Consider the following 57,671-nt stretch of genomic DNA (forward strand, 5'->3'; position numbering starts at 1 on the left):
GGGGAAATTAGTGTTGTTGGGATAGGGAATAATGCAGCTCAAGCTGTATCATTATATGAAGAGTTGCAGCCTGATATTTTGTTGATGGATATCCGAATGGGGGAGTCTACCGGTATTGACGTTGCAACCAAGATCTTAGAAAAAAAAGAGCAAGCAGATATTTTGTTGTTAACAACATTTTCTGATGATGACTATATTGTTGAGGCGTTAAAGATTGGTGTCAAAGGGTATTTATTAAAACAAGATTTAGAAGCAATCGTACCATCGATCAAAGCAGTCAAAAATGGACAATCTGTTTTTGGACATTCTATTATGGAACGATTGCCTCGGTTATTACAAACTGAAAAATCAACTTATTTAGAAGAATATGATTTAAATGAAAAAGATCTATCCTTCCTCTCTTTAATAGCAGAAGGCATGAATAATAAAGAAATCGCTCAACATTTATTTTTAAGTGAAGGGACCATAAGAAATTATATTAGTCACTTATTGGAGAAACTGGAATTGAGAGACCGAACCCAACTTGCTGTTTTCTACTATAAAAATATTTATGGGAAATAATATCAAAGGAAGTTTTTGTATGGACAAGACAGGGACGATAAAAAGCAGTATGATTTCTAATCTAACTTTGCTAAAATAGTAAGAGTAATGAAAGGAAGCGTAGCTATTGAAAGAATTGTTTCATAAATATAAAGAAGTGATCTCGTATTTAGTTTTTGGTGTGGCAACGACGATTGTGAATCTTGTTATTTTCTTTCTTTGTAAAGATATTTTAGGAGTCGATTATAAAATTAGCAATGCAATTAGCTGGTTTTTGTCCGTGCTATTTGCCTTTTTCACAAATAAATACTTTGTTTTTGCTAGCAATCATGAGGATATTGGGTCTTTTATTAGAGAAATGCTGCTATTTTATTGGTACCGCGTTTTGTCTTTTGTGGTTGATATGGCACTGATGGTTTTAATGGTTGAAGTGATGCAAATCTCGTCGTTTTGGGCAAAAATGGTGACGCAAGTGGCGGTAGTTGTGTTGAATTACTTTTTCAGTAAGTTTTTCATTTTTAAGAAAAAAACATCTTAAAATCAGATTTAAGTTAAAAAACAGTTTTTTTGTTATAATAGAGATTAAAATTCTAGAAAAAATAAAGGATGGCATAGTTAGATGAAAAAAGTTTACGATGACGACAGCTTAACATTACATACGGATTTATATCAAATCAATATGATGCAGACATATTGGAAACTTGGTAGAGCAGATTTGCATTCTGTCTTTGAATGCTATTTTCGGGAAATGCCCTTTAACCATGGCTATGCTATTTTTGCTGGTTTAGAACGTTTGGTAGAGTATTTAGAAAACCTAACGTTTACGGATACAGATATTGCCTATCTTAGAGAAGTGGAAGAATATCCGGAAGATTTTTTAACATATTTAAAAGAGTTTGAATTTAAATGTACGGTTCGATCAGCTCTAGAAGGAGATTTAGTGTTTAATAATGAACCTTTGATTCAGGTCGAAGGACCTTTAGCTCAATGTCAGTTGATTGAGACTGCACTTTTGAATATGGTTAATTTCCAAACATTGATTGCAACAAAAGCAGCACGTATCAAGTCAGTGATTGGTGAAGATCCGTTAATGGAGTTTGGAACTCGTCGAGCGCAAGAATTGGACGCAGCTGTTTGGGGAACGCGGGCAGCTTATATCGGCGGAGCAGATGCTACAAGTAATGTTCGAGCAGGGAAAGTTTTTGGTATTCCTGTTAGCGGAACACATGCGCATTCTTTAGTACAGTCTTATGGCAATGATTATGATGCTTTTACTGCATATGCGCAGACGCATAAAGATTGTGTATTCTTAGTAGATACTTATGACACCTTAAAATCAGGTGTTCCAAGTGCCATTCGAGTTGCTAACGAAATGGGAGATAAGATCAATTTTCTTGGTGTTCGTCTTGATAGCGGAGATATGGCTTATATTTCAAAACGAGTACGTGAACAGTTAGATGAAGCAGGCTACACAGATGCTAAAATCTATGCGTCAAATGACTTAGACGAAAATACTATTTTAAGTTTAAAAATGCAAAAAGCAAAAATCGATGTTTGGGGCGTTGGCACCAAACTGATCACGGCCTATGATCAACCGGCTTTAGGGGCGGTCTTTAAATTAGTTTCAATTGAAGACAAAGATGGTCAGATGAAAGATACAATCAAGCTTTCCAGTAATGCGGAAAAAGTGACGACACCAGGGAAAAAACAAGTCTGGCGAATCACCCGTAAATCAGATAAAAAATCTGAAGGCGATTATGTAACGCTATGGGATGAAGATCCCCGTAAACAGGAGGAAATCTATATGTTTCATCCTGTGCACACCTTCATCAACAAAACCGTTAGAGACTTTGAAGCACGAGCGGTTTTACAAGATATTTTTGTTGAGGGGAAACGAGTGTACGAAATGCCTACATTAGACGAAATCAAAGGATATGCTAAAGAAAATCTTGATTCATTGTGGGAAGAGTATAAACGGGACCTTAATCCGCAGAAGTACCCAGTTGACTTATCTACTGAATGTTGGAATCATAAGATGCGTTTACTTGAGAAAGTACGTGTGGACGTCAAAGCATTTAGCGAAGGCAAATAAATAGTATCTAGCTATGCGGACTAGTCTCTCGGAAAAAAGATAAAAATGAATTGGAGTAAAATGCATTACCTGTCATTTATCCTATCTTTTTCAAGACTGAACGAGCCCGCTTCGCTTTTACAATAGGAGGAATGTGCGATGGAGTCACTGCAAAAAGCGATCATTGAAGAACTAGGAGTAAAACCTCAAATAGATCCGCAAGAAGAAATCCGTAAAAGTATTGAGTTTATGAAAAGCTATTTATATAAATATCCTTTTTTAAAAACGCTTGTTTTAGGGATTAGTGGAGGGCAAGATTCTACATTAGCTGGACGACTTGCTCAATTAACGATGGAAGAGATGCGTAATGAAACAAAAGATGAACACTATCAGTTTGTAGCAGTTCGATTACCTTACGGCGAGCAGGCTGATGAAGCGGATGCCAAAAAAGCCTTAGATTTTATTCAGCCAGATATTTCGTTACGTGTAAACATTAAACCTGCAATTGATGCATGTGTTCTGTCTCTTTCGGAAGCAGGAATTGCAATCAGTGATTTCAATAAAGGAAATATGAAAGCACGCCAACGAATGATCGTACAATATGCCATTGCAGGTGAACAATCAGGGGCCGTGATCGGTACGGATCATGCAGCTGAAAATATTACCGGTTTTTATACTAAATATGGAGATGGTGGTGCAGACATATTACCACTATTCCGTTTAAATAAGCGTCAGGGAAAAGCTTTACTGAAAGAACTAGGTTCACCAGCTGAATTATATACGAAAATCCCAACAGCTGATTTAGAAGATGACAAACCCTTAGTGGCAGATGAAGTAGCACTTGGGGTGACCTATGAAGATATTGATGATTATGTTGAAGGAAAAAAAGTATCGGATAAAGCCAAAGCAACAATTGAAGGCTGGTATAAAAAAACACAACACAAACGTCATATGCCAATTTCTATATTTGATGATTTTTGGAAATAAGGAATAAACGATTTAATTTGGTGCGAACCCCATGTGCCCATGAAATCACTGAGAGATCCGCACCAAAATAAGAGAGGAAAAAAGCTATATTCGGCTTTTTCCTCATTTTATTTTAATAATCATAAGGATTTACGTAGAAATTTAGTGATTATCAATGATTTATAATAGATAATCATCATTTTTCACAGTCTCACTCTATTTGAGTGAGTGGATTGAAATCCACGCTGCAATTTGAGCGTCTAGTGCTGCTTGGTCGTCTCACTCTATTTGAGTGAGTGGATTGAAATTCTCTTGGCTGCATCTGATAATTGCCCATAGCCGTCTCACTCTATTTGAGTGAGTGGATTGAAATACAGACTGAAATAGAAAAAGGTCATAACTACCCTAGTCTCACTCTATTTGAGTGAGTGGATTGAAATCCTCTTGTTCGCTGTACTAGCTAAACCCATTTTATGTCTCACTCTATTTGAGTGAGTGGATTGAAATCAAGATGATCTGCCATATCAGCAAAACCATTATTGGTCTCACTCTATTTGAGTGAGTGGATTGAAATTTGCACTGGTTGTTGAGCTTGTCCGCCCCAATCATGTCTCACTCTATTTGAGTGAGTGGATTGAAATCGTACCCGTGAATATGGGCAAATATGCTTTTTACGTCTCACTCTATTTGAGTGAGTGGATTGAAATAATTTCTGTTCTTGGGTTTAAGCTGTATAACTTTTGGTCTCACTCTATTTGAGTGAGTGGATTGAAATCTCCTCTGCTGGTACAGCCGTTTCTTTAATCTCAGTCTCACTCTATTTGAGATAAGTAGATTCAAATCACTTTTTAATCCGAGTGTTGTAGGCATTATTCTATATGAATTAGATTTTGAAATTTTGGCATCGTATAAAAAATATCAAATGAATGAAGGAAGACTAAACTTTTAGCCTTTCTTTTTTTGCTAAATTTGGAGTAAAGCATCTTCATTTTGTGCAAATGGTTAAAAAAAGTGTAAACTTAAACTAGTTATCTGAAATAATCGATAAATTACTCTACAATTAAGTTAATTAAAGCAAGAAAAAGGTGAACGAAAATATGAAAAAAATGTTTAGGAAAAAAAGAGATATTGATAACGAAGAATTTCTTTCATCTGAAGAAAAAATACGAACAATCAATACTAATGATATTCGGATCCCAGATAACGTCGTAGGATTGTCTGATCAGAAAGTACAACAATTATACGCAGAAGGAAAATATAATAAAGAAGTTGAAGATTTATCTAGAACAACAAAACAAATCATCTTAGATAATTCGTTGACGTTATTCAACTTTATCAATCTATTTTTAGCTATCGCAGTATTTGCTGTAGGCTACCCTAAAAATGCTTTGTTTTTCTGGATTATTATTATAAATACTGCAATTGGTGTGATCCAAGAAATACATGCGAAAAAAACAATCGATAAATTATCTATCGTGAATAAAACGGAAGTTACAGCATTGAGAGACAATCAATTGATAAAAATATATCAAGATGAAATTGTTTTAGGAGATGTTTTGGTTTTAACATTAGGAAACCAAGTGCCCTCTGATGGCATCGTGCTACATGCAGAGGGGATGGAGGTGGATGAATCCTTATTAACAGGAGAATCGGATAAAATCACAAAGCAAAATGGTGATAAAATTATGAGCGGTAGTTTTATTACTTCCGGATTAGGATTTGTTAAAATCAATGCAGTTGGTGAAGATAATTTTGTTTCTAAATTATCTAAAGAAGCCAAGACGGAGAAACCATCAACCTCTGAACTGATGAACTCACTAAATCTTTTGATCAAAGGGTTAACGTTTGCAATCGTTCCGATTGGTTTATTGTTGTTTTGGTCGCAATACCAATCAACGCAGTCATTTCCAAAAACAGTTTTAGGGGTTTCTGGTGCTTTGATCAGTATGATTCCTGAAGGCTTGATGTTGTTAACGAGTGTCGCCTTTGCTGTTGGCGCGGCTAACTTAGCCAGAAAACAAACGTTGATCCAGAGACTATCATGTATTGAAACTCTTGCTAGGGTTGATACTATTTGTTTGGATAAAACAGGAACCATAACAGATGGCACATTAACTTTCAAAGAGTTGATTCCTCAAGCTGGTTTTCCAGCAAGTGAAATCGAACGAGCAATGGGTGAAATGATGGCAGGTTTATCCGACCAAAATGCAACTGCAAAAGTACTTAGAACTAGATTTCCATCAGCAAAAGCTAAATGGAAAGTCAAAGAAGTTATTCCATTTTCATCTGATCGAAAATGGAGTGGGGTTACTTTTGAAGAAAAAGGTTCTTTTGTCATGGGAGCTCCAGAATTTATCTATTCAGAAGTTCCAACAGATTTAAGAGAAAAACTTGCCCCATATAATGAGCAAGGGGATCGGGTTTTGATCTTGGTTCATTTTCCAGAAGAGTTAACCAGACCTGAATTACCACAAAGGAAAGAGACTGTTGCCATTTTTATTATTGCAGATACGATTCGTGAAAATGCAGTGGATACATTCTCATACTTTGTTAAACAAGATGTCACATTAAAAGTGATTTCAGGTGATAATCCAATTACTGTATCACAAATAGCGAAACAAGCGGGAATTGCTGGTGCAGAAAATTTTGTTGATATGAGTACTATTTCTGATTCAGCAGACTTTAATGAATTGGTTGAAAATACAACCGTTTTTGGTCGTGTAACACCTTATCAAAAAAGAGAGCTGATTCAAGCTTTGAAACAAAATGGTCATACAACCTGTATGACTGGTGATGGTGTCAATGATATACTTTCATTAAGAGAAGCGGATGTCAGCGTTGCAATGGCTAGCGGAAGTGATGCTGCTCGGGCTGTATCGGATGTAGTCTTGTTGAATTCTGATTTTAGTTCAATGATTCAAGTCCTAAATGAAGGCCGCAGAGTGATCAATAACATTGAACGAGTGGCATCGATGTATATGGTAAAAACGATTTACTCGGCAATTCTTGCAGTGACGTTTATCTTTTTATTTTTACCCTATCCATTTGCTCCATTACAGTTAACACCAATTAATACGCTAACTGTAGGAATTCCGTCGTTTATTCTAGCTTTAGAGCCAAATTACCAACGAATCAAAGGACATTTTTTAACAAATATTTTGAGGATTTCAGTGCCAGGAGCATTAACTGTTGTTTTCAATATTTTGGTCTTGCAGCTTGCCGGTATTTGGTTTAGCTTATCGCACCAAGACGTTTCTACAATGTGTGTCTTGTTGACAGGATGTGTCGGATTTCAAGTATTATTAAAAGCAGCTCGACCACTTGACTTAAAAAAACAAATCATGATTGGTTTATTATTGTTGGCATTTATTGCCTGCTTCTTATTCTTTGGTGATTTCTTTATGCTAACTTCACTATTTACAAGAAATGTTCTGTTCTACTTACCATTAATTTTAGGTAGCCGATCTATTTTCAACTATATATCTCTATTTATGACAAGGGCTGTCCACGAGTTTGAAAAGAGAAGTGGAAATAGAAAAATTAAAAAGAAAAAGCGCGTGATTTAAGGACAAAAATTGAGACAATAGCGTTTAATCCCGAGAAATGGGAAGGAATTCACGAAATTGACAAGAAACGTAGATTTTTTAATTCCGATGTTGAATGATTCCTAATCGGTGCTCTTCAAATTTTTGTGACCAAGTAGGTACTGTGCAACAATGTTTATCTGCGACGAGCCTTTAGCGAGAAAGCATCAACTCGTTCCTCGTTGTGTTTTACAGCAATTTCAGCTTATTTCCGAAGGGATTGCTTCTGATCCCACCGTTTATCAGGATTCCACGTGAGTGGGACATGACTCGAAGAGTTATGTCCCACTCACTTCATGCTTTTTTATTCAAATTTAATAAGAATGACAATCATTTTCATTTAAGTCTTTTACCTTTGCTATTTGTACATCTGAGCGTAATCTTAGTATAGAAGAGGAACAGGCTTAAAAGGAGTGACCTAAAATGAAACATTTGACGAAACTGATGATTACAATAGCGACAGGCATTTTAGCATTATTATTTGAATTTGCTTTCCACCAAGCTTATTGGGCGTTTGCTATCATCGTTATTACAGGTTCAATAATGACATTATCAATGTTAGTAGAAATGATTAAAACGCTAAAATCTGGCAGATATGGAGTAGATATTTTAGCCATAACAGCGATCATAGCAACACTGGCTGTCGGTGAATACTGGGCAAGTTTGATGATTTTGGTCATGTTGACCGGGGGTGATTCTTTAGAAGATTATGCTGCCAAAAGAGCAAATAAGGAATTAAAGTCATTATTGGATAACTCACCTCAAAAAGCACATCAGTTAGTTGATGGTGTTTTGATAGAGATCATGGTTGAAAAGGTCAAGGTTGGTGATGAGCTCGTAGTGAAGTCAGGAGAAATAGTTCCAGTCGATGGTTCTATTATTAGTGGGTCATCCGCAGTTGATGAGTCTTCTTTAACTGGAGAGTCTCGTCCGATAAATAAACAAAAGGGTGATTCATTGATGTCTGGATCGATCAATGGAGAAAGTTCTCTAACGATGAAAGCAGAAAAAAGTGCTAAAGACAGTCAATATCAAACGATTGTTAAACTCGTTAAAGAATCCGAATCACAGCCTGCTCATTTTGTGCGTATGGCCGATCGTTATGCTGTTCCATTTACCATTACTGCTTATGTAATTGCGGGTATAGCTTGGTTTGTTTCAAAAGATCCAACAAGATTTGCTGAAGTCTTGGTCGTAGCATCTCCATGCCCATTGATTTTAGCTGCACCAATTGCGCTTGTTGCAGGTATGAGTCGTTCAAGCAGAAATGGAATCGTTGTAAAAACAGGAACCACTTTAGAAAAAATGGCTGAAACCCAAAGTGTCGCTTTTGATAAGACTGGAACGATCACAAAAGGTGAATTATCGGTCGCCCAAATTATTCCTGAATCTAATGTTTCTAAAGAGGAATTGTTGTTGCTTGCAGCAAGTGCTGAGCAGGAATCAAGTCACATATTAGCACGCTCACTTTTAGCTTCTATCACTACACCAAAAAATTTAAAAAAAGTATCTGATTTAGAAGAAGTAACGGGGTCAGGAGTAAAAGCAACAATTGAAGGAAAAGAGGTTCGTGTCGGCAAACCTACCTTCATTTCGCAACAAAAAATCGAAAAGATTGCTGATCAAACGGTTATATACATTTCTCAAGACGGAGTATTTTTAGGCTATATCACGTTTAAGGATACTATTCGACCTGAAGCGAAAGCCACGATGACGCAACTTCGCGAACTCGATGTGGAACATTTACTGATGTTGACTGGAGATCATCGACAAGTTGCAGATGCTATTGCTAAAGAGGTAGGAATTACAGAGATTTACGCAGAATGTTTGCCGCAAGATAAGATCAATGTATTGAAGAAAATACCAATCAAAAAGCGTCCAGTGATCATGGTAGGAGATGGCGTAAATGATGCGCCTTCCTTAGCGATCGCAGATGTTGGAATTGCTATGGGAGCCCATGGCGCTACCGCCGCGAGCGAAACGGCTGATGCAGTTATTTTAAAAGACAATCTGGAAAAAGTGAGTACCGCAGTAAAAATTTCTAAAGATACAATGAAAATCGCCAAACAATCTGTGCTTATTGGTATTCTAATCTGTACACTCTTGATGCTAATTGCCAGTACTGGTGTCATACCAGCCTTGATTGGTGCAGTATTACAAGAAGTAGTGGATACGGTCTCTATCTTGTCTTCCTTACGTGCCAAAAATGACTGAGTAAAGTGAGAAAGGATAGTTGCAACAAAATAGTTAAATTGTTAGAATCAACTTATCAAAAATAAAAAACAATTGTAATTTTATCGTTATGCTGTGTTGAAAATCAATTTATTAGAACATTGTAAAGCTTTTAAAAATTGGAGGAAAACAGAATGGAAGGAAGCAAAATAAACGACAAAACGATCACTGAAACGTTGCTTTTAGAAGAAGGGTATCGTAAATATTCGGGCGAGGACTTGGATATTTACTATAATAAAGATATCTGTGCTCATATTGGAAACTGTGTTCGAGGGAATCCAGATGTTTTTGAAGTTGGACGTCGTCCATGGATCATTGCCGATAATGGCAGTGTTGAAGAGGATATCCGCGTAATCAACTCTTGTCCTAGTGGTGCTTTAAAATATATTCGAAAGGATGGGAAATAGACATGGAAATTAAAGAAGAACAAGATCGCTTTGTATTATTTAATGATGAGGATCAAGAAATTGGTGAAATGACTTGGTCAAATGCCGGTGATCACATGATGATTATCGATCATACCTTTGTTGACCCTGAGTACAGAGGTCAAAAATTAGCAGAAAAACTCGTCGAAAAGGGTGTAGAAAAAGCTCGCCGGGAAGAGAAAAAAATCATTCCATTATGTCCTTTTGCAAAAAAAGAATTTGATACTAAACCAGAATATGAAGATGTTTTAAGAAAATAAATAAAATGATCTGTGTTTGCTCGGACAAGCCCAGATCATTTTATTTATTCAAACCAGTATTGAAAGTGAAATACAACTGGTATTTGTCTGAAAAATATGCTAAAGTATAATAGATGTATTTTGTGAATAAGGGAGAATTAGACTATGTATAATTTTATTTTAACACTCGTAATCATCCTTTCAGTAGTGATGGTTATTGCCGTTATGATGCAACCAAGTAAGCAAAACAGTGCAGCTAGCGCATTTACTGGTGGTGCAGATAAACTTTTCGGTAAACAAAAAGCACGTGGATTTGAAGCTGTTATGCAACGCGCAACGGCAATTATTGGTGCTGTTTGGATGTTACTATTATTTATTTTAGTATTATTATCATCGAAGTAAAAACGTTGAAGTCCTTCATTATACTGAGGGGCTTTTTTTATTACACAAATTGAATAATTATCTATGAAAAGTTCATGGAACATCTTTCTTTTCATAAGGTTTTCAGTAGAGAATGTGCTAAAATGGGGATGAGGTGAATTGGATAGTGAAAAAAATTAGTCTACCTAAACCATTATTTACACAAAATGGTTCTCGTGCAGTATTACTCTTGCACGCTTATTCAGGAAGTAGTAACGATGTCCGCATGTTGAGTCGTTATTTAGAAAAAGAAAATTATACGGTGTATTCACCTAATTTTTCTGGACACGCAACTATTGCACCAGAAGATATTTTAGCAAAGTCGACCAATGATTGGTGGCAGGATACACTTGATGCCGTTCAGTTTTTAAAAGAGAAAGGCTATCAAAAAATAGCAGTTTTTGGTTTATCGATGGGCGGTATTTTTACGATGGAAACATTAACGAGTCAGTTAGAAGGAGTCATCGGTGGTGGTTTTTTCTGCTCACCAATATTCCCAGTAAAAAACAAGGTGCCAGAAAATTTCGTTTTGTATGCTGATAAAGTATTAAAGACAGCAGGTATACCAAGTGAAGAACGAACACAGCGTATAGTGAAAATCAAAGAAGCATCTTATCATCAATTAAAAGACATCGAATCTTTTTCTGAACAAACCGCAACGAAACTTGATCAAATTGAAGTTCCCGTTTTTATGGCACAAGCTGGAAGTGATGAAATGATCGATCCTATGGGGGTCTATCGGGCAGCTCAAGCACTGATCCAAACACGATTTACATTAAACTGGTATCCAAATAGCGGACATGTTCTGACGATTGGACCAGATCATAAACAATTAGAACAAGATGTGTTAGCATTTTTAAATACATTATCTTGGAATGAGGAGAAAGAATGACTAAACAAACAATCAAGGAGAAAATCCTATTTTTCATGGAAAATCATACGAAAAAAAGTTTTTCTATGGAAGAAATCGCAGAAGGCTTACAACTGCAAAAAAGCTCAGATTTTAAACTACTTGTTCAGACCGTTGCAACGATGGAACGGGAAAATTCAGTAGAATTCACGAAAAAAGGAAAAATCCGTCTACCACAAAAAAGTGGAGATATTGAAGGGACTTTTCGTGCAAACGAACGAGGTTTTGGCTTTGTGACGATCGATCCAGAAGAATCAGATGTCTATATTCCAAAAGAAGCGGTGAATTTTGCGATGGATGGCGATATCGTTGTCATCGATATCGTTCAGCCAGCAGATGCGTTTTCAGACCGTGGTGCTGAAGGGAAGGTCGTAGCAATCAAAACTCGTGCAATCACTCAAGTAGTAGGTGAATTTATTGCCTATGACGAAAAAGAAGTGAGTGAAACCGATCTTTATGGTTATGCTGTTCCAAAAGATAAAAAAATGACAGGCTTGACCTTTAATATTGCAGCACAAGGAATCAAACCAGTTGACGGCAGTATTGTAATCGTAGAAGTGACGCATTATCCTGAAAAAGAATATCCGAAGAGTTTAGAAGGAATCGTCAAAAAAGTAGTTGGTCATAAAAATGATCCAGGTATGGATATTTTATCGATCGTTGTGGCACACGGAATTCCAACGAGCTTCCCAGACGAAGTGATTGCGGAAGCTGACAAAGTCCCCGATGCAATTTCAGAAGTCGATATCAAAGACCGCAGAGACTTACGCGATCAGTTAATTGTAACAATCGACGGAGAAGATGCTAAAGACCTAGATGATGCGGTAACCGTTCGTAAACTAGAAAACGGAAACTATTTTTTAGGTGTGCATATCGCAGATGTATCTTATTATGTCACTGAAGGTAGTGAATTAGATCAAGAAGCATACGAACGTGGTACAAGTGTTTACTTAACTGACCGTGTTGTACCGATGATTCCGCAACGCTTGTCTAATGGTATTTGCTCATTGAACCCTAATGTGCCAAGACTTACAATGAGTTGTGAGATGGAGATAACACCTGAAGGACACGTCGTGAAACATGATATTTTCCAAAGCGTGATCCAAACAACTGAACGCATGACCTATACTGCAGTCAATGAAATTTTAGAAGAACAAAAACCAGAAACGATGAAACGTTACAAAAAATTATTAACGATGTTTGAAGAAATGGGCGAACTTCACCAGATTCTTGAACAAATGCGTGAAAATCGCGGCGCGATTTCATTTGAAGATCGTGAAGCGAAAGTATTGGTTGACCCAGAAGGGCATCCTCATGATATTTTACTTCGTACAAGAGGTGTAGGGGAACGATTAATCGAATCATTTATGCTAGCGGCAAATGAAACGGTAGCAAAGCACTTCCATGACTTGAAATTACCATTTATTTACCGTATCCATGAGCAACCTAAAGAAGAAAAAATGCAGCGTTTCTTTGATTTTGCAGCTGTACTAGGCATTCTAGTCAAAGGAACAAAGGCTGATATTACGCCGAAAGACTTACAAAGAGTTTTAGAACAAGTTGCTGATAAGCCAGAAGAGGCTGTCATTAACACCATGTTGCTGCGTAGTATGCAACAGGCACGTTACTCAGAAGATAATTATGGACATTACGGATTGGCTGCAGAATATTATACGCACTTTACGTCACCGATCCGCCGTTATCCAGATTTGATCGTTCATCGATTGATTCGCAGTTATGAAGGTACTGTTTCAGAAAAATTAAAAGAAAAATGGGAACAGGACTTGCCAGATATTGCTGACCATAGCTCAAGAATGGAACGTCGTGCTGTTGAGACAGAACGAGAAGTGGATTCAATGAAGAAAGCTGAATTTATGGCTGATAAAATTGGTGAAGAATTTGATGGTATCATTAGTTCGGTTACTCGATTTGGTCTTTTTGTTGAATTGCCAAATACGATTGAAGGCTTGATTCATGTCAATAATTTGAAACAAGATTATTTCCATTTTATTGAAAATCACATGGCTCTCGTAGGTGAAAGAACTGGAATGACACTGAAAATCGGTCAAAAAGTTAAAGTAAAAGTAGACAAAGCTGATCCTGAAACAAGAGAAATTGATTTTGAATTTCTTGAAGCAGAAGAAGTAGAGAAAATTGAAGCGCCAAAACAAAAGAAACGTCAGGATAATCGCCGAAAACGAACTTCAGATCGTAAATATGGCGATAAGAAACCATTTACGCAAAAGAAAAATAAGAAAAAAGGCAAAAAACCCTTTTATAAAGAAGTAGCGAAAAAGAAAAAAGGGAAGAAACAAAAGAAAAAATAGAAAACGGAGGAATGGGGATGCCAAAAGGGGAAGGGAAACTGATTGCCCAAAATCGTAAAGCAAGGCATGACTATACTGTTGTTGATACAATGGAAGCAGGAATTGTGTTACAAGGAACTGAAATTAAATCCATTCGCAATGGACGAATCAATTTAAAAGATGGGTTTGCCAGAATCAGAAATGGAGAAGCTTACCTGCTCAATGTGCATATCAGCCCATATGAGCAGGGAAATATTTTTAATCATGATCCTTTACGAACAAGAAAGTTATTACTTCATAAAAAACAAATTGCAAAGCTGATTGCTGAGACGAAAAATACAGGGATCACGATTATTCCACTAAAAGTGTATATCCGTAATGGTTATGCTAAAGTATTAATTGGCTTAGCTAAAGGGAAAAAACAATATGATAAACGAGAAGATTTGAAACGCAAAGAAATTAATCGAGAAATCGACAGGACTTTAAAAAATAAATTGCGCTAATTTATCAACCGTATGTATTTTTTCATGGAAAGAAATTGATTCATGGGTTATTTTATTCTTTTTCGCATATTTGTTTTCTTTGCTTTATCTTATGTGAAAAATTTGGTAGAGTGTAAGGAAACTGATGAGTTTTCATCGTTTTTTCAGTAACCAACCTTTGTACCGCCAATTACAAATGAGACTTCATTCTACTATTATTTTGTCATATTAAAAGAAGTGTCCAATTTTCATGAAATTCTTTTGAAATTATTCATCGTTGGTGGTATGATACGTGTGGTTAAGAAATAGAAGCCTTTTTAAGCTTCTCGCAAGTTTGTTAGAAAAGAGGTGAAAAAATTTGGAAGAGAAGACACTACTCTTCAAGATTGGGCCAATTTGGTTTGACGGAACGATTTGCTTGATGGTTCTGTTAACATGTGTCATTGTCTTTGGGATAGTATATTACTGCACAAGGAATATACAAATGAAACCTAAAGGCAAGCAAAATGTCATTGAGTATCTCATTGATTTTGTTCGAAGTATCATTACCGACAATATGCCGAGTAAAGAAGTAACAAATTTTCACCTGCTAGCATTCACGATGTTCATGTTCGTTTTAGTTGCTAATATTATTGGTTTAGTAACGAAAGTAGCAATCGGGGATTATACGTATTGGAAGAGCCCAACAGCCGATCCAATGGTCACGTTGACATTAGCATTGATCATGATTGCTTTAACACATTTCTTCAGTGTTAGTCGTTTTGGCTTAAAAGGATATTTTAAAAATAGTTTTTTAAGTCCAGTATCTTTCCTAATGCCGATTAAGTTGATGGAAGAATTTACGAACTTGCTTACTTTAGCGCTACGTTTATACGGAAATATATTTGCCGGTGAAGTATTACTTGGATTGATTGCAGGACTCGTATCCAGTGTAGGACTTTGGACGATTCCACTTGCAATACCGTTAGAGATGATTTGGTTAGCCTTTTCATTGTTTATCGGAGGAATACAAGCATTTATTTTTGTAACATTATCAATGGTTTACATGGCTCATAAAGTTGAAGTCGAAGAATAAACAATAAATAAAAAACAACTATTTCTTAGGAGGAAAACAATAATGAATTATATCGCAGCAGCAATCGCAGTTTTCGGAGCAGCAATCGGAGCAGCTTACGGTAACGGAAAAGTTATCTCTAAAACAATCGAATCAATGACACGCCAACCAGAAATGGCTGGACAACTAAGAACAACAATGTTTATCGGGGTTGCCTTGATCGAAGCGGTTCCTATTCTAGGTGTAGTTATTGCATTGTTATTAGTGCTTAAATAATCCCTTTAGAAGGCAGGACGCTGAGTTTTTAAAACGCCACGCGTTACTGCTTTCTTTGCTGCGAATCACTGCGACTGCCTCCGGCAGAGCAGATGATGAGCAGTACTTGGCGAACGAAGAGAGAGAAGTAACCTATTAAAAGAAACATCAAACTTCTCCCCAAAAAAGAAGACCGCCAAAACCATCAAGCAAACTGTAAAGGCCTACCAAAACAGCAGAGCAGATGATGAGCAGTACTTGGCGAACGAAAAGAGAGAAGTAACCTATTAAAAGAAACATCAAACTTCTCCCCAAAAAAGAAGACCGCCAAAACCATCAAGCAAATTGTAAAGGCCTACCAAAACAGCAGAGCAGATGATGAGCAGTATTTTTGCAAAAGAAACATTAAGCTTCATCAAAAAGGGTATACAAATAACGCAATTAAACAACAGCACCACAGAGTATTGCAGAGAAAGGAAGTTGAAACTTCATGCTAGATTATTTAGTAATCGGTGAAGCAGGACCAAGTACAACAATAGGCACGATGATTGTTGTAAGTGGCGCTTTTCTAATTTTGATGCTTCTGATCAAGAAATTCGCTTGGGAAGCAATCACTGATATGTTAAAAAAACGTGAAGATAAAATTGCCAACGATTTAGATTCTGCAGAACAATCTCGAATCGCAGCAGCTAAGTTACAAGAAGAACGTCAACAAAAGTTACTTTCTTCTAAATCTGAAGCAGCAGAAATCATCAAACATGCGAAAGAGAGTGGAGATCAAAACCGTCAAAAAATCTTATCAGAAACAAATGATGAAGTTTCACGTTTGCGAGAAAAAGCGCGTCAAGATATTTCTCAAGAACATGAAGAAGCATTAGCTTCTGTGAAAGATGAAGTAGCGAGTTTGTCTTTACAAATTGCAGAGAAAATCTTAAACAAAGAATTGACGCCTGATGCACACGATTCATTGATCAATTCTTATATTGAAGGTTTAGGTAAGTCAAATGAAGTTAGATAAGTACACAGTAGGTAAACGTTATGGTAAAGCTTTGTTTGAGTTGGCGATTGAAAAGCATGAAGCCGATAGCATTTATCAAGACTTGTTGAAACTCAGAGAGATTTTTCATGAAGTACCAGATTTAGGTGATATATTAAGTGATGTCCGTCTTGAACCTTATGAAAAAGATGAAATCATGAAGCAATTAGTCAGTGGGTTTGAAGGAACGATCGAAAATTTTTTATACGTTGTTTATAACTATTCCCGTATGAACGATTTACTATTGATGATTGATGAATACGAAAGACGTTATGACGAACATAAAAGTTTACTATTAGGAACAGCATTAACTGCCGTTCCACTGACAAAAGAGCAACATCAATTAATGGAAGAAAAAGCAGCAAAACTTTTAGGCTATGAACAAGCTAATCTAATTAATCTGATCGATCCTGATATCGTTGGCGGTGTAATCATAGAAGCCAATTATAAAGTGATCGATGGCAGTATCCATAAGCAGTTAGAACGAATCCAAGAATTGTTATTAAAATAACGTTCAGCACAATAAAGAGGTGAATTGAATGGCTATCAAAGCAGAAGAAATCAGTGCCTTGATTAAGGAACAGATCAAAAATTATCAACAAGAATTAGCAGTCGAAGAAATTGGGACTGTCACATATGTTGGGGATGGAATCGCTCGTGCCCATGGGTTAGAAAACGCAATGAGTGGAGAATTACTTGAATTTTCTAATGGCTCATACGGAATGGCGCAAAATTTAGAAACCAATGATGTCGGTATTATCATCTTAGGTGATTTTGAAACCATTCGAGAAGGCGACAAAGTAAAACGTACTGGCAAAATCATGGAAGTTCCTGTCGGTGAAGCAATGATTGGCCGTGTTGTTAATCCATTGGGTCAACCAATTGACGGCTTAGGCGAAATCAAAACAGATAAAACACGCCCAGTAGAAGCTGCAGCACCAGGCGTTATGCAAAGAAAATCAGTTGATCAACCGATGCAAACAGGTCTTAAAGCAATCGATGCACTTGTGCCAATTGGTCGTGGCCAACGTGAATTAGTGATCGGTGACCGTAAAACAGGGAAAACATCTATTGCTATCGACACGATCATTAACCAAAAAGGACAAGATGTGATTTGTATTTATGTTGCGATCGGTCAAAAAGAATCAACTGTCCGGAACCAAGTTGAAACGTTAAGAGCTTATGGTGCACTTGATTATACAATCATCGTAAATGCAGGAGCATCTCAACCAGCGCCATTACTATATATTGCGCCATATGCAGGAGCTGCGATGGGTGAAGAATTCATGTATAACGGCAAACATGTTTTGATTATCTTTGATGATTTATCAAAACAAGCGGTTGCCTATCGTGAACTTTCATTACTATTACGCCGTCCTCCAGGTCGGGAAGCTTATCCGGGTGACGTTTTCTACTTACATTCACGTTTATTAGAACGTGCGGCAAAATTAAGTGATGAATTAGGTGGCGGTTCAATGACGGCCTTACCATTTGTTGAAACACAAGCTGGAGATATTTCTGCTTATATTCCAACAAATGTTATTTCAATCACAGACGGACAAATTTTCTTAGAAAGTGATTTGTTCTATGCAGGGACTCGTCCAGCCGTTGATGCCGGTCTTTCAGTATCACGTGTAGGTGGTTCAGCACAAATAAAAGCAATGAAAAAAGTTGCCGGTACCCTTCGTTTAGATTTAGCAAGTTACCGTGAATTAGAAGCATTTACACAGTTTGGTTCTGATTTAGATGCAGCAACTCAAGCAAAATTAAATCGAGGCCGTCGGACTGTTGAAATCTTAAAACAAAAACTGCATGCACCGTTAGCAGTCGAAAAACAAGTCGTGATTTTATATGCATTGACACACGGATTTTTAGACAGTGTCAGTGTTGCGAAAATTCTAGATTTTGAATCAGAATTATTCGACTTTTTAGATGGCAAACATCCTGAATTATTTGAAACGATCCGTACAACAAAAGACTTGCCAAAATCAGAAGAGTTAGATGCTGCAATCAACGAGTTTAAAGAAATATTCGATGCCGCTAATTCAGGCGGATCAACAGCGAAAGATACACTTGAATCAATTCAAAATGCGTAAGAGAGGTGACAAGAATTGGGTGCTTCATTAAATGAAATCAAACAACGCATTGCTTCAACTAAAAAGACAAGTCAAATTACCAATGCCATGCAAATGGTTTCTGGTGCTAAACTGACAAAATCAGAAGTGGCTTCTAGAAGTTTTCAAGAATATGCGTCAAAAATCCGTTCTATCGTTACGCATCTTGTTGCAGCTCAATTAAGTGACTTGGAAGAATTAGACTCATATGATAGCGAAGAAGCATCAGAAACTGGAAACTATCACATGATGTTGACTTCACGTCCTGTAAAAAAGACTGGTTATATTGTGATTACGTCAGATAAAGGACTTGTCGGTGGGTACAATAGTTCAATTTTAAAACAAACGATGAAAATGATGGCAGATGATCATAAATCTCAAGACGAATTCGTATTGATTGCTATTGGTGGAACGGGGGCTGATTTCTTTAAAGCTCGCGGTATTAATGTGGCATACGAGCTTCGAGGGTTGAGCGATCAGCCTAGCTTTGATGAAGTTAGAAAAATCGTTTCAACAGCGACTACAATGTATGAAAATGAAGTCTTTGATGAATTATATGTATGCTATAACCATCATATCAATTCATTGACTAGCCAGTTTCGAGTTGAAAAAATGTTGCCGATTTCGGATTTAGATCCAGATGAAGCGACAACATATGAGCAGGAATATATTTTAGAACCTTCTGAAGAAGCTATTTTGGATAATTTATTACCCCAATATGCTGAAAGTTTGATTTATGGTGCGATTATTGATGCGAAAACGGCTGAACACGCAGCTGGGATGACTGCAATGAAGACGGCCACTGATAATGCTCAAAATATTATTAGCGATTTGACGATTTCTTATAATCGTGCTCGTCAAGGAGCGATTACACAAGAAATTACTGAAATCGTAGCGGGTGCAGCTGCATTAGAGTAACATTCAAGATTTGAGCTAAATAGGCTTGAAGTTCTTACTAAGTAATAGAGAAGACAGGTTTTTATCACGACCTCGTTAGGGTACAAAACTGTTGAAATATCGATAGTTTTACGACCTCTTCAAACGAAACGGAGGAAAGAAACATGAGTTCAGGAAAGATTGTTGAAGTAATCGGTCCCGTTGTTGACGTGGAATTTTCACTAGATCAATCCTTACCAGATATAAATAATGCATTAGTCGTTTATAAAAACGGCGAAGAAAAACAAAAAGTTGTTCTAGAGGTAGCTTTAGAATTAGGTGACGGTGTCATCCGTTCGATTGCGATGGAATCAACAGATGGATTACAACGAGGAATGGAAGTCATCGATACTGGAAAACCAATTTCTGTTCCAGTTGGGAAAGAAACATTAGGTCGTGTCTTCAATGTTTTAGGCGATACAATCGATTTAGAAGAACCTTTTCCAGAAGACGCAGTACGAAGCGGTATTCATAAAAAAGCACCAGCTTTTGACGAATTGAGTACAAGTAACGAAATTTTAGAAACAGGGATCAAAGTTATTGACTTACTAGCTCCTTATTTAAAAGGGGGGAAAGTTGGATTATTCGGAGGTGCCGGTGTTGGTAAAACCGTGTTAATCCAAGAGTTGATCCATAATATTGCCCAAGAACATGGCGGTATTTCTGTATTTACAGGTGTAGGAGAACGAACTCGTGAAGGAAACGACCTTTATTTTGAAATGAAAGACTCTGGCGTTATCGAAAAAACTGCCATGGTTTTTGGTCAAATGAATGAACCTCCTGGTGCACGTATGCGTGTTGCTTTGACTGGTTTAACGATTGCGGAATATTTCCGTGATGTTGAAGGTCAAGATGTATTGTTATTTATTGATAATATTTTCCGTTTCACTCAAGCTGGATCAGAAGTTTCTGCCTTATTAGGTCGGATGCCTTCTGCAGTTGGTTATCAGCCAACTCTTGCAACTGAAATGGGACAATTACAAGAACGTATCACTTCTACGAAAAAAGGCTCAATTACATCGATCCAAGCGATTTATGTACCAGCGGATGACTATACCGATCCGGCGCCTGCAACAGCTTTCGCTCATCTAGATGCAACGACGAACTTGGAACGTCGTTTGACTGAAATGGGAATTTACCCAGCAGTTGATCCACTAGCTTCTTCATCAAGTGCATTAGCACCAGAAGTTGTAGGAGACGAACATTATGCTGTAGCAACAGAAGTACAACATGTATTGCAACGTTACCGTGAATTACAAGATATTATTGCGATTTTAGGAATGGATGAGTTATCTGATCAAGAAAAAATCTTGGTTGGTCGCGCTCGTCGCATTCAATTCTTCTTGTCACAAAACTTTAATGTGGCAGAACAATTTACAGGACAACCAGGTTCTTATGTTCCTGTTGCAGACACTGTCAGAGGTTTCAGAGAAATTCTTGATGGTAAACATGATGACCTGCCAGAAGAAGCATTCCGTAGTGTAGGTAGAATTGAAGACGTTATAGAAAAAGCTAAAACATTGAACTACTAAAAGGAGGAGATCCAGAAATGGATTGTTTAACTGTCAATGTGGTGACTCCTGATGGATTGGTTTATGATCATCGTGCGACAATCGTTGTTGCGAAAACAACAGATGGTGAAATTGGTATCTTACCAAAACATGCACCGATCATTGTCCCTTTAGCGATCGATGAAGTTCGTGTAAAAAGAACGGATTCGGATACACATGTGGATTGGATTGCGGTCAATGGCGGCATTATGGAAGTTCGTGATAATGTTGTGTCAATCATTGCCGATAGTGCAGAACGTGAAAGAGATATTGATGTAAGTCGTGCAGAACGCGCTAAACAACGAGCTGAGCGGATGATTGAAAAAGCGAAGGAAAATGCGAATACGGATGAATTACGCCGTGCAACAGTTGCCCTTCATCGAGCGATCAATCGAATCAATGTATCAAAACATACGTAAAATTATGAGTGGCTGAGACGGCGAAATAATGAGGTCTCAGCCATCTTTTATCATAACTCACAACAGCATACATATGTTATTTTTATGAGATTTAAGAATCTTTATTTTTTGTTTGAGACAATTTATGATAAACTATCTTTATATTACTTAAATGAGCGTACTCTGCTTTTAGGTTATCTAGTTTTTGTGGTTGACTTCTTACAAGAACGATAAAATAGGTCTGTGCAAAAAAATGACACAACCATATTTTTCAGAAGAAGTTGAACAAGTCTGTTACGCTTTTAGATTAAGGAGAAAGTTATGCAATTTTTTGGTATTGATGCAGTGATTCGAATCATCTGCCATATGATGTTTATTTATGTTAGCTTTTGGGCGATGCAATCAATCAGATTGGAACAATTTTTCAAAACGCATCAAACCTCTCAAGTACGTTTACTAATCGTCTTATTTTCAATTGTTATCGGTTATACTGTAAGCTCATTTTTCCTAGAGTTTCTTGCGTTATGCCGTAACTTATTTATTGTATTTTTCCCATAAGGATTGACAAATAAAAAGAAAAGATACTAATTGTTGGTAAATAGTGGTATAATAGAAAAGATTTTGGATTAAAACATCCAATTCTAACTTTTTTGGGGGGAACAAAATGGAACAGATCATTGTTCATGGTGGTAACCAATTAAAAGGAACTGTGAAAATCGAAGGGGCTAAAAATGCAGTATTGCCAATTTTAGCAGCAACCTTATTAGCTGAAGAAGGAACAACAACGTTAACGAATGTGCCGATTCTTTCTGATGTCTTTACAATGAACCAAGTTATTAAACATTTAAATGTAGATATTGATTTTAATGAAGAAGCAAACCAAGTTACAATAGATGCAACTAAGCCTTTAGGCATCGAAGCAAATTATGAGTATGTTAGTCAAATGAGAGCGTCAATTGTTGTTATGGGGCCTTTATTGGCTCGTAACGGACATGCAAAAGTTGCGATGCCCGGTGGATGTGCAATTGGAAAACGACCAATTGATTTACATCTGAAAGGTTTCCAAGCATTAGGAGCTAAAATCATTCAAAAAAATGGCTATATTGAAGCTATTGCGGATGAATTGATCGGAAATACGATTTATTTAGATTTCCCAAGTGTAGGGGCAACTCAAAACATTATGATGGCAGCTGTGAAAGCCAAAGGTATGACAGTAATCGAAAACGTTGCTAGAGAACCTGAAATCGTAGATTTAGCTAATATCCTTAATAAGATGGGTGCTAAAATCGTCGGTGCCGGCACTGAAATGATGCGTATCGAAGGTGTTGAGAAACTTCATGCAGTGGAACATTCAATCGTTCAAGATCGTATTGAAGCTGGAACATTTATGGTTGCGGCTGCGATGACTGAAGGAGATGTTTTGATTGAAGAAGCTATTCCAGAACATAATCGTCCGCTTATTTCTAAGTTAACTGAAATGGGTGCTATTATTCGCGAAGAAAGAGGCGGTTTGCGTGTCATTGGTCCGAAAGTGATTAAACCTACTGACATTAAAACGTTACCTCATCCAGGCTTCCCTACAGATATGCAAGCACAAATGACTGCGATGCAAATGGTAGCAGAAGGATCAAGTGTAGTAACTGAAACGGTATTTGAAAATCGTTTCCAGCACTTAGAAGAAATGCAACGCATGAATGCGGATGTGAAAATTGACGGAAATATCGCTATTATCAATGGTACTCAATCATTACAAGGTGCTGCTGTAGAAGCGACTGATTTACGTGCTGCTGCTGCTTTGATTTTAGTTGGATTACGTGCTGAAGGTATTACACGTGTATCACACTTAGAGTATTTAGATCGTGGCTATTATAAATTCCATGAAAAACTTCAAAAACTAGGTGCTAAAGTGGAACGTATAAATGACGAAAAAGTTACAGAAAAACAACTGTCTACTGTTAATTAAAGGGGAAATAGATATGAGTTCGACACGCTATATTATAGTGACTTTGTTGAAAGTTTTAGTAGTGATTGCCTTAGTAATCATCTTATTTGTAGCCGGAACAATGATTGGTTATGGAGTGATTGGCGGAGGAAATCCAAAAGATGTGTTCAAAGAAGAAATCTGGACTCATATTTCAGACTTTTTTAAATAAGAGATATGTTAAGTGAGGTTGAGGTCGAGAAAAAAGTGTTTAGCTCCGAGAAATAAGAGGGAGTTCGCAAAAATTGTTTTTCAAATTTTTGTGGATTTCAACTTATTTACGAAGGAGTTGCTTTTGTCCCGCTCTCAGCTTTTTTGTTTTTTAAATAAAATTACAATAGTTTTATGCAGATTATGTTTGAATTATTTGTAATCGACTTGTAACAAAGAACTATTTATCATCTTATTTGACAAATTTATCAAGGGTATATCAGATAAATATAACTTTAATCTTAAAAAATATATTTTTTTTAGATTTTAATGAACATGAAATAAACTTGATAGACCAAGCGTTAATTTATGTTTCTATGCTCTTTTTTAATAAATAATGAGAATATTTCCAATGTAACAATGAATAAAACGTTTTCCTATATCCTGTAACTTACCTTTAATTAATTAGTAACCATCAGTGGCTTGCTGCGTGTTATGATTGCTCCCGTACGAAATTTAGGGAGGAAACAATTAAATGAAGCGTAAGTGGTTATCGATTTTCTTTATCATTACCTGTTTTATCACAGGATCAGTTATCCCTGTGTATGCAGCTGAAAATAAAAGTAGTGAAATAAAAAGTTTAACAGACTACACTGTTCTACCAGAACATAAGGCAAAGTCGTTATCAAACACAATAATCAATTCAATAATGGATGGGCAAGCATTTCAAAAAGTAAAAGCAGATATTCTAGCTAAAGAACAAATTGAAAAAGAGCAGGTAGCTAAAGCAAAAGCCGAAGCAGATAAAAAAGAACAACTTGCCAAAAAACAAGTAGAAGCTGAACTAGCTAAAGAAAAAATTGAAGGCACTAAACCAAGTGGTCAAAAGGTACTAATGGAGGCGACTGCTTATTCTTGCAATGAAGGATTTATAGGTGGCGGGAATTTAACTGCAATGGGACAAGACCTTAGGGTAGATCCGATGGCGATTGCAGTAGATCCTACGGTTATTCCTCTAGGTACAAAATTATATGTTGAAGGTTATGGTGAAGCAATTGCTAGTGATACTGGTGGTGCAATCAAAGGAAATATTATTGACCTCCATTTTTCAGATGTATCACAATGTATTAATTGGGGCCGAAGACAAGTAGAAGTGACAATTTTATCGTAATAGTTTTAAAATAAATCAATCGTATATGGAAAGAGTTTGGGATAGAAGGGTTTAATTCCATCTTCTTTCCGAAGGGATTGCTTGTGTTTCAATCGTTTATTTAAGTTTCATGTGAGTGGGATATGACTCGAAGAGTTATGTCTCACTCACTTTTTTTATCAATTCTAAAAGCCTAAAATAACAAATAAGGTAAAAGGTTATATGTTATAATGAAGATGATCAATTGGAGAAGGAGCGATAAATGGATGAAAGCTATAGTGACAGAAATCGGTGCGAGTGCACTAGATGAAAAAGAGCCGATGATTATTCTTTTTGGTGAAAATGCTACAGAGGGATTAAAAGAGTATTCAGTGATTCAAAAATTTCAAGAACTACCGACGCTAGATATTAAAAAAGGAAATCTGCTAAGGATCGATGAACAAGAATATACGATTCAATACGTTGGACCATTTGCCAATAATAACTTAAATAGTATTGCTCACGTAACGTTAGTTTTTGCAGAAGTACCTGAAGAAGACGCGATTGTGAATGGCCTATATCTTGATCCTAGCCAATTTCCAACAATCAAAGTTGGAACAATAATTGAGTATGATTCGCTTGGAGTGTGAGTAAATGGGACAAGAGAAAGATAAAGAAAAACGATTTTCTTGGTTTTGGCGTTGGTTCCTAAATAATCAAGTTGTGACCTCATTATTGATAGTGTTACTCATTTTGTTGATTTTATTAGTATTTACAAAAGTCTCCTATTTATTTAAACCAGTTTGGCAGTTTGTTGGAGTCGTTGGGTTGCCTTTGATCATGGCTGGGATATTGTATTATTTAATGAATCCAGTAGTTGATTATCTAGAAAAAAAACAAATACCTCGGCTTTGGAGTATTATCGGACTATTCATTGTTGTAGTAGCATTGATTATTTGGGGACTTGTTGTAATTGTGCCTAAAATTCAAGAACAAACGATTAGTTTCGGAAATCATTTTCCTCAATATATCGATACGATCGATCAAAAAATGCAAGAGATCTTAAGTGATCCATTTTTTGCTCAATTTCGTAGTCAGTTAGAGGATATGGGGGATCGGCTAATTAATTCGTTAGGAGATATCATTCGTAATATTTCTACATTTACTGTACAAGGGTTAGGTAGTTTCTTTGGAGCTGTTGCAACCATTGTTGTTGCAATCATTACAATGCCGTTTATCTTATTCTATTTATTGAAAGATGGTAAACAGTTAGCGCCATATCTGATGAAATTTTTACCAAATAAAATGCGTCAGCCTACATTGAAAGTATTAGGAGAAGTGAATTCTCAAGTTTCTTCTTATATTCGTGGTCAATTAACAGTCGCATTTGCTGTAGCAGTCATGTTTATTTTAGGCTTTTCCTTTATAGGTCTAGACTATGCGATTACACTAGGAATCACAGCAGGTTTTCTTAATCTGATTCCATATCTAGGATCATTTTTAGCAATGGTACCAGCTGTCTTTTTAGGTATTGTAGGTGGCCCCGTTTTACTAGCCAAGGTTTTAGTTGTTTTTGTTATTGAACAAACAATTGAAGGACGTGTGATTTCACCGTTGGTATTAGGGAGTCAACTTGATATTCATCCAGTCACGATTTTAGTCGTATTATTGACCTCTGGGAAACTATTTGGTGTTGTAGGAGTTATTTTGGGAATACCTGTTTATGCTGCGGCTAAGGTCATCATTACCCACATATTTGAATGGTATAAAGATGTATCAAGTTTATATCATGAAGAAGAAGAATTAAAAAAACTTGAATAAAAAAAGCCGAAATGGACAAATTTGTCTGTTTCGGCTTTTATATTTTTAAAATGTTTTACCTAAAGTAGTTGCTTGGTCCATAGCGGCACCTAATAATTCTTCCGCTTTTTCTGGATGATGGTCGATTCCTTCGATAAATAATTGGTCGACTTCAGCAACACCAATAAAGTTCAAAATGCCTTTTACATATTGAGAAGCAAAGTCTTGTCCATCGTAAAAACCGCCATTTGATTGGATGTGTAGGGCTTTTTTGCCAGTAGTTAAAGGTTTAGGACCTTCTTCAGTATATTTAAAAGTTTTGCCAGCTACATTGATTGTATCAACCCAAGCTTTTAAGCGAGATGGAACATTTAAATTCCACAAAGCATTGGCAATAACTACTTTATCAGCGCTCAAAAATTGATCAGTTAATTCGTTGAAACGAGCAACTTTAGTTTGTTGGCTTTCATTTAAAGCGGTAAATTCAGTTCCAGTACGTAATGCACCCCATCCAGAAAGTAATTCTTCATCAATCTCTGGCACAAAGTCAGAATAGACGTCAAGAACATCGATTTCATCCGCTGGATTTTGTGCTTGATAGCTTTCTAAAAATGTTTCTAAAGCTCGGACAGAGCGAGATTCTTCTTTAGTAAGCGGGTGTGCCTTTACAACAAGTAATTTTGACATGTAAAATCTCCTTTAAATACCTAAGTATCATTATTTATAAACACAAACTATTTTACTAATAAAAAGTAAGAAAATCAATGTTTTTGCATAAATTCTATAAAAAATAAGTATTCAACTGCTGAATACTTATTTTTTGCTTATTTAAAAATCTTTAGAAAGTTGTTTTATTCCGCCAATTACATGGACTGCGTGAAAGCCTTTAGTAGCCATAAAAGAGGCGATGACTTCAGAGCGGCGACCACTGTAACTAATGATGTGATACGTTTTTGCTTTATTCAATTTTTGTAACATATTTGGTAAAACCGTAACAGGTAGTGATATAGAATGGGCTAAGTGACCTTGTAGGTAACTATTAGTTTCACGGATATCGATGACGTTAAGTTCTTTGTTCGTATAAAGTGTTTCAAAATCTGGAGTAGAAATTGATTCAAACATGCAACTCATCCTTTGAATAGATTTTTTAAAACTCTGGGATCGATTGTAACGCTTTTTCATTTGCTTTGCAATCGGGTTTTGACAATTCTTAAGAAGTGTCCAATAAACTATTTTATAGTTTATTTTTGAAAAGGGTTGCAAATGATTAAAAATAATGGTATGCTGTGCATGTAATAAGGATTGTTACTGTTCGGCAGGCAAAACCTGAATCTTCCATAGCAGTTTATTTGGGTGGATTCTAGGTTTTTTTCATTTGTATTTGTAAAAGTGAGGTTCATCATGTATATTGAAAAAATTTTAAACAACAATGTCGTCATGACAAAAAATGAATCAGGTGAAGAAATCGTCTGTATGGGCCGAGGACTAGCGTTTCAAAAAAAGATTGGTGATTTAATTGATCCCACATTTATTGAGAAAGAATTTGTTCTGAAAGATTCTATTACATCTGGGCAGTTCCAGCAGTTGTTCGCGGATATTCCATTAGAAGAGGTTGAGATTGTTAAAACAATTGTAGATATGGCTGAAGAAGATTTAGGAATCGAACTTTCTTCTAATATCTATTTAACCTTGACAGATCATGTGCACTACGCCATCATGAGAGCTAAAGAAGGTCTTGAGATGCCTAATCCACTGATGTTTGAAACAAAAAAGTTTTATCCTAAAGAATTTGCTATCGCTCGAAAAGGGGTAGCGTTGATAAAGGAAAAACTGGACGTCGATTTTTCTGAAAGTGAAGCAGGATTTATTGCATTCCATATCGTAAATAGCGAACAAGCAAATGGGAATATGGAAGTGACAATGTCTGCAACCGAAATGGTACGAGACATATTAACAATCATTAGTCGTTATTTTGGCAAACCTTTTGACGAAGATTCATTGAATTACCAAAGGATCGTGACGCACTTACAATATTTTGCCCAACGTTACTTGCAAAATGAGGCACATGATGAAGAAGACGATTTTCTTTACGAGCTGATTCAGAGTAAGTATCCTAAAGCATTTCAGTCAGTCCAAAGGATCAATGACTATCTAGTAAAAAAGTATCAAAAACCGATTGACAAAGCAGAACAAATTTATTTGACCATTCACATTCAGCGTGTCGCTGGTGATCGAAAGGCATAGCATTTATATCTTTTAAAATTTAACTTTCAATCGAAGCGGATTGTTACTGTTTAGCAGGCAAAACCTAGATTGAAAAAACAAGTGATCAATTATATTTATGTGTTTTTGTAAGTATAGTTAATTATTGTTTTTTCAGTTTAGGTTTTTTTATATAAAAAATTAAAGAAATGGGGTATATAAAATGAGTAAAAATCAAGAAATAGCTGAACGCGTTTTAACGCTAGTTGGCGGAGAAGAAAACGTGAATAGCGTAGTTCATTGTGCAACACGTTTACGTTTCAAATTAAAAGATGAGGAAAAAGCAGATACTGAAAAATTAAATCAAGATCCTGACGTGATTCAGGTTGTTAGAAGTGGCGGGCAATATCAAGTCGTAATCGGCAGTCATGTCAGCGATGTCTATAAAGAATTGATGGCACATAGTGGTTTAGGTGACGATGATTCGGAAAAAGACACAGGACCTAAAGGTAATATCTTTAATCAATTGATCGATATTATTTCTTCTATTTTTACACCGTTCCTAGGCGCAATGGCTGGAGCTGGGGTTTTAAAAGGATTCTTAACATTAGCTGTTACACTGAATTGGCTGACTGATAAATCAGGTGTTTATGTTGTTCTTTTTGCAATTGCTGATGGGATTTTCACATTTCTACCGATTCTACTGGCATTTACTGCTGCGAAAAAGTTCAAAACGAATCAGTTTTTGGCAGTCTGTCTTGCAATGGCGCTGGTTCATCCTAGTATTACTGCTTTAGCAGGACAACCGCTGACTTTTGCTGGTATCCCTGTAATTATTGGGGCAAGTGCGTATACATCATCTGTTATTCCAATTATTTTAGCAGTTTATGTTCAAAGTTATGTTGAGCGTTTCTTTAAGAAAGTGATTCCTTCTTTCTTACAAATTATTTGTGTTCCTTTAGCAGTTTTCTTGGTAATGGCACCAGTTACGTTTATTGCAATTGGTCCAATCGGTACAATCTTAGGTGACTTGTTAGGAAAAGGCTACAATGGTATTTATGGTTTTAGTCCAATTATCGCAGGCGCTGTAATGGGTGGTTTATGGCAAGTATTCGTTATGTTTGGAATGCACTGGGGCTTTGTGCCGATTATGATGCTTAACTTATCACAAGCAGGTGGTGGAGTTGATACAATGGCACCAATGTTATTACCAGCTGTTTTGGCTCAAGGCGGAGCAGCATTAGCAGTCTTCTTTATGACAAAAAATGTAAAATTAAAAGGGTTAGCTCTTTCTTCTACAATGACTTCGGTATTTGGGATTACAGAACCAACGGTATATGGTGTTACTTTACCACTTAAAAAACCATTTATTGCTGCTTGTATTGGTGGCGCTGTCGGTGGAGCATTTATCGGTTTCAGTCATGTTCAAAACTATGTTTTTGGTTTGATCAGTTTATTGAGTTTACCAGGTTTTATCCCACAAGATACAAAAGATACATCTGGTTTGGTAGCTGCAGTTATTGGAACAGCAATTGCATTTGTCATTGCATTTGTGTTAACGTTCATTTTAAAATTTGAAGATAAACCAGAATCAAGTAGTGAAACAGCTGCCAAAGATAATAATCCTAACTCAGTTGCGCACAATAGCGATAAAAACGATAAAATTGTTTTAACAAGTCCAATTACTGGAACAATCGTTTCTTTAGACAAAGTAGAAGATCAAGTATTTTCATCAGGTGCTTTAGGTAAAGGGGTTGCGATCGAACCAACTTTAGGTGAACTTTATGCACCTGCTAACGGAGAAATCACAACACTATTTCCAACAGGTCATGCCGTTGGGATCACAACAGAAGATGGTGCAGAAGTATTGATGCACATTGGAATGGACACCGTTGAGATGGATGGCGATGGATTTGATATTTTAGTGAAACAAGGAGATAAAGTCAAGCAAGGTGATTTGTTAGTTAAATTTGATATTGAAAAAATTAAAGCTGCTGGTCATCCAGTTGTGACACCTATTGTTGTTACAAATAGTGGTGACTATCTAGATGTATTAGACATGGATCAAACAGATGTTTTACATGGAGAAGATTTCTTGGCAATTGTACGTTAAACGAATGTAGGGTATTATGCTATCGTGCTATGAGGGCTAGTTCTTTGGAAAAAAACTATAAATGAGACTAAAAATACCTTAGTGATCGTTTCCTATTTTTCTATCAGAGCTGAACATGCCCTCTAAGTTTTTAGAATAAGGAGGAATATATATGTCAACAAAGACAACTGCATTTCCAAAAGGATTTTTATGGGGCGGTGCAACTGCTGCTAATCAATTAGAAGGTGCTTACCGTTCAGACGGTAAAGGCCTATCTGTAGCAGATGCGATGCCTGGAGGGAAACAACGATTTCAAATTTTAGGTAGTGATACATTTAATTGGGAAATCGATGAAGACAAATTTATTTATCCTAACCATCGTGGGATTGATCATTATCACCGCTTCAAAGAAGATATTGCATTGTTTGCGAAAATGGGTTTCAACTGTTATCGATTTTCTATTGCATGGACAAGAATTTTTCCTAAAGGCGATGAAGCAACACCAAATGAAGCTGGTCTAAAATTCTATGATCAAGTAATCGACGAGTGTTTAAAACATGGGATTGAACCTGTTATTACAATCTCGCATTATGAAATGCCCTTACACTTAGCGAAAGAATATGGTGGTTGGAAAAATCGTCAAATGATCGATTTCTTTGAGAACTATGCAACAGTTGTGTTAACTCGTTATGGGAAAAAAGTAAAATATTGGATGACCTTCAACGAAATCAACTCAGCATTCCATTTCCCAGCTTTAAGTCAAGGAATGGTCAAAGCAACTGGTGCTGGTGATTACCGAAATGTTTTCCAAGCTTGGCACAATCAATTTGTAGCTAGCGCTAAAGCTGTTAAAATTGGACATGAAATTAATCCAGACATGCAAATCGGTTGTATGATCATTTACGCAACAACATACAGTATTGATGCAAATCCAATCAATCAAATGGCAACACTAGCACAAAATCAAGAGTTTAATTTCTATTGTACAGATGCTCAAGTTCGTGGTGAATATCCAGCATATCAGCAACGTATGTTTGATAAATATGGCGTAATGGAATTAGAAATCGGCGAAGATGATTTAGAATTGATGAAAAAACATACAGTAGATTACATTGGATTTAGTTATTATATGTCTTCAGCAGTCAATGAAACAGCTGAGGAAGAGGATACAGTAGTTGGGAACTTATTAGGAGGTGTTCGTAACCCATTCTTAGAAGCGAGCGAATGGGGCTGGCAGATCGATCCTGAGGGCTTAAGAATTGCATTGAATGAATTATATGATCGCTACCAAAAACCTTTATTTATCGTAGAAAATGGTCTGGGGGCAATCGATAAAGTAGATGAAAACTTTTATGTGGAAGACGATTATCGTATTGATTACTTACGTCGCCATATTGAGGCAATGTCAGATGCAGTAAAAGATGGTGTAGATTTAATGGGGTATACTCCATGGGGCTGTATTGATTTAGTAAGTGCTTCTACTGGTGAGATGAGTAAACGTTATGGCTTCATTTATGTAGATTTGGATGATAACGGGGAAGGTACAATGAATCGTTATGAGAAAAAATCATTTAATTGGTATAAAAAAGTAATTGAAACGAATGGACAAGATTTGAAATAAAAATACTAAAAAGAGCCGTAATTCAGAGAGTTAATCTGAGTTATGGCTCTTTTTAGTTTCTAGTATTTAAAGATTCCAATCGGATAGTTTTTATCATCTTTCATTGGAATTGAAAATTGGTTGTATGTTAAAAATTTTATTTCTTTTTTTAAATTTTCTGCTTGGAGTGTATCACCAATATTTTCCAGTAGTCTAACAAAATCATAAATATGTTCCATGTATTTATGATTTCCGGTCAATAAATACTGTAATAAATTGTGTAAATATTGTAAATTCATACGATAATTGTAATTTGAAGCAGTCATATCTTGCTTATTTGCAAAAAGTATATATTTTTGAGCACCATTATAGTCTTTTTCATAGATTCGAGAAGTTATTAAATTTGTAATGGTTGTGTAAGCAAAATTTTTAGTGACATAGTCTCGTCGATTTTCATTTGGAATAGGGATTGCCCGAGCAATGATCAGGTCTTGCTGTTTAAACGTAAAGAATCTAATCATGTTACAGATAATAACATAATCGTATTGCTGATAGTAATTTTTTTTCAATAAATACTGAGCTGTTTTTTTTATTTCTTGTTCAGTAATGGGGTCGATTTCTTCCCAAAACTGAGAAAAATAGGATTTTATAACAATGTAATTTGAAAATTCTTTTAAATTAAGCTGCCTTTCTTTCAAAGTAGAATAATAGGCAATCAGTTTTTTCTTTTTTGTATGATTATCCAAGTGAGAAGCACAGTAATAGAAAAGATCTTTAAACTCTTTCTGATCTTCGTCTAAAGAAACATGTGCAAAAAACTCTTCAGAAGACACCGATAGTTTTTTTAAAACTTCTGCAAGAGTATCTATTCTAATGACTTGTTTTCCATGCTCGATTCGGGAATAAGACGAAGGGTCTAAATAATTGTCTAACATTTCTTTTTGAGTGAGATGCAATTGTTTTCTAAAGAAACGCAATGTTTCACCTATATTCATACGTTATACTCCTTTGATTTGCAGATATGGCAAAAAAGAAGAAGAGTTTCATAGTGATTTGAATTATTTGTAAAAAACAACTCTAATTCTTGTTCAATATGCAATAAAAGCTTAAAGTTATTTATTTAATTCTAATAGTCTGTTATTATTATCTTGTAAAGATGTTTACAGACTATATATTATTAGAATGGAGGAGAAAAAATGATTTTAGCTGCTGTTGTTGCTGGGGTATTCGCGATTGTCGTAGCCCCTTAAAAATATGAGCATCTTCTAACATTTCAAAGCTTGGGGAAGTTTAGTGCTGTTAGAAGATGCATTCACAGTATTTTTAATTAAAATACTATTTATGTAAGTATAACATTCACTGGAACAAATTGATAGTTATTTTTTACTATATTGGAAAATTACTTTATACTATATAAATATATATATAGAAACAGACAATCACGATTGGAACGTATTCATGATTGTCTGTTTCTTTGAAGTTGTCTTTTAATTGTTGTATAGTGAATTCACAGGGGGGATAACGATGAAAAGCAAGAAGCTGAAACATCCTTTTTTTGTTATTATCGGTCCGAGCGGATCAGGAAAAACTCGAGTAGCAGAAGCTGTTTTTCCAAAAGAGTACAAAGTGATTTCACATACAACTCGCCCAATTAGATCAGAAGAACAAGATGATATAGATTATTATTTTGAAACTAAAGAACAATTTGACTATTTAGTGAACACAGAAGCACTAGCTGAGTATGATACGTATCATGGTAATCAATACGGGGTAGGAATTGCAGAATTACTGAACAAAACTAAAGATCATTATGCTTATGATGTTTTAACGATTAAAGGATTTCAGGAAATTCAAAAACAATTTGGAAATATGGTTATTCCTATTTTTTTAGAAGTATCTAAAAAAAATGTATTATCAAGATTGGAAAGTAGAGAAGAAAATGAAGAAATTATAAAAGAGCGTGGAGCACTTTACGATCAAGAGTCAGGAAATATAGCGAAAGTGAGGGAGTATCCGTATCACTATATAATTGATGCGAATCAATCCTTTGAAAAGGTTGTCGAAGCTGTAAAGCGGGTGATCACTGAAGTAACTAGACTCAATCTAAGATAAAATAAACTACATATTTCTGGCATCTATTATTTCAGAAACATTAGTTTAAAACAGGATAGAAACTAATTCATTTGTTTTCATTTTATAATGAGTGGAATAGAGAAATAGTTCACAAAAATGATTTTAGAATTTTTGACTGGGGGACAAGCAACATTTTATAAATATCTTTTATGACTATCGATGATCACTCAACGGTATGAACCTCACCAGGATTTCAATTAAATAAATAAAAGGTGAAAGAGTCATGGATAGATGTCGGAGGAGTAAAATGTATGCAGTCATCAACTTTTTTAAGCGGAGTAATGTAGGTAAAAAGAAATTTGAACTGATGATGAAGATAATCAGGAGCGTTGTTATTACGCCAAAACTGAGAGATATCGACAATTCGAACATAATCATGAATAGGATCTTAATGAACGTATTAAGCAGTTCAAAAATCAAATTGCACTGCTAAAATGGCCTGTTTAAATAAGCAAAAAAATAAGTTTTCAACTATATAAGAAACCTAGGATAAGCTGAAATATTCATTTATTATTCTAGGTTTTTCATTGTCAAAAAAGAGTTCTTACAAGTTAAAAAAATCACAAAATTACAAAAATGTAACTTGTATGCGTTAACGAATAATGGTTAAATGGAAGAGTATGACAACATAAGTTATTGAAAATAATAGCTTTATAAAAAAGGAGATGAAGTGAAGAGTTATGAAAAAGAAAAAAATAATGGTTATTGTGGGAGTCATTGCTGTAGTACTCATCGGACTATTTATTCTTCCCAATTTATTTGGTGGAAAGCCGACAGTTGGACCTGAAAAGAATGCGAACACAGAAGATTTAGGGATTGAATATTTTGAAGTTCCTGATATCGAGCAGGTCTATATCAACGGTGTAGTACAGCCAGAACAGGCTGAGGCATTTTCAAAAGACGCAAAAATGACAAGTACACCTGAAATTAAAGTGAATAATGGAGATGTTGTTGAACCTGAAACGATTTTATTCACATATGAAGATAAAGAAATCACGAAAGAAATAGAATCACAAAATAACACATTAAGTAAATTGGCTACTAAAAAACAGAATATCTATAAGAAATGGAATCGAGCAATCGATAATTATAATAAAACCAAAGCAGAGGAGCGAAATACAACTGGAGCTGCAATTGATGAACAACATCAAGCAGAGGTTGACAGTGTTGATGAAGAAATCTTATTTTCAAATGAAACGATTGCTGATTTGTCTACAAAACAATTTATTTCAACCAAAGCGAAGTTCAAAGGTCGTGTTTCCATACCTGAGGTTAAAGACGAAAATGCACCAATCCTTCGTTTAACATCAGATGGTTTATATGTTGCAGGAAAAGTGAACGAAAAAGACTTAATGAAGATTGCTGTTGATCAAAAGGCCAATCTTTCTGTTGTTTCAAATGGTACTAGCGTTACAGGGAAAATTTCGTATATTGATGATAATCCGCCAGAAACAAAAGCAACGCCAAGTGAAAGTAGCAGTGCTGAGGGATCGATGTCTACTTATAATGTTAAATTATCACTTGATAGTTTAGAAGGCATAAAAAATGGTTACCATATGCAGGCAACAATCAATTTAGGTGACAATAAAGCAATTGAAGTTCCTAAAAAAGCAATCCATGAGCAAGACGGCAAAAAATATGTCTTAGTCAATGATTTTGGTTCTGTAATTCGCCGTGATATTCAAGTAGGGGAAGAAAAAGGAGAAAATATAGTTGTGAATTCAGGATTAGAATCTGCTGATCGAATAATTCTTTCTTCGAAGAAAGAAGTCAAAGAAGGCGATTTAATTGGAGAAAGCAAGGATGAAACAGGAGAAGCAGCACCTATAGCAGCTAAGGAATAGGAGGAGCATATATGATACAACAAGAGCAAAGTCCGCGACCTCTCATTCAGATGCAAGCAATAAATAAATATTTTCCAGTTGGGAAAGAAAAATTGCAAGTGTTAAAATCATTGGATCTGACGATCAATGAAGGTGAATTTATTATGATTATGGGGAAATCTGGAAGTGGGAAAACCACATTGATGAATATCATTGGTTTTTTAGACCGAGTATCTGATGGGACGTATCTTTTTAAGGGGGAAGATGTCTCTAAACTTTCAGAAAATAAGAAATCAGAATTTCGTAATGAGTACTTGGGTTTCATCTTCCAACAATTCTTTTTGATCAACTCATTGAATGTCAGTCAGAATGTACAATTACCTTGTGTTTATGCAGGTAAAAAAAACAATGATGAAAAACGTAGGATTGCAGAGAAATATTTAGAGTTGGTTGGTTTAGGAACTAAGACAAAAGCGAAAGTCAATGAATTGTCTGGTGGACAACAACAGCGTGTCGCAATTGCCCGTTCGTTAGTCAATGATCCACTTTTGATTATGGCTGATGAGCCAACCGGTGCGTTGGATAGTGAGACGGGAACGGAAATCATGGAATTGTTGACTGAATTGAATCGCCAAGGGAAAACGATTGTAATGGTTACTCATGACGCTGACATGAAGAAATATGCCACTCGTGTGATTCATATGAAAGATGGCCGTTTTCTTGAAGAAGAGGTGATTCGATGATTTCAAATCTATTGATCAGCACACTATTAAGTTTGCGAGCGCATAAATTACGGGTCTTTCTGACAATGATCGGAATAATTATAGGAATTGCCTCTGTTGTGACGATTTCAACACTTGGTGAGGGAATGAAAAAGCAAGTGACATCAGCGACTAGCGCTATGAATACAGATGTCATTAAACTTCATTATACAATGCAGGAAGAAAGTACGTCAGGGATGATGACTTACGAAGAACCTGATTATAGCTTTTCCAGAGTCGATATGAAGAAAGTTAGAGACATTGATGGGGTTGAATCAATATACCCGCAATATGGCGATGGTATGATGGGAGATAATTTGACGACTCAGCTGGATTATTTTGGAGCAAAAGCAAATTTGATGGTTACTTCTAATAGAGGGAACAATAAAATTAAATATGGACGAGATTTTGATGATCGAGATATCAATAAAGACGTGATCATCTTAAATCATGATACATTTGATACGAGCTTAAAAATGGATGATCCTGGTGAGTTAATTGGAAAAGCTGTTTCAATCAATGGCTATATGTATAAAGTTATCGGTATTTTAGAGCCCTTTGATTATGATTCATTGGATAATGCTGAAGCAATGTCATTGGATTGGAATACAGTATCAAGTAGCTTCGTTTCAAGAAGTTCTTACAATAAGTTGGCAACATCTAAGTCGATCAGTGGGATTAACTTCAAGTTAAAAGAAGGGGCAGATAAGCAAAAAGTTATTGCTCAGGCTGTTACAATTTTAAGTGAAAATCATCCAGATGTTAAAGGTATTTTCAAAGAAAATGATCAAGAACAGAAGAGTCAAAAACAAATGGAAGAAGCAATCGGTGGAATGACGATGTTCTTAATGGCCGTTACGGCGATTTCTCTTTTGGTTGGAGGGATTGGTGTAATGAACATCATGTATGTTTCTGTAACAGAACGAAAACGAGAAATAGGAATTCGTAGAGCTATAGGAGCAAAACCACGAATGATTTTAATGCAATTTCTATTAGAAGCAGCGTTTATCACGTTGTTAGGAGGATTGATTGGGGTTGGATTAGGGTATCTACTTTCTACGATAGTCGGTAGTTTCGTTACAATCACTCCTGTCATGACGCCTGCAATTTTTGTGATATCTACGGTAGTATCAATTTTTACGGGTGTTATATTTGGGATCATTCCAGCAATCAGTGCTTCTAGAATGGATCCAATCAAAGCTATTTATAATTAAGCAACATAGTTGGTAGTTCAAAAAACAGGGTAGAACAGGAGTATCTAACTTCGAGAAATAAGGGATGATTCACGAAAAATACTTTTTGGAATTTTGTGAATGCTCCCTTACTTCCAGAGGTACGACTTCTAATTTCACCGTTTATTTGGATTTCTTGAGGCTGGGATGTAACTTATAGAGTTATGTCTTAGCTTCTTTTTACATTTATGAATATTATTTAAAACATATTTTGATTATTATATTCATTTTATTCGATAATTGGTATAGAATAAAGTAGTGATCATTAAATAATATTTTATCTTTTGATTGGTCTAGGTAAATAGAATGGATAGTTAGAGAAACTAATTCATCTGAGTAATGAACGTAAAAAGTACATTTACTTGCTGAAATCATTAGAGATGTTTAGAATAAAAACAGGGAGACATTCGGAGGGGGAAGACGAATGGAAAAGTTTCAATTGTCAGAAGATGTATATGTAAAAACGGTTGCGTTGCGTATCAAAGATGTAGAAAAAATGGTTGGTTTTTATAAAAATGTGTTGGGGTTTACTTTGAAATTGGAAGAAAATAATTTATCTATATTTGGTTCACAACGGAAGGATAGTCGATTGTTGATATTAGAGGAATCAGATCCTATGGAAGAGCAAGCGAGCTCTTTTAATAGAACTGTCTGTTTGTCATTGGTGATTCCGACAGAGGAAGAATTTGGTAGCCTTTTAAGAAGAATTACGGCACATAATTACCCAATCCGTAAATCGGTACAACAAGGTGTGCGGAAAAGTGTATTTTTAGAAGATCCTGAAGGAAACGAATTAGAAGTTAGCCATCAGACCTCAATAAATAAAGTGGAAGCAACACCGGAACCGCTGGATATTCAACCCTTAATACAACAAAGCAGAGTTCTTTATTCAAGTCTTTCAGATGATGTAGAATTTGATCGAATCAAATTACGTGTTGATAATGTGTCTGAGCATCGGGCATTTTATCAAGACATTTTTGGAATGACTTCAGAAGGTTCTTCGATGGATAAATTATCGATGAAAAATGGGAATTTTGCTATCTATTTAGACGATTCACATAAACCAAATAGACATGAAAGAGCGGAGAAAGAACTTCTAGGTGTAGATTTTTTCGTTTTGACTTTAGAAAATGAATTAGAAATGAAACAACTAAAACAACACTTGGAAGAGAAACAACAGAAGTTTTTTGTGGATAAGAAGTTAACTATTTTAACTGTTTACGATCCAAGTGAAATTGAATGGTGGTTTGTGAGAGATTAGCCATGACGTAATACTAAACTTAACGAGGAAAATAAATGATGTATAAAGAAACAAGCAAAAAAATCAAAATAATGATGAATGAGGGCGTTTTTCCAGGTGTCAGTTTTTCCTTTATGACGAAAACGGAATCTGAAGATCATACCTGGGGAAAGGCTCAAATTTTTCCTGAAGCCGAAGTATTAGATCGCTCGTTGCTTTTTGATGTGGCTTCGCTGACAAAGGTTATTTGTACAACAACAGTAGTTTTACAACTGATGGAGGCAAAAATAATCGAAATCGATCGCTCATTGAAAACGTACTATCCTGCGTTTGAGGATGAAAAAATAACGATTCGGCACCTTTTGACGCATACTTCTGATATCCAAAGTTACATCGAAAATCGAGATACGCTATCAAAAGAAGAGTTAAAGCGTGCATACAATCAGGTTCAATCAGGTGAAGCTCTCGGTAAAAAAGTATCCTATACAGATACAGGGACGATTTTATTAGGATTTATGTTGGAAGAGCTATTAGGTAAAGAAGTGATCGAACTCTTTAAGGAACGAGTTTTACATCCTTTGGATATGAGGGAGAGTATTTTTCTACCGACGGATTCCGCCAACATTGTACCAACTGAAAATCATCCTGTAAGAGGATTGATTCGCGGTCAAACACATGATCCAAAAGCTTTTGTTTTAGCAGAACATGCAGGGAATGCAGGTTTATTCACTAATTTGACTGACCTTAAGAAATTTACATCAATGTATTTAAATGAAGGAGTATATCAGGATACAAAACTATTGGAGAGAACCACGATTTGTTCATTATTAGCTGATCAAACGCCGAATAAACACGGCAACCGTTCTTTGGGCTGGGACTTGAAAGACGATTTAACAGGTAGGCCTATTTTGTTTCATACTGGCTATACAGGAACCTTTTTGTTGATCGATCCTAATGAAAAAGAAGCCTTTATTTTTCTTTCTAATCGTGTTCATCCAGTAGATAAGAGAGCGGAGTATATTGAAAAGAGAGATGAACTTATTGAAATTTATTTGAAAGAAAAAATAACAAACAAAGATGAATCGCTTTCTTTTTAGTGGTATAATTGATGAGTATAAATGGAAGGGAGTCTCTAAACTATGCAGCAACCTTTATTTTTAAAACCAGTGTTTCAAGAAAAAATTTGGGGAGGAGATCGTTTACATACTGTATTCGGTTTTGACTTACCAAGCAATAAAATCGGAGAAGACTGGGCGATCAGTGCTCATCCTCATGGCGTGAGCACAGTAGAAAATGGTCCCTTTTCTGGTCAAAAACTTGATGATTTATGGACAAATCATCGCGAATTATTCGGCAATGCTAAAGGGGAGGTTTTTCCTTTACTAACAAAGATTTTGGATGCAGAAGATGATTTATCTGTACAAGTTCATCCAGATGATACCTATGGATTAATTCATGAAGGCGAACTTGGCAAAACGGAGTGTTGGTATATTATTGATGCTGAGCCAGAGGCAACAATCATTTATGGACATAATGCTAAGAGTCGAGAAGAACTTGAAGCGATGATCAAAGAGGAACGCTGGGATGATTTACTTAAGAAAGTGCCAGTTAAAAAAGGTGACTTTTTCTATGTACCGAGTGGCACGATCCACGCAATCGGTAAAGGGATCATGATTTTAGAAACCCAACAAAGCAGTGATACTACGTATCGTGTGTATGATTATGATAGAAAAGACGATCAAAGACAAGCAAGAGAATTGCATATTCAGCAATCAGTGGATGTGACAACAGTTCCAGCTAAGGATGCGCAGTTATCGATCCAACAACAAAACCAAGGACGTTCAAGTATCATTACCTATTTAAAAACACCATTTTTCAATGTGTATGAATGGCAAGTTAAAGGTGTGTTGAATATAAAGAAAAATGCGCCGTATACACTAGCAACGGTTATTGATGGTGTGGGTCATTTGATTGTTGAAGAAGTCGATACAGTGAAATCAGAAAGGTATGAACTAACGAAAGGAACAAGTTTTATCTTACCAAATGATATCGCAAAATGGCGTATTGAAGGTGAGTTGACGATTATTGCTTCAGAACCTGGAGTAGAGGCATAGTACTAAAAAAAGTGTTAGGAAATTTTTCCTAACACTTTTTGTTTAGTTAACTGTCAATATTTCTTGGGGTACTACAAATGGTTCATTATATTTTTTTTCTAATGCTGTTTTGATCAAACGAATACCTAGATTTTCATTGCGGGCAAGAATCGGTCCATGAAAATAAGAACCAAAAACATTTTTGTAAATTACGCCTTCAGAACCATCTTCGCTGTTGTTTCCTTTTCCTTTAACGACATTACCTAAAGGGCGCTCTCCTTTACCTAAAAATGTTCGACCATTATGATTTTCAAATCCATAGTATGTTTCATTGAATTCTTCATTGTGGATCACAATATCGCCGATATAGCGATTGTTATCTTGACTTAATGTATAATGATCCAATGCACCTATTCCGTGGATTTTTTCACCTTTAGCGCCCATATAATAATGACCTAACAATTGAAATCCTCCGCAAATTGCGAGCATAACACCATCATTTTCGATGTATTCAGTCAAAGATTCTTTTTTCGATTGGATATCTTCTGAAATGATCAATTGTTCAAAATCTTGACCTCCACCAACGAAAACTAAATCATATTTATTAGGATCAAAAGGTTCATGAATGCTAACGATTTCAGAGTGAAAGGTCACATTCATTTTTTCAGCAAGATATTTTAACATTAGTAAATTACCATTATCGCCGTAAGTATTCAGTAAATTTCCATACAAATGACACACAACTAATTCTTTGGGCACTGTAGATTCCTCCTCGTATATAAGTAATAACGCTCACTTTTGTTCAGTCTCAGCAGAAAAATAGGGCTGAGATGTTTTTGTCTCACTCTTATTTTATCTTTTACGAGAGACTAGCTCATGAAGCTAGTTAGTAATATAACCTTGTGCAGTTAATGATTTACGTAATTGTAAAACTGCCGTATAAGTCGCTAAAATATAAACACGATCTGTCGGTACTTCTTTGATAGCAGTGATCACATCATCCAGATTAGGAATTTCTTTTAAGTTGTCTTCAGGAATTCCTGCAACTTTTAATCGCAAAGCCATATCTGTATGACGGTCACCACCAGCAATCACTTCTGGAATATTCATTTGAGCAAAAGCTTCGTGATCGCCATCCCAGATCCAGCTGACGTCGATACCATCTGCATAGTTTGCATTTAATAGTGAAACAAGCGAGAAAGAATAAGGGGAAAGTCCCATCATATCAATCACTTGGTTTAAACCAACTGGATTTTTAACCAGGATTAATGTACATAATTTACCCTCGATGTTGATTGTTTCTTGGCGTCCAAAAACTTTTTCATCATAGCTTAGACCAGCTCTAATTTTTTCAGGCGAAACGCCATAATATTCAGCAACAGAAGTGGCAGCAAGAGCATTATAGACATTATACATACCACCAACAGCAATACTGTATTCAGCATCATCGATCACAAAATCAGCAGACGTATTATCCATCGCTACCATTTTTGTTAATTGGATATCTAGTTCAGGACGATGGAAGTTACAGTTGGGACAATAGTATTTCCCAAGATTAGCATAAGTAATCATTTTATAATGCAAAATATGATGGCACTTTGGACAAAGCAAGCCATCGGTATTGTAATGAGCCATCTGTTCTTTATCTGGCATATGATTGAAGCCATAGTATTTTCTTGGATTGATTGTTTCAACGGAATTGAAAATAGGCGAATCACCGTTGCATAAAATGGGTGCATTGGGCGCAGCTGCTGCACCGTCAACAATCAGTTTGTAAGTGGTGTAAATTTCACCATAGCGGTCCATTTGATCACGGAAAATATTCGTGAATAAAAATAGTTTCGGTTCAATATACTTTGTAACACGGCTTAAACTAGCTTCGTCAATTTCCAAAACTGCAAATTTTTTCTTAGCGCCTTTGTTTTTGGCAGATAAGAAAGTTGAAACAATTCCTTGTTCCATATTTGCACCAGTTGGATTGGTCAGCACATGATCAAATTCTTGTCTTAAAATATTCACTGTTAAAGCCGTGGTCAACGTTTTGCCGTTGGTACCAGTGACAACAACGATTTCATAATCTTTTGCCAAAGTATCTAAGATTTTTGGATCGATTTTTAATGCTAATTTTCCAGGATAGCTACTACCACCTTTGAAGAAAGTTTTTAAAACCCATTGTGAAGTTTTTCCAGCGGCTATTGCTACATGACTTCTGATTCCCATAAAGTGCCCTCCAATTTATCTCAACGATCATTGTTACATTCAATAATAAACTCAATCTATAATACCACAATTGAAAAAAAAAATTAATTCCTTTTACTCTTTCTTACTATATTAAGATTTGGTGGAATAAAAATTAGGCAGCTATGTTTTTTTAACATAGCTGCCTAATTTTTACTTAGCGTCGATATAACTGTATAACGTATATTTAGAAATATTGAAAAATCCAGCTACTTTATCGCCTGATTTTGTCACAAGAAATGCGCCTTTGTTATTTAAAAACTGGATGCATTTGATTTTGTCATCTTTTGTCATCAAAGGAACGGGTTTGCCGACTAATTTAACAGATTCTTCGATCAAATCATCTAACAGTTCATTGATGTCTTGAGGAATGTAATCAGGTTCTTTATCATTTTCATGTTCATCGATAGAAATAAGCGATTTTAAAGTAGATTCAGCAGCAATCAAAGCAGTAATATCATAATTGATTGCAAAAATACCATCTAAACTCCCAGTTTTATCTTTGAAATATATGGTGCTCGATTTCAAAATACGACCGTCATGAGTTCGTGTTAAGTAATTGATATGATCAATTAAATCAGCAGGGTCTTTTTTTAGCGCTTCTAAAACAACTTGAGAAGGGCCATCGCCAAGTTGGCGAGAGGAAACATGACCATTTTCAATAGAAACGATCGTATTGTTAATATTATTTTCATTGATTTTGTGAATCACGATTTCACAATTTTCACCAAACTGACCAGCTAAAGCTTTTGCGACTTGAGTCAGAAAATTCAATTTTTCATCGGAGAGCATGATTTTGCTCCTTTCTAATTAAGAAGTTATGTCTGATACATCGCTGTGTATTCGATTAATGTAATTCTTATGATTATAGAAAAATAACAGATATAGATTAGTATATCTTTAGAAAAAATCCATTATCTTCTACTAGCTTCGAGTGTAATAATATCATGCGGTAAATCATAATACAAGACAATGGGCATTTTGCACTAAAAAATATTTTTTAGGTAGCATTGTTTTTTTTTAGGTTGAGTGGTATAATTTACTCGAGTTAAGGGAAATAGTTAATTTTAAATTTGAATGCAAGCGCTTTTTTTAAAGTTGTAATAAGCTATGGAGCTAGTATTCAGATATCTATTCATTCGTGAATGTTTGAACTATTTCTATATGTAAGCGATTTCTGTTCGGGTGAAAAATAAATGTAATTTAGGAGGAAAAAGATGTTACTAATAGGAAATGGACGCCTAATCACCAGAGATAAGGAAGCTACTTTTTTTGACAATGGATGTGTGGCTATTGACGGTCAAAAGATAAAGGCAGTAGGAACTACGATGGAGTTAAGAGAAGGTTTTCCAGAAGCTGAATACATTGATGCGAAAGGTGGAGTGATCATGCCTGGGTTTATCAATATGCACAATCATATTTATAGTACTTTTGCTCGAGGATTAACTATCAATGGTTATCATCCTAAAAATTTTATGGATATTTTAGAAGGCCAATGGTGGCGGATCGATCGAACCTTAAATTTACAAGATTCGTATCACAGTGCAAAAATCGCTTATTTAGATAGTATCCAAAATGGTGTGACAACGGTTTTTGATCATCATGCAAGCTATGGCTCGATTGAAGGGAGTTTGACTCAACTTTCTAATGCAGCTGAGGAATTAGGTGTCCGTACTTGTTTATGCTATGAAGTATCAGATCGTGACGGTGAAGAAAAGATGAAAGCAGCAGTCAAAGAAAATGCTACTTTTATCAAAGCAAGTGCTGCTCGTACGGATGACATGCAAAAAGCGATGATGGGCATGCATGCGGCCTTTACACTGTCAGACAAATCGTTGGAGTATTGCGCCGCTTATACCCCAAAAGATGTTGGCTATCACATCCATATTGCAGAAGATATTGCCGATGTTTATGATTCATTGGCAAAGTATGGTAAGCCAATCGTAAACCGTTTATACGATCTAGGTATTTTGGGCAAGCAAACGATGGCAGGACATTGTATTCATATCAATCCACATGAAATGGAATTATTGCGGGATACAAACACAATGGTAGTAACAAATCCAGAATCAAATATGGGGAATGCTGTAGGATGTCCGCCAGCAATGCGTATGCTTAATGAGTATGGAATCTTGATGGGTCTTGGAACAGATGGTTATACGAATGATGTTACAGAATCATATAAAGTAGGCAATATTATCCACAAACATCATTTAGCTGATCCAAATGCCGCTTGGACAGAAATGCCACAAATGTTATTCAATAATAATCCGCAAATGGCAAATCGCTATTTTGAGAAGAAACTAGGGGTTTTAGAACCTGATGCAGCAGCAGATGTGATTGTGTTGGATTATAAAGGTCCAACACCTATGACGAAAGAGAATATTAATTCTCATATCTTGTTTGGCATGAATGGAGGAGCAGTTACAGATACTATCATCAATGGTGAAATTCGCATGAGAAATCGAGAAGTGCAAGGCATTGATCAAGAAAAAATCTGGCATGATGCACAAACACAAGCGCAATCTCTTTGGTCAAGAATCAATGGCTAGACAATACTAGCGTAGAAAATTAAAAAGGAGTGACAAACATGAGTGACATCATGCACCCAATTTCGATCGATGGGTTATTGAACTGGATTTTAAATGAATACAGAAATGAATCAACTATTTTTGGTGTAAGAAAATTTTACAAAGCTGATCCAAACAAAACATTGCCTTTATTTGGCGAAAAAATGGAAACACCTTGTGGACCTGCTGCAGGACCACATACGCAATTAGCACAAAATATTATTGCATCTTATTTAACTGGTTCACGTTTTTTTGAAGTGAAGACGGTTCAAATCATTGATGGAGAAGATTTACCTGTTAGTAAGCCTTGTATCACAGCAGCAGATGAATGCTACAACGTGGAATGGTCAACGGAGTTGCGAGTTCCTCAAGCTTATGATGAATACGTTAAAGGTTGGTTTGTACTAAAACTGCTTAGCAAAGAACTTCATTTAGGTAATCCAGATGGCTTTATTTTCAATATGAGTGTTGGATACGACTTGGCTGGGATTCAATCACCAAAAGTTGATAAGTATATCACAGATATGCAGGATGCCGAAAATACACCGATTTGGCAAGAATGCAAAGAAGCTGCTTATAAATATTTGCCACAATTTAAACACGTGACCAAAGAATATATTGAAAGTATCAGTCCAAACGTTTGTCGTTCCATTACGTTATCTACATTACACGGCTGTCCATCAGATGAGATCGAACGAATTACCACTTATTTAATAGAAGAAAAAGGGCTGAATTCATTTATTAAATGTAATCCGACCATGTTGGGCTATGAATACACACGTCAAACAATGGACGAATTAGGCTTTGATTATATGGTATTTGATGATCATCATTTTATTGAAGATTTGCAATTTGAAGATGCTGTTCCTATGTTGACACGTTTACAAGCTTTAGCGGATAGTAAAAAACTTAATTTTGGCGTAAAAATCACTAATACTTTTCCAGTAGGGATTGCAGAAGAAGAGTTACCTGGAGAAGAAATGTATATGTCAGGACGTTCATTATTTCCTTTGAGCATTTCCCTAGCGAAAAAGCTATCGGATGCATTCGATGGAAAGTTACAAATTTCTTATTCTGGAGGAGCAGATGTTTTTAATATTAAAGACATTTTTGATGCTGGAATTTGGCCGATCACAATGGCGACAACGTTGTTGAAACCGGGTGGCTATCAACGCATGAACCAAGTAGCAAATTTATTAAGTGAATCAGTGTATCCAACGCAAGTCCATGTTGATTTAGACAAACTTACAACGATTGTAAAAAGAGCCAAAACACATGCTCGCTATAAGAAATCAATCAAATTACCAGAAAGTTCTAAATTAAGGACGACTGTCCCACTGACTAATTGTTACACAGCTCCTTGTCGTAGTGATGGCGGTTGTCCAATCGATCAGGATATTCCAGCCTATCTTCGTTATGTGAGTGAAGGCAACTATTTAGAAGCGTTAAAAGTGATTGTGGATAAAAATCCATTGCCTTTCATTACAGGAACGATTTGTGCTCACCCTTGTATGACGAAATGTACGAGACAGTTTTATGAAGGAGCCATCAAAATTCGGGATGCGAAATTAGAAGCTGCTGAACATGCTTATGATGATTTAATGGCAGGGATGGAAAAACCTGTTCGTAAAGAAAATGCACCTAAGACAGCAATTGTTGGTGGTGGGCCAGCAGGGATATCGGCTGGGTTCATACTTGCTCGTGAAGGAATGCCAGTAACCGTATTTGAAAAGGCCGACACGATTGGTGGTGTCTGTAGCCAAATCGTACCAGAATTTAGAATTTCAATGAAATCTGTCCAAAATGATGTAGAAATGGCTAGATTCATGGGAGCCAAATTCAAAACAGGTCAGCCGGCTCCAGATATTGAAACGTTGCGTGAGCAAGGGTACACCAACATTATCTATGCAATTGGTGCTTGGAAACATGGAAAATTGAAATTAGAATCTGGCAAAGCAGTAAACTCATTAGAATTTTTAAAAGCTAATCGAAAAAATCCTCATCTTAATCCTTATGGAGAACAAATCGTAGTTGTCGGTGGTGGCAATACAGCAATGGATTGCGCTAGAGCTGCAACGACGTTACCAGGTGTGAAAAAAGTGTCAGTTGTTTACCGTCGAGACAAACGAAATATGCCTGCAGATGAGGAAGAATTGTACCTTGCTTTAGGAGATGGCGTAGAATTTTTAGAATTACTGTCACCGATAAAATTAGAAAATGGTCTGCTAACTTGTGAAAGAATGCGCTTAGGTGAACGCGATGGTTCAGGTCGTCGTAGACCAGTAGCAACAGGCAAATTTACTGAAGTGCCAGCGGATACTGTCATTGCTGCAGTTGGAGAGAAAGTGGATACAGACTTTTATCAATCGATTGGAATCACAACGGATCAGTATGGAAAAGTTGTTTCCAATCAAGAAACACTAGAAACCAATTTGAAAGATGTCTATGTGATTGGTGATGCGAATCTTGGACCTGCGACAATTGTTGAAGCGATTGCCGATGCTACAAAAGCTACTAGAAATATTTGTCACATTCATAATGAGCATTATGAACAAACCAATCTTAATAAAAACGTGGCATCTGTGCGCAACAAACGCGGTATCTTAGAGCCGAATGAAGCACTTTGTGGACAAGCTAGTAATTGTTTGGACTGTTCAACGATTTGTGAATCTTGTATGGATGTTTGTCCAAATCGCGCAAATATCGTCGTAAATGTTAAAGGACAGCCGCAACCACAAATTGTCCATGTGGATCGTATGTGTAATGAATGCGGAAATTGCGAGACTTTCTGTCCATATTCAAGTGCACCATATAAAGATAAATTCACTCTATTTAATACAGAAGCAGACTTTGAAAATAGCGCAAATTCAGGTTTCTATGTGATCGATCCGAGAGAAAAAACGTGTCTAGTTCGTTTATGGGGTAACACTTCAACGATTTGTTTAGACGCTAAAGGATTAGATATTCCAGCGGATATCATCGATTTAATGGCTACGATGATCAAAGATTATGAATATTGTATGCATATGTAAAAAAAATCCATGAGTGCAAAAACAACTTCTTAATGATGGAGGTTAAAAAATGTCTATCCTTTTAAAAGGCGGAATAGTAGTATCGGCAAAAAAACGTCGTCAAGTTGATGTGAGAATCGATGGCGAGAAAATTGTTGAAATAGGGACAAATTTAAAAGAAAACGGTTCCAACGTTGAAGATGTTTCAGGTTGTTTTTTATTACCAGGATTTATTGATGCTCATACTCATTTAGAACTGAATAATGGTAAAGGATCTATGAGTACCGCAGATAATTTTAATACAGGTAGTAAAGCAGCCGTTGCTAAAGGAACAACTACGGTGATCGATATGGCAACACCAAGTAAAGGCAGTTCATTAAAAGACTGCCTAGTATCGTGGAACCAACTGGCTCAGGGAAACAGTTCTTGCGATTATACCTATCATATGTCGATCATTGAATGGAATTCCACTATCAAAAAAGAAATCAAAGAAATAATAAATGCTGGTATCACCTCATTTAAGATGTATATGGCCTATGATAATTTAAGGACAACAGATGGAGAAATTTTTGAAGCAATGAGTGAAATCGGTCAGTTTCACGGAATGCTAGGGATTCATTGTGAGAATGGCGATATGGTCAACGAAATGATTGCAAAATTTGTCGAAAAAGGAAATCTTGCACCACATTACCATCCTTTAACAAGACCTGATTCAGTCGAAGCAGAAGCTGTGGAACGTTACTTAATGATTGCTGATTTAGCAAAGTTACCAGTCAATATTGTTCATTTAAGTACCAAACGATCACTAGAAGCTGTTGAAAGAGCCAGAATTCGTAACCAAAAAGTTTATGTAGAAACATGTCCGCAATATTTAGTATTAGACGATCATTTATATGATGAGCCTAATTTTGAAGGGGCAAAGTATGTTTGTTCACCACCATTACGTAGTTTTAACGATCAACAAGCATTATGGAATGGCGTGATCAACGGCCAAATCAACACGATTTCAACAGATCATTGTAGTTTTAATTTTGAGGGACAAAAAACAATCGGAAAAAATGATTTCAGTAAAATACCAAATGGTATGCCCGGCGTCGAGACCCGCCCAGAATTGATTTATACCTATGGTGTGACGACTGGAAAAATTAGTTTAGAGCGAATGATTGGTTTACTTTCAGAAGATATTGCCAGGCAATTTGATTTATTTCCACAAAAGGGAATTATCCAAGTCGGAAGTGATGCAGATATTGTTGTTTGGGATCCATTGACGATAGGTGTTATCTCGGCTACAACACAACTCCAAAATGTAGATTACACACCTTATGAGGGAATGCAGACGAAAGGCAGTGCGAGAGCAGTTTATCTAAGAGGGCAAAAAGTAGCAGAAAACGGCAAGGTTATCGCAGAAAATCAAGGAGCATTTATTTTCCGCAAGATTTCAACTAGTCACTAACGGAATCAATCAACCTGTGTTGATTTAAATAAATAGATGGAGGGGAAAATTTTTTGGAAAAAATAAAATGGACGGCAAATGAAATGCCCAAAACAAATGATCAGTATTTAACACTGATGTCAAAGGAAGCAATCGAAAAAGCTTTAGCTTTTCATCGTAGTTTCCCTCAATACAATCAGACGCCATTAGCTGAATTAAAAAATATGGCTGAACATTTAGGATTAAAGGATTTCTTTGTCAAAGATGAATCATATCGTTTTGGTTTAAACGCATTTAAAGTGCTTGGTGGTTCATTCGCTATGGCAAATTATATCGCCGAAAAACTAGGAAAAGATGTTGCTGACTTGACCTATGATATTTTAACTTCTGATAAACTTCGAGATGAATTTGGTCAAGCGACATTCTATACGGCGACAGATGGCAATCACGGTCGTGGTGTGGCTTGGGCAGCCAATAAATTAGGACAAAAAGCAGTTGTTTTGATGCCTAAAGGTTCAACACAAACTCGTAAAGAAAACATCGAAAAAGAAGGCGCAAAAGTCACGATTGAAGAAGTTAATTATGATGAATGTGTGCGTATGGCTAACAAAATGGCTGAAGAAACTGAAAACGGTGTCATGGTGCAAGATACAGCTTGGGATGGTTACGAAAAAATTCCAACATGGATCATGCAAGGCTATGGCACGATGGCATTAGAGGCTTCACAACAACTAAAAGAAGCTGGGAAAGAGCGGCCGACACATGTTTTTGTTCAAGCGGGTGTTGGGAGTTTAGCGGGAGCTGTTGTTGGTTATTTTGCTAATCTTTATCCGGATAATCCACCAAAAATGATCGTTGTTGAAGCGCAAGCAGCAGATTGTCTATATAAATCAGCAATCGAAAAAGATGGAAAAATTCGCTTTGTTGAAGGTGATTTGCAGACAATCATGGCAGGTCTGGCTTGTGGCGAACCAAATACGATTTCATTTGATATTTTAGAAAACCATACATCAGTCTTTGTTTCAGCACCAGACTGGGTTTCAGAAAAAGGAATGAGAATGCTTGGCGCACCATTAAAAGGGGATCCGCAAGTAATTTCAGGAGAATCAGGAGCGGTAGCAATGGGCTTAGTGGCAACAGCAATGCAAGATCCTGACTATAAAGAGTTACGTGACACATTGAAACTAGACGAAAACTCAACTGTTTTAATGTTCTCAACAGAAGGCGACACAGATCCAGCTAATTATAAAAAAATCTTATGGAGGTAATATAAATGGATTTCAATGAAATTAACAAAGCAGCAGAAGGTTACAGAGAGGACATGATCAAATTTTTACGTGATTTAGTAAAAATCCCGGGAGAAAGTGCTGAAGAAGGCGCAAAAATGGATCGGGCGAAAGCTGAAATGGAAAAATTAGGCTTTGACAAAATCGAAGTCGATCCTCAAGGAAACTTATTAGGGTATATGGGGACAGGAAAAAAACTGATTGCTTTTGACGGACACATGGATACAGTCGGCATTGGTGAAATGAGCAACTGGGAATTTGATCCATATGATGGCTATGAAACCGATACTGAAATTGGCGGACGCGGGACTTCCGACCAAGAAGGTGGCATCGTTTCTGCTGTTTACGGTGCGAAAATCATGAAAGATTTAGGACTGCTAAATGAAAAATATACAGCACTAGTAACTGTTACCGTTCAAGAAGAAGATTGCGATGGATTATGCTGGCAATATATTATTCAAGAAGATAAGATTCGTCCAGAATTTGTAGTCTCAACTGAACCAACAGATGGCGGTATTTACCGTGGACAACGTGGTCGCATGGAAATCAAAGTTGAAGTGAAAGGCGTATCTTGTCACGGATCGGCTCCGGAACGAGGGGACAATGCTATTTATAAAATGGCTGACATTTTACAAGATGTTCGAGCATTAAACAATAATGGTGATACTGAAAGTACGGTTATTAGAGGTTTAGTCCGTATGCTTGATGAAAAATATAACCCTGAATGGAAAGAAGCACGTTTCTTAGGAAAAGGAACAGTGACAGCGTCACAGATCTTCCATTCATCACCAAGCCGTTGTGCGGTAGCAGATGGTTGTACGGTTTCATTAGACCGTCGTATGACAGCAGGAGAAACATGGGAAAGTTGCCTTGAGGAAATTCGTCAATTACCTGCTGTTAAAAAGTATGGAGATGATGTTGTTGTCTCAATGTATGACTATGATCGCCCATCTTATACAGGGTTAACGTATCCAATCGAATGTTACTTCCCAACTTGGGTGATTCCAGAAGAACATGGTGTAACAAAAGCGTTGATGGAAACCCATAGAAATCTATATGGCGAAGAACGTAAAGGCTCAAAAGAAACGCTTGAAATGCGTAAAGCACGTCCACTTTTAGATAAATGGACATTCTCAACAAATGGCGTATCGATCATGGGACGCAACGGTATTCCGTGTATCGGCTTTGGTCCAGGAGCTGAAGCACAAGCACATGCACCGAATGAAAAAACATGGAAAGACGATTTAGTCCGTTGTGCTGCAGTGTATGCCGCATTGCCAACTGTATATTGTGAAAACAACTAAATGATCGGCTATAAAGCATAGCGGCAAACGAACCACTATTCTAGTGAGTAAAGGTCATTAGAATAGTGCGTATCGTATCATAACAACTAACTTAGAGGAGAAATGATATGGAAACTTTTAACGATTATATTGCAAAATTGGACAAATTAGAATTTGATAAAATGTACGAAAACGACTTTTTCTTAACATGGGAAAAAACGCGTGATGAATTAGAAGCCGTTTTCACAGTAGCGGATACATTACGCTATTTGCGTGAAAATAATATTTCAACGAAAATTTTTGATAGCGGTCTAGGGATTTCATTATTCCGCGATAACTCGACAAGAACTCGCTTTAGTTTCGCTTCTGCTTGTAACCTTTTAGGTCTTGAAGTACAAGACTTAGATGAAGGAAAAAGCCAAATTTCTCATGGGGAAACCGTTCGTGAAACAGCGAACATGATTTCATTTATGGCTGATATTATCGGGATTCGTGATGATATGTATATTGGTAAAGGAAATACCTATATGCGTGAAGTTTCAGAGTCTGTGCAAGAAGGACATAAAGATGGCGTGTTAGAACAACGTCCAACTTTAGTTAATTTACAATGTGACATCGATCACCCAACTCAAGCGATGGCAGATGCATTACATTTAATCCATGAATTTGGTGGAGTTGAAAACTTAAAAGGAAAAAAAGTTGCGATGACATGGGCGTATTCACCATCTTATGGGAAACCATTATCAGTTCCTCAAGGAATTGTTGGTTTAATGACACGACTTGGAATGGACGTGGTGCTTGCTCATCCAGAAGGCTATGAAATCATGCCGGAAGTTGAAGAAGTTGCCAAGAAAAATGCAGCAGAAGCTGGCGGTTCATTTACCAAAACCAATAGCATGGCTGAAGCCTTTAAAGATGCGGATGTTGTTTATCCTAAGAGCTGGGCCCCATTTGCTGCAATGGAAAAACGCACTCAATTATATGGTGAAGGTGATCAAGCGGGTATCGATAAATTAGAAAAAGAGTTACTTGCTCAAAATACTAACCATAAAGATTGGGAATGTACAGAAGAGCTAATGAAAACAACCAAAGAGGGCAAAGCATTATACATGCATTGTTTGCCGGCTGATATCACAGGTGTTAGCTGTGATGAAGGGGAAGTTGAAGCATCTGTTTTTGAACGTTATCGTGTGGAGCTTTATAAGGAGGCTAGCTATAAACCTTATATCATTGCTGCAATGATCTTTCTAAGTAAAGTGAAAAGTCCACAAGCAACATTAAAAGAATTAGAAAAAAAAGCGACACCAAGAGAAGTTAAATAGTCATGTATTAGAATTGGCATGGAGTGAGGTGCTTTCTCTAATGATGAAGATAGAGGAAGATAAAATAAGAGGTGCTCTTTTTAGAATTTAAATGAATGAAATAATAAGACCTTTCCAAATCCTGAAATAATAGTATCTTGTTAAGAAAAAAAACTATTTAAACTGACTCTGCTGTCCACAGAGTCTAAATACTTCATGCAAAAATAGTGTGAACTTAACGGTTATCAATGTGATGAATTGAAAGAGAAAGCATCTTACTTTTTAATAACTAAAAATTAATACGAACAAAGATAAAATAGAAGTTGAGGTGAATAGTTGAATGGTAAAACGTGTTGTAGTTGCTCTAGGTGGAAATGCATTAGGTGATAATCTAACAGAACAAATGACAGCTGTTAAAGAAACGTCAAAAGCCATTGCCGATTTGATTGAAGCAGGATATGAAGTTATCTTGTCTCACGGTAATGGTCCCCAAGTAGGGATGATCCAGTTGGCAATGGAAGAACTTTCATTAAGTGATCCAAATAAATATCCAACGATTCCATTGTCTGTTTGTGTAGCAATGAGCCAAAGTTATATTGGCTATGATTTACAAAATGCTTTACGAGAAGAGCTACTGAGCCGTAATTTAGAACAAGCAGTAGGAACTGTGATTACACAGGTGGCAGTTGATCCAAAAGACCCAGCATTTGAACATCCAGCAAAACCGATCGGTCGTTTTATGACCAAAGAAGAAGCCGATGTACTTGTGAAAGAAAAACAAATAACAGTGGTTGAAGATTCTGGTCGTGGTTATCGTCAAGTTGTGGCATCACCAAAGCCTAAAGAAATTATTGAAATTCAAACGATCTCCTCCTTAATCGAAGCAGGCCAAACTGTGATTGCCTGTGGCGGAGGCGGAATTCCAGTCATTAAAGAAGGAAATCATCTAAGCGGAGCTGCAGCGGTAATTGATAAAGATTTCTGTAGCGAGTTGTTAGCTGAACTGGTTGATGCGGATTTATTGATCATTTTGACAGCGGTGGAAAAAGTCTGTGTAGATTTTGGTAAACCAACGCAAAAAGAATTGAACCAAGTATCAACAGCTGAAATGAAAAAACATGCTGCAGATGGTCAGTTTGCACCAGGCTCAATGTTGCCGAAAGTTGAAGCAGCTATCCAATTTGCTGAATCAAAACCGGGACGCAAAACATTGATTACCCTACTAGAAAAAGCTAAAGATGGAATCATTGGTAAAACGGGGACGATCATTGAACAATAAAATAAATAAGCAAGAGAAGGAGTGAGACGATGACAAACAAAATGGTCAACTCAACCAATGCACCAGCAGCTGTAGGACCGTATTCACATTCGGTTTTAGCTGGGCAAACGCAATATATTTCTGGTCAATTAGGTTTGGATCCAGTGAGTGGAGAAATGAAGGAAACCGTTGAACAACAAGCGGAACAAGCGTTGATCAATTTAGGAGCAATTCTAAAAGAAACAGGTATGACCTATGATAATGTTGTAAAAACAACAGTTTTTTTGAAGAACATGTCAGATTTCGGCAAAATCAATGATATTTATGGAAAATACTTTTCAAATACGCTTCCAGCCCGTTCTTGTGTAGAAGTATGCCAGTTACCTAAAAATGGACTTTTTGAAGTAGAAGCAATCGCAGTCAAAAATTAATTATTGAGAACTTTCTGATTAAAGAAAAGGGTTGCGAATTTTGAGACTCGGATAAGTGCAGTCCTTTTTAAAATAAAAAGTGAAGAAGGAAACTTGCCTATGAGTGAAAAAGAAGAAAAGGCATTATTTGATTATGATGCTAAGTTATCGATCAAAGAAGCAGTTCCAATGGGGTTACAACATGTAGTTGCCGCAATTGTTGGGATCGTTACGCCAGGAATCATGATTGCAAAGGTTTGTAATCTAAGTTCTGGGGATACAACGATCATGATTCAGACGTCACTTATTTTCTCTGCTATAGCAACTTTCATGCAACTTTTTCCAATTTTTGGAACAGTCGGTTCAAGGTTGCCTGTCATGATGGGTGCAAGCTTTGCTTATGTCCCTATTTTAATGGCTATTGGGGGAGAGTTTGGAATTGGGGCAATCTTTGGAGCCCAGTTAGTTGGTAGTATTTTAGTTATTTTAGTTGGTCTATCAATAAAAAAGATTCGGATATTATTTCCACCGCTTGTCACTGGTACCGTCATTTTAAGTATTGGTCTGTCACTTTTTCCAGTTGCAATCAAATATATGGCAGGTGGAGCAGGAAGTCCTGATTTTGGGTCAGCACAAAACTGGTTAGTGGCTTTGCTGACGTTTGGAGTGGTATTTTACTTTAACTATTTTTCAAAAGGATTTCTTAAACTATCCTCTATTTTGAATGGAATGATCATTGGTTATATTGTATCATTAGTTCTGGGAATGGTTAATTTTATGCCTGTTAAGGAATCATCTGTTTTTCAAGTAATTACACCGCTTTATTTTGGTTTAGATTTTCAAATTGTTCCAATTTTGACCTTAGTTGTAATGTTTATCGTCGATGCAGTTCAAGCTATTGGGCAATTTACTGCAACGACAGTTGGTGCAATGGATCGGGAACCAACAGATAAGGAACTTTCTGGTGGAATCATGGGAAGCGGTTTCTCAAATTTTATCGGTAGTTTCTTTGGTTCGGTCCCCGTCGCAACTTTTGGTCAAAACGTAGGACTTGTTACAGTAACAAGGGTAATCAATAAGTATGTTATGGTTTTTGCTTCAGTTATCTTACTGGTCGCAGGCTTTGTT

Annotated in this window: 51 protein-coding genes and 1 CRISPR repeat array (2 of these 52 cut by a window edge); of the genes, 45 read left to right on the plus strand and 6 right to left on the minus strand. The window is 36.3% G+C overall.

Annotation, left to right across the window (positions count from 1 at the left end; genetic code table 11):
- From I580_RS02025 to I580_RS02145, 26 genes are all read left to right on the plus strand, one after another.
- A protein-coding gene (locus tag I580_RS02025; RefSeq protein ID WP_010772977.1) for a response regulator crosses the window boundary here: on the plus strand, positions 1-561 show its 3' portion. 72 nt of this gene lie to the left of the window's left edge; only the last 561 of its 633 coding nucleotides appear in the window; its start codon lies beyond the left edge, outside the window; it ends in the stop codon at positions 559-561.
- Positions 562-667: 106 nt separating this feature from the next.
- Entirely contained in the window at positions 668-1,078 is a 411-nt protein-coding gene (locus I580_RS02030; protein ID WP_010772976.1) for a GtrA family protein, read from the plus strand.
- An 81-nt stretch (positions 1,079-1,159) separates the two neighbouring features.
- Positions 1,160-2,632 carry a nicotinate phosphoribosyltransferase gene (locus I580_RS02035; protein WP_010772975.1) on the plus strand — a complete coding sequence of 491 codons (1,473 nt, stop codon included), beginning with the start codon at positions 1,160-1,162 and terminating at the stop codon, positions 2,630-2,632.
- A gap of 138 nt (positions 2,633-2,770) precedes the next feature.
- Complete coding sequence (gene nadE, locus I580_RS02040) at positions 2,771-3,598, plus strand: ammonia-dependent NAD(+) synthetase (protein WP_010772974.1); 828 nt, start codon at positions 2,771-2,773, stop codon at positions 3,596-3,598.
- Between the two features lie 187 nt (positions 3,599-3,785).
- Positions 3,786-4,352: a CRISPR direct-repeat array (repeat unit 32 nt; unit sequence GTCTCACTCTATTTGAGTGAGTGGATTGAAAT).
- Between the two features lie 322 nt (positions 4,353-4,674).
- A complete protein-coding gene (locus tag I580_RS02045; protein ID WP_010772973.1) occupies positions 4,675-7,143 on the plus strand; it encodes an HAD-IC family P-type ATPase in 2,469 nt (822 codons plus the stop codon).
- Positions 7,144-7,584: 441 nt separating this feature from the next.
- On the plus strand, positions 7,585-9,375 hold the full coding sequence (locus I580_RS02050) for a heavy metal translocating P-type ATPase (RefSeq protein ID WP_010772972.1): 1,791 nt from the start codon (positions 7,585-7,587) through the stop codon (positions 9,373-9,375).
- Positions 9,376-9,527: 152 nt separating this feature from the next.
- Entirely contained in the window at positions 9,528-9,800 is a 273-nt protein-coding gene (locus I580_RS02055) for a (4Fe-4S)-binding protein (RefSeq protein ID WP_010772971.1), read from the plus strand.
- 2 nt (positions 9,801-9,802) lie between these two features.
- Positions 9,803-10,078 carry a GNAT family N-acetyltransferase gene (locus tag I580_RS02060; RefSeq protein WP_010772970.1) on the plus strand — a complete coding sequence of 92 codons (276 nt, stop codon included), beginning with the start codon at positions 9,803-9,805 and terminating at the stop codon, positions 10,076-10,078.
- Positions 10,079-10,222: 144 nt separating this feature from the next.
- Positions 10,223-10,459 (plus strand): preprotein translocase subunit SecG, encoded by a 237-nt coding sequence (gene secG, locus I580_RS02065; RefSeq protein WP_010765524.1) that lies wholly within the window; start codon positions 10,223-10,225, stop codon positions 10,457-10,459.
- Between the two features lie 133 nt (positions 10,460-10,592).
- Positions 10,593-11,369: an alpha/beta hydrolase gene (locus I580_RS02070; protein ID WP_034860382.1), complete on the plus strand. Its 777-nt coding sequence runs from the start codon at positions 10,593-10,595 to the stop codon at positions 11,367-11,369.
- On the plus strand, positions 11,366-13,714 hold the full coding sequence (gene rnr / locus I580_RS02075; protein WP_010772968.1) for a ribonuclease R: 2,349 nt from the start codon (positions 11,366-11,368) through the stop codon (positions 13,712-13,714). Before I580_RS02070 ends, rnr begins: the two co-directional genes overlap by 4 nt.
- 17 nt (positions 13,715-13,731) lie before the next feature.
- On the plus strand, positions 13,732-14,196 hold the full coding sequence (gene smpB, locus I580_RS02080; RefSeq protein ID WP_010772967.1) for an SsrA-binding protein SmpB: 465 nt from the start codon (positions 13,732-13,734) through the stop codon (positions 14,194-14,196).
- Between the two features lie 337 nt (positions 14,197-14,533).
- Entirely contained in the window at positions 14,534-15,250 is a 717-nt protein-coding gene (gene atpB / locus I580_RS02085; protein WP_034860381.1) for a F0F1 ATP synthase subunit A, read from the plus strand.
- A gap of 42 nt (positions 15,251-15,292) precedes the next feature.
- Positions 15,293-15,505 (plus strand): F0F1 ATP synthase subunit C, encoded by a 213-nt coding sequence (atpE, locus tag I580_RS02090; protein WP_010763289.1) that lies wholly within the window; start codon positions 15,293-15,295, stop codon positions 15,503-15,505.
- Positions 15,506-15,974: 469 nt separating this feature from the next.
- Positions 15,975-16,502 carry a F0F1 ATP synthase subunit B gene (gene atpF, locus I580_RS02095; protein ID WP_010772965.1) on the plus strand — a complete coding sequence of 176 codons (528 nt, stop codon included), beginning with the start codon at positions 15,975-15,977 and terminating at the stop codon, positions 16,500-16,502.
- The gene (gene atpH / locus I580_RS02100; RefSeq protein ID WP_010772964.1) at positions 16,489-17,031 is read left to right on the plus strand and encodes an ATP synthase F1 subunit delta; all 543 of its coding nucleotides are present in this window, start codon (positions 16,489-16,491) and stop codon (positions 17,029-17,031) included. Before atpF ends, atpH begins: the two co-directional genes overlap by 14 nt.
- Positions 17,032-17,059: 28 nt before the next feature.
- Entirely contained in the window at positions 17,060-18,616 is a 1,557-nt protein-coding gene (gene atpA, locus I580_RS02105; RefSeq protein WP_010772963.1) for a F0F1 ATP synthase subunit alpha, read from the plus strand.
- A 15-nt stretch (positions 18,617-18,631) separates the two neighbouring features.
- Entirely contained in the window at positions 18,632-19,552 is a 921-nt protein-coding gene (locus I580_RS02110) for a F0F1 ATP synthase subunit gamma (RefSeq protein WP_010772962.1), read from the plus strand.
- Between the two features lie 143 nt (positions 19,553-19,695).
- The gene (atpD, locus tag I580_RS02115) at positions 19,696-21,102 is read left to right on the plus strand and encodes a F0F1 ATP synthase subunit beta (RefSeq protein ID WP_010772961.1); all 1,407 of its coding nucleotides are present in this window, start codon (positions 19,696-19,698) and stop codon (positions 21,100-21,102) included.
- A gap of 17 nt (positions 21,103-21,119) precedes the next feature.
- Positions 21,120-21,539: a F0F1 ATP synthase subunit epsilon gene (locus tag I580_RS02120; protein WP_010772960.1), complete on the plus strand. Its 420-nt coding sequence runs from the start codon at positions 21,120-21,122 to the stop codon at positions 21,537-21,539.
- A 300-nt stretch (positions 21,540-21,839) separates the two neighbouring features.
- On the plus strand, positions 21,840-22,076 hold the full coding sequence (locus I580_RS02125; protein ID WP_010772959.1) for a DUF1146 family protein: 237 nt from the start codon (positions 21,840-21,842) through the stop codon (positions 22,074-22,076).
- 106 nt (positions 22,077-22,182) lie between these two features.
- Positions 22,183-23,481 carry a UDP-N-acetylglucosamine 1-carboxyvinyltransferase gene (gene murA, locus I580_RS02130; protein ID WP_010772958.1) on the plus strand — a complete coding sequence of 433 codons (1,299 nt, stop codon included), beginning with the start codon at positions 22,183-22,185 and terminating at the stop codon, positions 23,479-23,481.
- Between the two features lie 13 nt (positions 23,482-23,494).
- Entirely contained in the window at positions 23,495-23,671 is a 177-nt protein-coding gene (locus I580_RS16640; protein WP_071865817.1) for a DNA-directed RNA polymerase subunit beta, read from the plus strand.
- A 513-nt stretch (positions 23,672-24,184) separates the two neighbouring features.
- On the plus strand, positions 24,185-24,820 hold the full coding sequence (locus I580_RS02135; RefSeq protein WP_010772956.1) for a 3D domain-containing protein: 636 nt from the start codon (positions 24,185-24,187) through the stop codon (positions 24,818-24,820).
- A 245-nt stretch (positions 24,821-25,065) separates the two neighbouring features.
- On the plus strand, positions 25,066-25,428 hold the full coding sequence (locus I580_RS02140) for a PTS glucitol/sorbitol transporter subunit IIA (RefSeq protein ID WP_010772955.1): 363 nt from the start codon (positions 25,066-25,068) through the stop codon (positions 25,426-25,428).
- 4 nt (positions 25,429-25,432) lie between these two features.
- Positions 25,433-26,599: an AI-2E family transporter gene (locus I580_RS02145; RefSeq protein ID WP_010772954.1), complete on the plus strand. Its 1,167-nt coding sequence runs from the start codon at positions 25,433-25,435 to the stop codon at positions 26,597-26,599.
- A gap of 45 nt (positions 26,600-26,644) precedes the next feature.
- On the opposite strand, the gene I580_RS02150 is transcribed toward I580_RS02145, so the two are convergent.
- On the minus strand, positions 26,645-27,265 hold the full coding sequence (locus tag I580_RS02150; RefSeq protein WP_010772953.1) for an FMN-dependent NADH-azoreductase: 621 nt from the start codon (positions 27,263-27,265) through the stop codon (positions 26,645-26,647).
- A gap of 141 nt (positions 27,266-27,406) precedes the next feature.
- Entirely contained in the window at positions 27,407-27,700 is a 294-nt protein-coding gene (locus I580_RS02155) for a rhodanese-like domain-containing protein (RefSeq protein ID WP_010772952.1), read from the minus strand.
- Positions 27,701-27,979: 279 nt separating this feature from the next.
- Between I580_RS02155 and licT the strand changes: the two genes are divergently transcribed.
- The 3 genes from licT (at position 27,980) to I580_RS02170 (ending at position 32,493) form a co-directional block, all read left to right on the plus strand.
- Positions 27,980-28,822 carry a BglG family transcription antiterminator LicT gene (gene licT, locus I580_RS02160; RefSeq protein WP_010772951.1) on the plus strand — a complete coding sequence of 281 codons (843 nt, stop codon included), beginning with the start codon at positions 27,980-27,982 and terminating at the stop codon, positions 28,820-28,822.
- Positions 28,823-29,003: 181 nt separating this feature from the next.
- Positions 29,004-30,893 carry a beta-glucoside-specific PTS transporter subunit IIABC gene (locus I580_RS02165; RefSeq protein WP_010772950.1) on the plus strand — a complete coding sequence of 630 codons (1,890 nt, stop codon included), beginning with the start codon at positions 29,004-29,006 and terminating at the stop codon, positions 30,891-30,893.
- A 151-nt stretch (positions 30,894-31,044) separates the two neighbouring features.
- Positions 31,045-32,493, plus strand: coding sequence for a glycoside hydrolase family 1 protein (locus I580_RS02170; RefSeq protein ID WP_010772949.1), 1,449 nt, complete (start codon positions 31,045-31,047; stop codon positions 32,491-32,493).
- Between the two features lie 59 nt (positions 32,494-32,552).
- On the opposite strand, the gene I580_RS02175 is transcribed toward I580_RS02170, so the two are convergent.
- Positions 32,553-33,467, minus strand: a complete 915-nt coding sequence (locus tag I580_RS02175; protein WP_010772948.1) for a helix-turn-helix domain-containing protein — start codon at positions 33,465-33,467, stop codon at positions 32,553-32,555.
- A gap of 529 nt (positions 33,468-33,996) precedes the next feature.
- Between I580_RS02175 and I580_RS02180 the strand changes: the two genes are divergently transcribed.
- The 7 genes from I580_RS02180 to manA all read left to right on the plus strand — a co-directional run bounded on the left by I580_RS02180 (position 33,997) and on the right by manA (position 41,775).
- Entirely contained in the window at positions 33,997-34,584 is a 588-nt protein-coding gene (locus tag I580_RS02180) for a guanylate kinase (protein WP_010772947.1), read from the plus strand.
- A gap of 701 nt (positions 34,585-35,285) precedes the next feature.
- Positions 35,286-36,449, plus strand: a complete 1,164-nt coding sequence (locus I580_RS02190) for an efflux RND transporter periplasmic adaptor subunit (RefSeq protein WP_010772945.1) — start codon at positions 35,286-35,288, stop codon at positions 36,447-36,449.
- Positions 36,450-36,460: 11 nt separating this feature from the next.
- The gene (locus tag I580_RS02195) at positions 36,461-37,171 is read left to right on the plus strand and encodes an ABC transporter ATP-binding protein (protein WP_010772944.1); all 711 of its coding nucleotides are present in this window, start codon (positions 36,461-36,463) and stop codon (positions 37,169-37,171) included.
- On the plus strand, positions 37,168-38,403 hold the full coding sequence (locus I580_RS02200) for an ABC transporter permease (RefSeq protein WP_010772943.1): 1,236 nt from the start codon (positions 37,168-37,170) through the stop codon (positions 38,401-38,403). The genes I580_RS02195 and I580_RS02200 overlap by 4 nt, the downstream gene beginning before the upstream one ends.
- Positions 38,404-38,845: 442 nt before the next feature.
- Positions 38,846-39,682 carry a VOC family protein gene (locus I580_RS02205; protein WP_010772942.1) on the plus strand — a complete coding sequence of 279 codons (837 nt, stop codon included), beginning with the start codon at positions 38,846-38,848 and terminating at the stop codon, positions 39,680-39,682.
- A 38-nt stretch (positions 39,683-39,720) separates the two neighbouring features.
- Positions 39,721-40,758, plus strand: a complete 1,038-nt coding sequence (locus tag I580_RS02210; RefSeq protein ID WP_034860451.1) for a serine hydrolase domain-containing protein — start codon at positions 39,721-39,723, stop codon at positions 40,756-40,758.
- A 42-nt stretch (positions 40,759-40,800) separates the two neighbouring features.
- Positions 40,801-41,775: a mannose-6-phosphate isomerase, class I gene (manA, locus tag I580_RS02215; protein WP_010772940.1), complete on the plus strand. Its 975-nt coding sequence runs from the start codon at positions 40,801-40,803 to the stop codon at positions 41,773-41,775.
- 42 nt (positions 41,776-41,817) lie between these two features.
- On the opposite strand, the gene I580_RS02220 is transcribed toward manA, so the two are convergent.
- From I580_RS02220 to I580_RS02230, 3 genes are all read right to left on the minus strand, one after another.
- The gene (locus I580_RS02220; protein WP_010772939.1) at positions 41,818-42,513 is read right to left on the minus strand and encodes a type 1 glutamine amidotransferase; all 696 of its coding nucleotides are present in this window, start codon (positions 42,511-42,513) and stop codon (positions 41,818-41,820) included.
- Between the two features lie 123 nt (positions 42,514-42,636).
- Complete coding sequence (locus tag I580_RS02225; RefSeq protein ID WP_010772938.1) at positions 42,637-43,974, minus strand: Mur ligase family protein; 1,338 nt, start codon at positions 43,972-43,974, stop codon at positions 42,637-42,639.
- A gap of 171 nt (positions 43,975-44,145) precedes the next feature.
- On the minus strand, positions 44,146-44,784 hold the full coding sequence (locus I580_RS02230) for a helix-turn-helix transcriptional regulator (RefSeq protein WP_010772937.1): 639 nt from the start codon (positions 44,782-44,784) through the stop codon (positions 44,146-44,148).
- 425 nt (positions 44,785-45,209) lie between these two features.
- Between I580_RS02230 and ssnA the strand changes: the two genes are divergently transcribed.
- From ssnA to I580_RS02275, 9 genes are all read left to right on the plus strand, one after another.
- Positions 45,210-46,544 (plus strand): putative aminohydrolase SsnA, encoded by a 1,335-nt coding sequence (gene ssnA / locus I580_RS02235; RefSeq protein WP_010772936.1) that lies wholly within the window; start codon positions 45,210-45,212, stop codon positions 46,542-46,544.
- A 38-nt stretch (positions 46,545-46,582) separates the two neighbouring features.
- The gene (gene ygfK, locus I580_RS02240) at positions 46,583-49,594 is read left to right on the plus strand and encodes a putative selenate reductase subunit YgfK (protein ID WP_010772935.1); all 3,012 of its coding nucleotides are present in this window, start codon (positions 46,583-46,585) and stop codon (positions 49,592-49,594) included.
- Positions 49,595-49,643: 49 nt separating this feature from the next.
- A complete protein-coding gene (gene hydA, locus I580_RS02245) occupies positions 49,644-51,026 on the plus strand; it encodes a dihydropyrimidinase (protein WP_010772934.1) in 1,383 nt (460 codons plus the stop codon).
- A gap of 53 nt (positions 51,027-51,079) precedes the next feature.
- Entirely contained in the window at positions 51,080-52,273 is a 1,194-nt protein-coding gene (gene dpaL, locus I580_RS02250) for a diaminopropionate ammonia-lyase (RefSeq protein ID WP_010772933.1), read from the plus strand.
- 5 nt (positions 52,274-52,278) lie between these two features.
- On the plus strand, positions 52,279-53,595 hold the full coding sequence (locus tag I580_RS02255; RefSeq protein ID WP_010772932.1) for a YgeY family selenium metabolism-linked hydrolase: 1,317 nt from the start codon (positions 52,279-52,281) through the stop codon (positions 53,593-53,595).
- Between the two features lie 107 nt (positions 53,596-53,702).
- The gene (ygeW, locus tag I580_RS02260) at positions 53,703-54,896 is read left to right on the plus strand and encodes a knotted carbamoyltransferase YgeW (protein WP_010772931.1); all 1,194 of its coding nucleotides are present in this window, start codon (positions 53,703-53,705) and stop codon (positions 54,894-54,896) included.
- Between the two features lie 319 nt (positions 54,897-55,215).
- A complete protein-coding gene (arcC, locus tag I580_RS02265; protein WP_010772930.1) occupies positions 55,216-56,154 on the plus strand; it encodes a carbamate kinase in 939 nt (312 codons plus the stop codon).
- 29 nt (positions 56,155-56,183) lie between these two features.
- The gene (locus I580_RS02270) at positions 56,184-56,564 is read left to right on the plus strand and encodes a RidA family protein (protein WP_010772929.1); all 381 of its coding nucleotides are present in this window, start codon (positions 56,184-56,186) and stop codon (positions 56,562-56,564) included.
- 99 nt (positions 56,565-56,663) lie between these two features.
- A protein-coding gene (locus I580_RS02275) for a nucleobase:cation symporter-2 family protein (RefSeq protein WP_010772928.1) crosses the window boundary here: on the plus strand, positions 56,664-57,671 show its 5' portion. The gene runs 312 nt beyond the window's last position; only the first 1,008 of its 1,320 coding nucleotides appear in the window; it begins with the start codon at positions 56,664-56,666; the stop codon falls past the right edge of the window.

Source organism: Enterococcus caccae ATCC BAA-1240, from assembly GCF_000407145.1.
GTDB lineage: Bacteria > Bacillota > Bacilli > Lactobacillales > Enterococcaceae > Enterococcus_L > Enterococcus_L caccae.

Bases quoted from the DNA above. Each gene is read 5' to 3' on its own strand.
- licT (WP_010772951.1), top strand. From the start codon at position 27,980: ATGTATATTGAAAAAATTTTAAACAACAATGTCGTCATGACAAAAAAT.
- atpA (WP_010772963.1), top strand. From the start codon at position 17,060: ATGGCTATCAAAGCAGAAGAAATCAGTGCCTTGATTAAGGAACAGATC.
- I580_RS02170 (WP_010772949.1), top strand. From the start codon at position 31,045: ATGTCAACAAAGACAACTGCATTTCCAAAAGGATTTTTATGGGGCGGT.
- ygeW (WP_010772931.1), top strand. From the start codon at position 53,703: ATGGAAACTTTTAACGATTATATTGCAAAATTGGACAAATTAGAATTT.
- atpH (WP_010772964.1), top strand. From the start codon at position 16,489: ATGAAGTTAGATAAGTACACAGTAGGTAAACGTTATGGTAAAGCTTTG.
- rnr (WP_010772968.1), top strand. From the start codon at position 11,366: ATGACTAAACAAACAATCAAGGAGAAAATCCTATTTTTCATGGAAAAT.
- I580_RS02150 (WP_010772953.1), bottom strand. From the start codon at position 27,265: ATGTCAAAATTACTTGTTGTAAAGGCACACCCGCTTACTAAAGAAGAA.
- I580_RS02155 (WP_010772952.1), bottom strand. From the start codon at position 27,700: ATGTTTGAATCAATTTCTACTCCAGATTTTGAAACACTTTATACGAAC.
- I580_RS02035 (WP_010772975.1), top strand. From the start codon at position 1,160: ATGAAAAAAGTTTACGATGACGACAGCTTAACATTACATACGGATTTA.
- I580_RS02140 (WP_010772955.1), top strand. From the start codon at position 25,066: ATGAAAGCTATAGTGACAGAAATCGGTGCGAGTGCACTAGATGAAAAA.
- I580_RS02050 (WP_010772972.1), top strand. From the start codon at position 7,585: ATGAAACATTTGACGAAACTGATGATTACAATAGCGACAGGCATTTTA.
- atpD (WP_010772961.1), top strand. From the start codon at position 19,696: ATGAGTTCAGGAAAGATTGTTGAAGTAATCGGTCCCGTTGTTGACGTG.
- I580_RS02195 (WP_010772944.1), top strand. From the start codon at position 36,461: ATGATACAACAAGAGCAAAGTCCGCGACCTCTCATTCAGATGCAAGCA.
- I580_RS02175 (WP_010772948.1), bottom strand. From the start codon at position 33,467: ATGAATATAGGTGAAACATTGCGTTTCTTTAGAAAACAATTGCATCTC.
- I580_RS02230 (WP_010772937.1), bottom strand. From the start codon at position 44,784: ATGCTCTCCGATGAAAAATTGAATTTTCTGACTCAAGTCGCAAAAGCT.
- I580_RS16640 (WP_071865817.1), top strand. From the start codon at position 23,495: ATGAGTTCGACACGCTATATTATAGTGACTTTGTTGAAAGTTTTAGTA.
- nadE (WP_010772974.1), top strand. From the start codon at position 2,771: ATGGAGTCACTGCAAAAAGCGATCATTGAAGAACTAGGAGTAAAACCT.
- I580_RS02135 (WP_010772956.1), top strand. From the start codon at position 24,185: ATGAAGCGTAAGTGGTTATCGATTTTCTTTATCATTACCTGTTTTATC.
- I580_RS02205 (WP_010772942.1), top strand. From the start codon at position 38,846: ATGGAAAAGTTTCAATTGTCAGAAGATGTATATGTAAAAACGGTTGCG.
- I580_RS02200 (WP_010772943.1), top strand. From the start codon at position 37,168: ATGATTTCAAATCTATTGATCAGCACACTATTAAGTTTGCGAGCGCAT.
- manA (WP_010772940.1), top strand. From the start codon at position 40,801: ATGCAGCAACCTTTATTTTTAAAACCAGTGTTTCAAGAAAAAATTTGG.
- I580_RS02165 (WP_010772950.1), top strand. From the start codon at position 29,004: ATGAGTAAAAATCAAGAAATAGCTGAACGCGTTTTAACGCTAGTTGGC.
- I580_RS02210 (WP_034860451.1), top strand. From the start codon at position 39,721: ATGTATAAAGAAACAAGCAAAAAAATCAAAATAATGATGAATGAGGGC.
- smpB (WP_010772967.1), top strand. From the start codon at position 13,732: ATGCCAAAAGGGGAAGGGAAACTGATTGCCCAAAATCGTAAAGCAAGG.
- I580_RS02055 (WP_010772971.1), top strand. From the start codon at position 9,528: ATGGAAGGAAGCAAAATAAACGACAAAACGATCACTGAAACGTTGCTT.
- atpF (WP_010772965.1), top strand. From the start codon at position 15,975: ATGCTAGATTATTTAGTAATCGGTGAAGCAGGACCAAGTACAACAATA.
- I580_RS02060 (WP_010772970.1), top strand. From the start codon at position 9,803: ATGGAAATTAAAGAAGAACAAGATCGCTTTGTATTATTTAATGATGAG.
- I580_RS02225 (WP_010772938.1), bottom strand. From the start codon at position 43,974: ATGGGAATCAGAAGTCATGTAGCAATAGCCGCTGGAAAAACTTCACAA.
- secG (WP_010765524.1), top strand. From the start codon at position 10,223: ATGTATAATTTTATTTTAACACTCGTAATCATCCTTTCAGTAGTGATG.
- I580_RS02045 (WP_010772973.1), top strand. From the start codon at position 4,675: ATGAAAAAAATGTTTAGGAAAAAAAGAGATATTGATAACGAAGAATTT.
- I580_RS02255 (WP_010772932.1), top strand. From the start codon at position 52,279: ATGGATTTCAATGAAATTAACAAAGCAGCAGAAGGTTACAGAGAGGAC.
- murA (WP_010772958.1), top strand. From the start codon at position 22,183: ATGGAACAGATCATTGTTCATGGTGGTAACCAATTAAAAGGAACTGTG.
- arcC (WP_010772930.1), top strand. From the start codon at position 55,216: ATGGTAAAACGTGTTGTAGTTGCTCTAGGTGGAAATGCATTAGGTGAT.
- I580_RS02270 (WP_010772929.1), top strand. From the start codon at position 56,184: ATGACAAACAAAATGGTCAACTCAACCAATGCACCAGCAGCTGTAGGA.
- I580_RS02180 (WP_010772947.1), top strand. From the start codon at position 33,997: ATGAAAAGCAAGAAGCTGAAACATCCTTTTTTTGTTATTATCGGTCCG.
- ssnA (WP_010772936.1), top strand. From the start codon at position 45,210: ATGTTACTAATAGGAAATGGACGCCTAATCACCAGAGATAAGGAAGCT.
- I580_RS02120 (WP_010772960.1), top strand. From the start codon at position 21,120: ATGGATTGTTTAACTGTCAATGTGGTGACTCCTGATGGATTGGTTTAT.
- hydA (WP_010772934.1), top strand. From the start codon at position 49,644: ATGTCTATCCTTTTAAAAGGCGGAATAGTAGTATCGGCAAAAAAACGT.
- I580_RS02190 (WP_010772945.1), top strand. From the start codon at position 35,286: ATGAAAAAGAAAAAAATAATGGTTATTGTGGGAGTCATTGCTGTAGTA.
- ygfK (WP_010772935.1), top strand. From the start codon at position 46,583: ATGAGTGACATCATGCACCCAATTTCGATCGATGGGTTATTGAACTGG.
- I580_RS02145 (WP_010772954.1), top strand. From the start codon at position 25,433: ATGGGACAAGAGAAAGATAAAGAAAAACGATTTTCTTGGTTTTGGCGT.
- I580_RS02125 (WP_010772959.1), top strand. From the start codon at position 21,840: ATGCAATTTTTTGGTATTGATGCAGTGATTCGAATCATCTGCCATATG.
- atpE (WP_010763289.1), top strand. From the start codon at position 15,293: ATGAATTATATCGCAGCAGCAATCGCAGTTTTCGGAGCAGCAATCGGA.